This is a genomic window from Paenibacillus silagei (genome assembly GCF_017874735.1).
GTDB lineage: Bacteria > Bacillota > Bacilli > Paenibacillales > Paenibacillaceae > Paenibacillus_AQ > Paenibacillus_AQ silagei.
The window spans coordinates 115,344-170,911 of sequence record NZ_JAGGLV010000016.1 but is presented as its reverse complement, the minus strand read 5'-3'; the positions used below and the strand labels follow the sequence as shown (position 1 = coordinate 170,911).

Annotated in this window: 49 protein-coding genes and 1 riboswitch (1 of these 50 only partly in view); of the genes, 14 read left to right on the top strand and 35 right to left on the bottom strand. The window is 52.3% G+C overall.

Annotated elements, in window-relative coordinates; translation table 11 throughout:
- Positions 1-281: IS200/IS605 family transposase (tnpA, locus tag J2Z70_RS22215; protein ID WP_209876832.1), on the bottom strand; the 281-nt coding region annotated here is incomplete at its 3' end.
- 308 nt (positions 282-589) lie between these two features.
- Between tnpA and J2Z70_RS22210 the strand changes: the two genes are divergently transcribed.
- Together J2Z70_RS22210 and J2Z70_RS22205 are read left to right on the top strand one after the other, a co-directional pair.
- Entirely contained in the window at positions 590-1,147 is a 558-nt protein-coding gene (locus tag J2Z70_RS22210; protein WP_209876830.1) for an ArsR/SmtB family transcription factor, read from the top strand.
- A 3-nt stretch (positions 1,148-1,150) separates the two neighbouring features.
- On the top strand, positions 1,151-2,455 hold the full coding sequence (locus tag J2Z70_RS22205; protein ID WP_209876828.1) for an MFS transporter: 1,305 nt from the start codon (positions 1,151-1,153) through the stop codon (positions 2,453-2,455).
- 98 nt (positions 2,456-2,553) lie between these two features.
- Here J2Z70_RS22205 and J2Z70_RS22200 read toward each other — a convergent pair whose 3' ends face one another.
- Entirely contained in the window at positions 2,554-3,339 is a 786-nt protein-coding gene (locus J2Z70_RS22200) for an alpha/beta fold hydrolase (protein ID WP_036730285.1), read from the bottom strand.
- A gap of 67 nt (positions 3,340-3,406) precedes the next feature.
- A complete protein-coding gene (gene yyaC / locus J2Z70_RS22195) occupies positions 3,407-3,934 on the bottom strand; it encodes a spore protease YyaC (protein ID WP_245368434.1) in 528 nt (175 codons plus the stop codon).
- A 162-nt stretch (positions 3,935-4,096) separates the two neighbouring features.
- Between yyaC and J2Z70_RS22190 the strand changes: the two genes are divergently transcribed.
- Positions 4,097-4,321, top strand: a complete 225-nt coding sequence (locus tag J2Z70_RS22190; RefSeq protein ID WP_209876826.1) for a DUF1128 domain-containing protein — start codon at positions 4,097-4,099, stop codon at positions 4,319-4,321.
- A 118-nt stretch (positions 4,322-4,439) separates the two neighbouring features.
- Here the strand turns inward: J2Z70_RS22190 and J2Z70_RS22185 are convergent, their stop codons facing one another.
- Positions 4,440-5,159, bottom strand: a complete 720-nt coding sequence (locus tag J2Z70_RS22185) for a pirin family protein (protein ID WP_209876824.1) — start codon at positions 5,157-5,159, stop codon at positions 4,440-4,442.
- Positions 5,160-5,482: 323 nt separating this feature from the next.
- On the opposite strand from J2Z70_RS22185, the gene J2Z70_RS22180 reads away from it, so the two are divergent.
- Positions 5,483-6,007, top strand: a complete 525-nt coding sequence (locus J2Z70_RS22180) for a YtxH domain-containing protein (protein WP_209876822.1) — start codon at positions 5,483-5,485, stop codon at positions 6,005-6,007.
- A 129-nt stretch (positions 6,008-6,136) separates the two neighbouring features.
- Complete coding sequence (locus tag J2Z70_RS22175; protein ID WP_036694977.1) at positions 6,137-6,466, top strand: DUF5665 domain-containing protein; 330 nt, start codon at positions 6,137-6,139, stop codon at positions 6,464-6,466.
- A 220-nt stretch (positions 6,467-6,686) separates the two neighbouring features.
- On the opposite strand, the gene J2Z70_RS22170 is transcribed toward J2Z70_RS22175, so the two are convergent.
- The 10 genes from J2Z70_RS22170 to J2Z70_RS22125 form a co-directional block, all read right to left on the bottom strand.
- Complete coding sequence (locus J2Z70_RS22170) at positions 6,687-7,457, bottom strand: sigma-70 family RNA polymerase sigma factor (RefSeq protein ID WP_036730293.1); 771 nt, start codon at positions 7,455-7,457, stop codon at positions 6,687-6,689.
- A complete protein-coding gene (gene rsbW, locus J2Z70_RS22165) occupies positions 7,454-7,906 on the bottom strand; it encodes an anti-sigma B factor RsbW (protein ID WP_036730295.1) in 453 nt (150 codons plus the stop codon). Before rsbW ends, J2Z70_RS22170 begins: the two co-directional genes overlap by 4 nt.
- 18 nt (positions 7,907-7,924) lie before the next feature.
- Positions 7,925-8,263: an STAS domain-containing protein gene (locus tag J2Z70_RS22160; RefSeq protein WP_209876820.1), complete on the bottom strand. Its 339-nt coding sequence runs from the start codon at positions 8,261-8,263 to the stop codon at positions 7,925-7,927.
- 96 nt (positions 8,264-8,359) lie between these two features.
- A complete protein-coding gene (locus J2Z70_RS22155; protein ID WP_209876818.1) occupies positions 8,360-10,030 on the bottom strand; it encodes a response regulator in 1,671 nt (556 codons plus the stop codon).
- Positions 10,031-10,047: 17 nt separating this feature from the next.
- Positions 10,048-10,917: a CheR family methyltransferase gene (locus J2Z70_RS22150; RefSeq protein WP_036730299.1), complete on the bottom strand. Its 870-nt coding sequence runs from the start codon at positions 10,915-10,917 to the stop codon at positions 10,048-10,050.
- Positions 10,918-10,998: 81 nt separating this feature from the next.
- Positions 10,999-14,667, bottom strand: a complete 3,669-nt coding sequence (locus J2Z70_RS22145; protein ID WP_209876816.1) for a response regulator — start codon at positions 14,665-14,667, stop codon at positions 10,999-11,001.
- Complete coding sequence (locus J2Z70_RS22140; protein WP_209876814.1) at positions 14,664-15,827, bottom strand: SpoIIE family protein phosphatase; 1,164 nt, start codon at positions 15,825-15,827, stop codon at positions 14,664-14,666. Before J2Z70_RS22140 ends, J2Z70_RS22145 begins: the two co-directional genes overlap by 4 nt.
- Before the next feature lie 212 nt (positions 15,828-16,039).
- On the bottom strand, positions 16,040-16,387 hold the full coding sequence (locus tag J2Z70_RS22135) for a YflT domain-containing protein (protein WP_076080447.1): 348 nt from the start codon (positions 16,385-16,387) through the stop codon (positions 16,040-16,042).
- A gap of 91 nt (positions 16,388-16,478) precedes the next feature.
- Positions 16,479-17,015: a hypothetical protein gene (locus tag J2Z70_RS22130; protein WP_209876812.1), complete on the bottom strand. Its 537-nt coding sequence runs from the start codon at positions 17,013-17,015 to the stop codon at positions 16,479-16,481.
- Positions 17,016-17,082: 67 nt separating this feature from the next.
- Positions 17,083-17,589 (bottom strand): DUF948 domain-containing protein, encoded by a 507-nt coding sequence (locus J2Z70_RS22125; RefSeq protein WP_036730309.1) that lies wholly within the window; start codon positions 17,587-17,589, stop codon positions 17,083-17,085.
- A gap of 187 nt (positions 17,590-17,776) precedes the next feature.
- Between J2Z70_RS22125 and J2Z70_RS22120 the strand changes: the two genes are divergently transcribed.
- Positions 17,777-17,944, top strand: a complete 168-nt coding sequence (locus tag J2Z70_RS22120; protein WP_036730311.1) for a DUF1328 domain-containing protein — start codon at positions 17,777-17,779, stop codon at positions 17,942-17,944.
- Positions 17,945-18,267: 323 nt separating this feature from the next.
- A complete protein-coding gene (locus J2Z70_RS22115; RefSeq protein WP_209876810.1) occupies positions 18,268-18,672 on the top strand; it encodes a hypothetical protein in 405 nt (134 codons plus the stop codon).
- A 269-nt stretch (positions 18,673-18,941) separates the two neighbouring features.
- Here J2Z70_RS22115 and J2Z70_RS22110 read toward each other — a convergent pair whose 3' ends face one another.
- Entirely contained in the window at positions 18,942-20,039 is a 1,098-nt protein-coding gene (locus J2Z70_RS22110) for a C40 family peptidase (protein ID WP_209876808.1), read from the bottom strand.
- Positions 20,040-20,251: 212 nt separating this feature from the next.
- On the bottom strand, positions 20,252-21,121 hold the full coding sequence (locus J2Z70_RS22105) for a cation diffusion facilitator family transporter (protein WP_076080437.1): 870 nt from the start codon (positions 21,119-21,121) through the stop codon (positions 20,252-20,254).
- Positions 21,122-21,252: 131 nt separating this feature from the next.
- Here J2Z70_RS22105 and J2Z70_RS22100 point away from each other — a divergent pair, with 131 nt between their 5' ends.
- The gene (locus J2Z70_RS22100; RefSeq protein ID WP_036694961.1) at positions 21,253-21,438 is read left to right on the top strand and encodes a hypothetical protein; all 186 of its coding nucleotides are present in this window, start codon (positions 21,253-21,255) and stop codon (positions 21,436-21,438) included.
- A gap of 111 nt (positions 21,439-21,549) precedes the next feature.
- Here the strand turns inward: J2Z70_RS22100 and J2Z70_RS22095 are convergent, their stop codons facing one another.
- Together J2Z70_RS22095 and J2Z70_RS22090 are read right to left on the bottom strand one after the other, a co-directional pair.
- On the bottom strand, positions 21,550-23,175 hold the full coding sequence (locus J2Z70_RS22095; RefSeq protein WP_209876806.1) for an ABC-F family ATP-binding cassette domain-containing protein: 1,626 nt from the start codon (positions 23,173-23,175) through the stop codon (positions 21,550-21,552).
- Positions 23,176-23,292: 117 nt separating this feature from the next.
- Complete coding sequence (locus J2Z70_RS22090; RefSeq protein WP_209876804.1) at positions 23,293-24,291, bottom strand: MBL fold metallo-hydrolase; 999 nt, start codon at positions 24,289-24,291, stop codon at positions 23,293-23,295.
- Positions 24,292-24,693: 402 nt separating this feature from the next.
- Between J2Z70_RS22090 and J2Z70_RS22085 the strand changes: the two genes are divergently transcribed.
- Positions 24,694-25,827, top strand: coding sequence for a conserved virulence factor C family protein (locus tag J2Z70_RS22085; RefSeq protein ID WP_209876802.1), 1,134 nt, complete (start codon positions 24,694-24,696; stop codon positions 25,825-25,827).
- A 97-nt stretch (positions 25,828-25,924) separates the two neighbouring features.
- Positions 25,925-26,142, top strand: a riboswitch (Lysine riboswitch).
- Between the two features lie 152 nt (positions 26,143-26,294).
- The gene (locus J2Z70_RS22080; RefSeq protein ID WP_209876801.1) at positions 26,295-27,782 is read left to right on the top strand and encodes an amino acid permease; all 1,488 of its coding nucleotides are present in this window, start codon (positions 26,295-26,297) and stop codon (positions 27,780-27,782) included.
- 452 nt (positions 27,783-28,234) lie between these two features.
- On the opposite strand, the gene J2Z70_RS22075 is transcribed toward J2Z70_RS22080, so the two are convergent.
- Positions 28,235-28,885 carry a nitroreductase family protein gene (locus tag J2Z70_RS22075; protein WP_155991646.1) on the bottom strand — a complete coding sequence of 217 codons (651 nt, stop codon included), beginning with the start codon at positions 28,883-28,885 and terminating at the stop codon, positions 28,235-28,237.
- Between the two features lie 118 nt (positions 28,886-29,003).
- Here J2Z70_RS22075 and J2Z70_RS22070 point away from each other — a divergent pair, with 118 nt between their 5' ends.
- Both J2Z70_RS22070 and J2Z70_RS22065 read left to right on the top strand, forming a co-directional pair.
- A complete protein-coding gene (locus J2Z70_RS22070) occupies positions 29,004-29,369 on the top strand; it encodes a MerR family transcriptional regulator (protein ID WP_036730325.1) in 366 nt (121 codons plus the stop codon).
- A gap of 86 nt (positions 29,370-29,455) precedes the next feature.
- Positions 29,456-29,773, top strand: a complete 318-nt coding sequence (locus J2Z70_RS22065) for a DUF3889 domain-containing protein (protein ID WP_209876799.1) — start codon at positions 29,456-29,458, stop codon at positions 29,771-29,773.
- A gap of 39 nt (positions 29,774-29,812) precedes the next feature.
- Here the strand turns inward: J2Z70_RS22065 and J2Z70_RS22060 are convergent, their stop codons facing one another.
- The 12 genes from J2Z70_RS22060 to xylA all read right to left on the bottom strand — a co-directional run bounded on the left by J2Z70_RS22060 (position 29,813) and on the right by xylA (position 48,550).
- Positions 29,813-30,952, bottom strand: a complete 1,140-nt coding sequence (locus tag J2Z70_RS22060; protein WP_209876797.1) for a transglutaminase domain-containing protein — start codon at positions 30,950-30,952, stop codon at positions 29,813-29,815.
- A 476-nt stretch (positions 30,953-31,428) separates the two neighbouring features.
- Positions 31,429-31,842 carry a hypothetical protein gene (locus tag J2Z70_RS22055; protein WP_209876795.1) on the bottom strand — a complete coding sequence of 138 codons (414 nt, stop codon included), beginning with the start codon at positions 31,840-31,842 and terminating at the stop codon, positions 31,429-31,431.
- Between the two features lie 176 nt (positions 31,843-32,018).
- Positions 32,019-32,486 (bottom strand): hypothetical protein, encoded by a 468-nt coding sequence (locus J2Z70_RS22050; protein ID WP_036730331.1) that lies wholly within the window; start codon positions 32,484-32,486, stop codon positions 32,019-32,021.
- A 14-nt stretch (positions 32,487-32,500) separates the two neighbouring features.
- A complete protein-coding gene (locus J2Z70_RS33395; RefSeq protein ID WP_245368433.1) occupies positions 32,501-34,585 on the bottom strand; it encodes a DNA/RNA non-specific endonuclease in 2,085 nt (694 codons plus the stop codon).
- 121 nt (positions 34,586-34,706) lie between these two features.
- On the bottom strand, positions 34,707-37,088 hold the full coding sequence (locus J2Z70_RS22040; RefSeq protein WP_209876793.1) for a glycoside hydrolase family 95 protein: 2,382 nt from the start codon (positions 37,086-37,088) through the stop codon (positions 34,707-34,709).
- Positions 37,089-37,197: 109 nt separating this feature from the next.
- Positions 37,198-38,940 carry an ABC transporter substrate-binding protein gene (locus tag J2Z70_RS22035; RefSeq protein WP_209876791.1) on the bottom strand — a complete coding sequence of 581 codons (1,743 nt, stop codon included), beginning with the start codon at positions 38,938-38,940 and terminating at the stop codon, positions 37,198-37,200.
- A 191-nt stretch (positions 38,941-39,131) separates the two neighbouring features.
- Positions 39,132-40,031: a carbohydrate ABC transporter permease gene (locus J2Z70_RS22030; RefSeq protein ID WP_209876789.1), complete on the bottom strand. Its 900-nt coding sequence runs from the start codon at positions 40,029-40,031 to the stop codon at positions 39,132-39,134.
- Positions 40,032-40,045: 14 nt separating this feature from the next.
- Positions 40,046-41,032 (bottom strand): ABC transporter permease, encoded by a 987-nt coding sequence (locus tag J2Z70_RS22025; protein ID WP_209876787.1) that lies wholly within the window; start codon positions 41,030-41,032, stop codon positions 40,046-40,048.
- Positions 41,033-41,146: 114 nt separating this feature from the next.
- Positions 41,147-42,937, bottom strand: a complete 1,791-nt coding sequence (locus tag J2Z70_RS22020) for a sensor histidine kinase (RefSeq protein ID WP_209876839.1) — start codon at positions 42,935-42,937, stop codon at positions 41,147-41,149.
- Between the two features lie 185 nt (positions 42,938-43,122).
- Entirely contained in the window at positions 43,123-44,676 is a 1,554-nt protein-coding gene (locus tag J2Z70_RS22015) for a response regulator transcription factor (RefSeq protein ID WP_209876785.1), read from the bottom strand.
- A 221-nt stretch (positions 44,677-44,897) separates the two neighbouring features.
- Positions 44,898-46,394, bottom strand: a complete 1,497-nt coding sequence (gene xylB / locus J2Z70_RS22010; protein ID WP_209876783.1) for a xylulokinase — start codon at positions 46,392-46,394, stop codon at positions 44,898-44,900.
- Positions 46,395-47,230: 836 nt separating this feature from the next.
- Positions 47,231-48,550 (bottom strand): xylose isomerase, encoded by a 1,320-nt coding sequence (xylA, locus tag J2Z70_RS22005; protein WP_036730361.1) that lies wholly within the window; start codon positions 48,548-48,550, stop codon positions 47,231-47,233.
- Between the two features lie 367 nt (positions 48,551-48,917).
- Here xylA and J2Z70_RS22000 point away from each other — a divergent pair, with 367 nt between their 5' ends.
- Positions 48,918-50,078 (top strand): ROK family transcriptional regulator, encoded by a 1,161-nt coding sequence (locus J2Z70_RS22000; protein ID WP_036730363.1) that lies wholly within the window; start codon positions 48,918-48,920, stop codon positions 50,076-50,078.
- A gap of 142 nt (positions 50,079-50,220) precedes the next feature.
- The gene (locus J2Z70_RS21995) at positions 50,221-50,415 is read left to right on the top strand and encodes a hypothetical protein (protein ID WP_036694925.1); all 195 of its coding nucleotides are present in this window, start codon (positions 50,221-50,223) and stop codon (positions 50,413-50,415) included.
- A gap of 179 nt (positions 50,416-50,594) precedes the next feature.
- Here J2Z70_RS21995 and J2Z70_RS21990 read toward each other — a convergent pair whose 3' ends face one another.
- The 4 genes from J2Z70_RS21990 to J2Z70_RS21975 form a co-directional block, all read right to left on the bottom strand.
- Positions 50,595-50,831 (bottom strand): glutaredoxin family protein, encoded by a 237-nt coding sequence (locus J2Z70_RS21990; protein WP_036694922.1) that lies wholly within the window; start codon positions 50,829-50,831, stop codon positions 50,595-50,597.
- 83 nt (positions 50,832-50,914) lie between these two features.
- Positions 50,915-51,856 carry a thioredoxin-disulfide reductase gene (trxB, locus tag J2Z70_RS21985; protein ID WP_209876781.1) on the bottom strand — a complete coding sequence of 314 codons (942 nt, stop codon included), beginning with the start codon at positions 51,854-51,856 and terminating at the stop codon, positions 50,915-50,917.
- A 162-nt stretch (positions 51,857-52,018) separates the two neighbouring features.
- On the bottom strand, positions 52,019-53,965 hold the full coding sequence (locus tag J2Z70_RS21980; protein WP_245368432.1) for a heavy metal translocating P-type ATPase: 1,947 nt from the start codon (positions 53,963-53,965) through the stop codon (positions 52,019-52,021).
- A gap of 438 nt (positions 53,966-54,403) precedes the next feature.
- A protein-coding gene (locus J2Z70_RS21975; RefSeq protein WP_209876777.1) for a GH36-type glycosyl hydrolase domain-containing protein crosses the window boundary here: on the bottom strand, positions 54,404-55,568 show its 3' end. Its footprint extends 1,364 nt past the window's final position; only the last 1,165 of its 2,529 coding nucleotides appear in the window; the start codon falls outside the window, past its right edge; the stop codon is at positions 54,404-54,406.

The window sequence follows — 55,568 nt, the reverse complement described above, 5'->3', positions numbered from 1 at the left end:
GTAGGAAACTCCTTCTTGATCAGCCTAGATGATGCACTCTTATAAGCGTTGAGAAATTTAGAAATGTCGGTATTAGGATGAGTTTTCATTAGGATGTGAACGTGATCCCTGTCATGATTCCATTCCTGCAAAGTCACATTGTAAGTAGGCTGAATGGATGCAAATATCTCTTTCAGACGTTCGGATATGGGATCTGTAATGACTTTCCTACGATACTTGATGACTAGAATAAGGTGGAAGTGAAGGGAGAACACTGAATGGTTATTCGAGTCTAATTTCATTATTTTCACTAACCTTTCCAAGATACGACTGAATACTTTAATTATAGCATCTTAGGCGGTTAGAATCCATGTAGATTAGACCGTTTCCATTCATCCCCCACTTAAAGAAGATGGGAGAATTCTGTCAACTGAGGGTTAAACCATTCGTCTCTCCGGCGCCACTGTGCGGAGTTAAGTCTTGACCACACTATAATGATCAACTATAATTCAGTTACCCAATCTGTATTGCAGATTGAACTATTTAGCAGATTGGAATTGGATACAGACTGTATACATGTTAAAACGGACCCTACATAGGAGGTTTATTAATGACCAAGCCAACCGGCAACACGCAAGACTCCATCACAGCAGCCGTTTCAGGTCAACCGGATCTGCAGTCAAGCAACCGGATTTTGAACGTTACGCCGGAACAGGATAAGCTGCTGGAGAGCGCCTTACGGATTAAGATTATGCACACGCTGTCGGCAGAGCCGCTTACATCCAAGCAGGTTGCGGAGAAGCTGAACAAGACTCCGGGCAATATTCACTACCATATCGTCAAGCTCTATGAGGGCGGTCTGCTGGAGCTTGTCCGTACAGAAGCCGCAGGAGGAATCATCCAGAAATTTTACCGTTCCAAAGGTACGGTGTTCCACTCGGAGGCGCTTCGCAGCCTTCACTTCCGCGAAGAAGACCAGACCCGGCATTTCAATACCAGACTTACTCTCTCTCCTCAGGAGCTTGCGGAATTCCACCAGGAGCTGCTGGAGCTGATTACCGCCTGGGAGTCCAAGGTAACGGAAGGTGACGAATACGGTGTGGAAGTGATGCTGGGCCGTCTGCAGTCTTCCGATGCTGCTGCGCAGCCGGAAGAGGAGGCACATTAATAGATGAGCACCGCTGGCCCTTCCGGACAACCGAAGCATCATCCGCTTGAGGGCTTCGCCGCCCCTTTCCGGCAATCCCGCGCCTTTCCTTACCTGTGGCTGGGACATTTAGTTTCTTTTTTGGGCAGCTCGGTAACCATGGTTATCCTGCCTGTCCTGGTCTATTCACTGACCGGCTCCACCACCATTATGGGGATGGTCATGGCCGCCTACATGCTGCCTAATGTAATCATGCTGCCGGTATCCGGACATATTGTCGACCGCTACGACCGTGTACGGATTATGATGCTGGCCGATATTGCCCGGTTCATCGTTATGATTACGACTGCTGTGCTGTCCTTGACCGGAGTGCTGAGCATTCCGTTGCTCTATGGACTTGTTGCCTGCTACGGCCTGCTGGACGGCTTATTCCAGCCCGCCTACGCTGCCGTCCGCGCTACCGTATTCACTCCGGATATCCGCGTAGCAGCGAATTCTTTAACTCAGATCACAACCCAGTCCGTGCGGCTGATCGGTCCCGCGTTAGGGGGACTGCTGATTACCCACCTGTCCGCGGGCATCGGCTTCGGAATTGATGCCTTCACCTATCTTATCTCCCTCATCTGCCTGGTCTATCTGCGCAGAGCGATGATGACCCGGCTTCAGGCTTCCGCCACTGAGACTGACATCCCGGCTAAGCCTGCTGCCGGGACCTCTCCCGCTCCGCACTGGAGGCAGGATTTCGCCGAAGGAATACATGTTCTGCGCAGCCAGCCCTGGCTCTGGATTACAATTCTCGCCTTCTGCTTCGTCAATATATGTTATACGGGTGTAATCAGCGTCCTTCTTCCCTGGCTGTTCAAGGTCCATCACGGCTGGCCTCCTTATCTCTATGGCCTGGCCGTTACGTTCTCCGGTGTCGGGGCAATAGCGGCCGGCCTGCTGTACGGCCTGCGGCCGAAATGGAATCACCGCGGCATCCTGGCTTACGGCGGCGCACTGATCAGCGGGGCTGCTCTGCTGCTGCTCCCGTTCGCAGGCACTCCGGCAGCAGCTGTCACCTTATTTGCCGTAGAAGGCTTCGGACTAATGATCTTCGGGCTGATCTGGGAGATCAGCCTGCAGGAGCTTGTTCCGAAGGAAGCCTTCGGACGGGTAGCCAGCCTGGATATGTTCGGGTCCTTCGCCCTGCTGCCGGTCGGATATATCTTAGTCGGCTGGCTGGCCGACCAGATCGGAGGAGTGCCGACCATTATTATTTTTTCCGGCCTGGGCCTCTCCTGTGTTGCCCTGGTGCTGTGCGTTCCGGCTATCCGTAAGTTTCAATAAAATCCAGCCAATAAATTCTTATATTTGCACAGCAAACAGAAGGCAGCACCCGCCGGAGAGCGGAAGTGCTGCCTTCTGTCCCTATTGCCTGATGTAATTTACTTCTGCACAGGGGCCTGAACGAAATCCTTAATAATCTTCGCCAGCTGCTCCGGTGCTTCAAACATACCCATGTGGCCTACACCCGGCAACGTCACCTTGGTGATATTCCGGTTGTCTGAGGTGAATGTCCGCTCCGGCGTCACCTTCGAATCCTCTGCTCCGGCAACGAGAAGCACCGGCAGCGCCGTTGCCGAGATCACATCTCGGCGGTCCGGGCGCTCACGCATCGCCAAGGACGCGCCAACCGCGCCTTGCGGCGGAGTCTTGTAGCCGATCTCCTTGGCCCGTTCCAGCAGTCGGGGCTCCGCTCCAGGAGCAAACAGTCCAGGCACCAGCTGATCCACAAAAGCAAAAATGCCTTCGCTCTGGATCATGGTGACGCTCTTCAGCCGGTTCTCCTTGGCTTCTTCACTGTCGGGATAGCCCGAGGAATGAATCAGCCCGAAGCCCTTCAACCGGGAAGCATGGCGCTGGGCAAACGACAGGGTAATATAGCCTCCGAGCGAATGTCCCAGCAGATAACATTCCTGAATCTCCAAGGCATTCAGCAGCGACAGCACATCATCGGCCATCTGCTCGATGGTATAGGCTCCAAGCGGAGCATCGGAAGCCCCGTGCCCGCGTAGATCCGGGGCGATGACCCGGTAATGGGCTGTAAGTCCGGGAATCACCTTTTCCCAGTATTCGGCACTCCCGCAGAATCCGTGCAGCAGCACGATTACATCCCCTTTGCCTTGATCACTATAGCAAATGTTGCTTCCCTCGCATCGAACATTTTCCATGGCTGCTTACCCTCTTTCTATGTAGTGGTCTATATTAATAAGCTAGAACAGCTGATTTGAAACGCTCTCAATCCGTAAGTCCGAATCCCAGGGCGGCTGCCCTGGCAATCTGGTCGGCCATAACCATTACCCGGTAGAGCGGGGTAGTCTGGATGGTCCGGTAAGGACGCGGACTGTTCACATCAACGATTGCTGCCAGACTGTAATTCCCTACAGCAGGCAGGAGTCCTCCTACCGATTCTGCCGGACGCAGCGGCTGCGCGGCCGCAAAATAACAGCCGATTGCGGCCGGCGGTCCCAGGCAGGCATCAACAGCGATAATAATCTGCCCTTCTGGAATCTCTGTTATCCGCTGAATCAGATTATCCGCATCACAGGGCGCAGGAAGCGTACCCGTTACATTCGGAAATCCGTACTCCAGCAGGCGGCTTCCTGTCAGCGGCCCCAGTGCATCTCCGGTGGAGCGGTCTGTTCCGATACAGAGGAAGGTCAGCTGCTCAGCGGAATACTCGTCTGCGATCCCGCGGAAGAAAGCCGCCAGTCCCCCGGCATCCATTTTACGCCGTTTTCTGCTCTCTTCTTCTCTGATGGCCAAAGACTCTCTCCCCCTTGCTAAGCAGCCAATTATATTCACCTTTAATTTAACATGTTTGCGTGATCTGGACAAAAAAATGGTCATCCCCTGCCCAAACATGATAAGATATTTGAACTATACCAGTTCACATTCTATATTACTCAGGGAGGATGGTTATACTCAATGGATTTGTCAAACCCAAGCCAGGAGAACGTTGAATATATGATTGAAGGCATCAAAAGCAAGCTGAAAATGGCCAGTGCCGCTGCAATGCAGGCGTCCGCCTTTTCGGTGGAGCAGTATGAGGATATCCAGGATATTTATGAGGTTGCGATGGGCAGTGACCGGCTCAGTATCTCCCAGGTGGAGGCGCTCGTCTCAGAGCTTGGCCGCCTGCGCAAGAAATAGCACCAGCAGTTCGTATACAATATAAAGCCCTTCAGCTTCATTGTCCGTAAGACGGGACGTTGAAGCTGAAGGGCTTTTGTATACTCCAATAATAATCTTACTGTCATGCTCCAGCCTGCTACGGGAGATCAATCAGAATGAATTCTGCATCTCCTGAGCTGCTTATGCCTTTGAGCGTAAGCTCACAGCTCTTGCGGATACGCGCCGCATCCCCCTGCTGGAGCTGGAATACGCCGTCCGCGCATGAGATCTCCAGATTCCCGGAAATGACATACAGATGAGTTCGCCGCTCCTCCTGCTGGGGATAGCGCAGCTCCCGGTTCGTCTGCAGAACGGACAAGTAGATGTTAACATCATTGTCCAGCTGCAGAGAACCCTGAGTCCCTTCCCCTGAAGCAATAGGCAGCAGGTGGTTGAGCTTAAGCTCGGCCGGATAGAACCGGGCATCCCATTTCGGGGTCTTACCGGGCCGGTCGGGCAACAGCCAGATCTGCAGGAACCGGACATCCACATGGTCTGACGGATTCGTCTCCGAATGGTTAATGCCTGTTCCTGCGCTCATCAGCTGCACACTGCCTGCCTGCAGATCTGCATGATTCCCCAGATCATCCTGATGCTTCAGTACACCGGATACCACATAAGTGATAATCTCCAGATCATGATGCGGGTGCTCATGCATGCCTTGCTCCGGCTTCAATTCATTGTCGTTATGTGCCAGCAGTGCGCCGAAATGGGCGTTGCTGGGATCATCATAATCGGCAAACGAGAAGCTGAATTCACTGTGTATCCATTCTCTATTCGAAGTATGACGCTCGGCTGCTGTAACTACTTTTATCATAATGTTGCACCTCCATAGATGTTGGAATCTTATCAATATCCTAAACAGGGGAATGAATGCTCTTCAATATGGGATGTATAGATGCGCTATGATTAACTATTTCTTACCCCCTTCCCTTCGAGATCAATCAATCTTGTAAAGCCGCATATTCATCCAATTAGGTATGAAAAAACACCTTTTCGGCTGGGATGCTCCCTTATGCTCCGGCAATCTTTGCCAAGCTATTCCGCTGTTTCAGCACATAGCCCAAAGTGTATATACGAAGTAAGAACATTCAGGCTCACCTGAATTTGAATAACAATTCTGACAAGGAGTGATTGATAATGAATAAAGCAGAGAAGGAATATCCGGTAGAAAGCGGCGGCACATTCTTAAAAGGGATCTTCATCGGCGGACTCTTGGGAGCGGCGGCAGCATTGCTATTCGCACCAAAGCCTGGACGCGAGATGCGCAGTGACCTGTCCGATAAGCTCACAGTAGCTACGGATAAGACAAAAGAGGTTGCGGGAGCCGTAACTGACAAGACCAAGACGATTGCTACGACCGTAGGTGAAAAAGCTACTGATCTGGCCGGCACAGTATCAGCCAAGGCCTCCGATATCTTCACCACCGTCAGTGACAGCAAGCAACAAATTGCAGCTACTCTGGCGGAAACCGGCAAAAAGATTGGTGAAACGGTAAGCGATGCCTCCAAGGACATCACGGGCAGCGTTAAGGACGCCTCCCAGGACATAGCGGTTGAAGCCAAGGATACCTCCCAAGAGGTTGCCGACAAGGCGAAGGACGCTTCCAAGGAAATCGCAGGCGCAGCGAAGGATGCCAAGGACGAAGTTAAATCCTCTTATTAATCCCGGATGTTCAGGCTGATTATACATTGAAGGGAGCGGCCAGATCTTCCGTAGCTGGCCGCTCCCTATTTATGCATGTCTTATATCTCAATAAAGCCTGATTCAGGCTACAGAAAGCAGGTACGCCTTATGGGAGAAGCGGACAACAGAACCAAAGCTTATGACGTAGATGAGCATCCCTTCGAGCTGCGGCATGAGGTCAAACGCTTGAATGCGAGGCTCGACAAGATCGCCGACTCACTGGAGAAATCCGAGTTCAAGGATATCCTGGAGAACTATACAGACCCCAAGAAGCGGATTATCACCAATCTGATGGCCGGGATCTCCAGAGGCCTGGGCCTCTCACTCGGTACCTTTGTCATTCTTGGTATCCTTGGCTATATCCTCAGTTTGTTTCTCAATGTACCGGTTATCGGGGAATATCTTGGAGAAATCAAAAAGTATATAGATGCTAACTAAACACATTTCCCGCGCATCCCTCCTGCAGCCTACTCTACCGTGAATAGACTGCAGGAGGGATGTTGCTCTTTAACCCCACAAAGTGGGGCTCTAGCGTAGGTGATGACTCAGGTACTTGGCGGGGACCCCAAAACATATATATTCTTATCTACCCAAAAAAGGGCAGGCTCTATCCCTTACGGGATGGAACCTGCCCTGATAAATATAATGACCTTGATCCTTAATAGGATGAATTAGCCATGATCTGCTTCAGCTTCTCAGTGGCCCGCTTCTGGATACGGGATACGCTCATCTGCGAGACACCCAGCTTCTGGGCAATGGCCCGCTGGGATTGGCCATCCTGGAAGGCTAGCAGCAGCACCTGCTGCTCCTGCTCCTTCAGTTGTCCGAGCGCCTGCTGGAGATCCATACGCTTCTCCACTGTCTCGTAGTCATTCGCATCGGAGCTGATCAATTCACCGAGTGTGGCCCCACTCTCTTCCTGGGAGAGCGGTGAATCCAGGGAGACATAATGATAACATTCTCTGCCGGCCAGTACTTCCACAGTTTCCTCTACGGTGAGATCCAGATAGTGGGCAATCTCTTCAACCGCCGGAGAACGTTCGAGCCGAATGGTCAATTCATCAATGGCCTGCTGAACAAGCGCGCCCTTTTCCTTAATCCGCCGTGGAACCTGTATGTACCAGGATTTATCACGCAGGTAGTTTTTCATATGTCCAATCATGCTCTTCATCGCATACGGCTCGAAGGGAATCCCCAAGCTGATGTCGTATTGCGCCAGCAGCCGGATCAGCGCCATTTGCCCTACCTGATACAGATCCTCATAGAGATCCGGACGGTTACGGGCAATTTTGCCGGCTGCCATCTTCACCATAGGTTCATATTTGCGGATGAGCACTGTTGCGATTTCATTGTCTTTCGTCTGCTGGTATTCCCAGATCAGGCTTACTGCTTCATTCATGGACTCTGGGGGAGTCACTTTGTCATTCATACTTTCTCCTCGCTGAAATTGAGCCGTTTAGTCAGGGTAACGACTGTCCCTTTCCCTGATTCGCTAACAACGCTAACGTCATCCATCAGCGCCTGCATTAGATAGAAGCCCAGTCCGCCCACTTGAACATCATTCAGCTCCTTGTCATGAAGCGTCAGACGTTCCCCGGACGCATCCAACCCGTCAAAGCTCTCCCCCTCATCTTTGACAGTAATGGATAAGACACTTGATCCTACCTCAAAGATTACATCAACCATACCGTCCGCTTGCCCATAGGCATAGAGCACGGAGTTATTACATGCTTCCGAGACGGCTACCTTCATATCTTCAATGTCTTCATAAGTAAAACCCATTTTGGAGGCAATGCCGTATAAATTAAGTCTGACAATATCGACATATTCTGCACTGGCGGGTAACTGAAGAACTACTCTTTGTATGTCATCACTCATTCTTAGTTCGATCCTTTCCTAGTGGGAATTCTCTTGGGAGGCAAAAAACTTGGAAATGCCGGTCATGTCAAAAAGCTTCTGAATTTGCGGGGGAACATCAGCAACGGTGAACTTGACGTCCATTCCATGTCTTGCTTTGAGGATCGACAACAGGATTCCGATACCGGTGCTGTCAATATACTTCAGATCCTTCAGATTAATCACGAGATCAAGCCCCGTGTCTCCCACTAGCGGTTCCATCACCAGACGAAAGTCAGGCGCCACAGACAGATCGAGTTCACCTGTCAGATAAACAGTACATACCGAACCAACGGTTTCGGTCTTTGCGTGAAACTTTTCGCTTTTATGTGTATTCATAGACAACTCTCCTGGTTAAATGTTTTCTTTACCAATAACCCTAATAGCCTAGGGTTGAAACAACAAATAGACAATACGGCACTGGTAATTCATGGGTCATGCGTTGAAAAGCGAAGTGTTCCGCGCGGTTGCGGGATTATCTCTGCCTGAATATCTGGAGATCATTTGTTTGATGCTGCTTAGCTTGAGCGGCTTGCTGATGTAGCCGTCCATGCCGGCAGCGGTGCAGCGGTCCTGAATCCCCTCCATCACATTCGCAGTCATCGCAATGATCACCGTCTTGTCAGGCGAACCGCTGCTCTCCTCACGAATCAGGGAAGTGGCTTCAAGACCATCCATCACAGGCATCTGCAGGTCCATGAAGATAAAATCGTACTCGGATTGCCGGGCCAGTTCTACAGCCTGGTTCCCGTCCTCAGCAACATCGGCACGATATCCGAGCTTATCCAGCATGCTAACCATAAGGCGCTGATTAATCGGATGGTCATCTACGACCAGCACTTTGCTCCGGCTTGCTTCATCTAGCTCGTCCGCTGTACCGTCCTCTTCCCGGCAGCCGCCTTCCAGCTCTTCCTCCGGCAGGGCAACCTGGATAGTGAATACAAAGGTAGCCCCCTTCTCTTCCATCGACTCTACACGGATATCTCCGCCCATCATGCCCACGAGGGACTTGCAGATGGCGAGGCCGAGGCCTGTGCCTCCGTATTTACGCGTCATGGAGGAATCAAGCTGGGAGAAGGGCTGGAACAGCCGGTCACATTTCTCCGGTGAAATTCCAATACCTGTATCCTTAACGGTAAATTCTATTACCAGCTTATTATCCGCTGAAGGCAGAAGGGAAGCAACTAAATAAACGCCGCCCTGGTTGGTAAATTTCACCGCATTGGATACGAGGTTGATCAGCACCTGGCGCAGCCGGGCCATATCTCCATAAATCAGCCGAGGCAGCTTCTGGTCGATGAAATAGGCCAACTCCAGATTTTTTTTGCCGGCTTCCGCCGAGAACAGACTAAATACCTCCTGAACAGTGGTATGCAGCTCGAATAATTGCTCTTCCATTTCCATTTTGCCCGATTCCATCTTGGTGAAATCAAGGATATCGTTAATCACGGTTATTAGTGTGTCCGCACTTTTACGGATAATCTCTGTATATTCCTTCTGCTCAGGAGCAAGCTGGGTCTCCATCAAAAGATCAATCATGCCCACTACGCCATTCATCGGCGTGCGGATCTCATGACTCATCATCGCCAGAAATTCGGTCTTGGCCTTAGCCGCGATCTCCGCCTCTTCCTTGGCTTTGATCAGTTCACCGTTCATGCGCTCAAGCTCCAGCGTCTTTTGCTGCAGCTGCATCGCCTGAATCTGCTGCTTCTTGCTGGTCAGATGCATATTCACAAAGCCTTCAATCTTCGACTTCAGAATCTGCGGGATAAACGGTTTGACCATATAATCAATAGCGCCGGCAGAGTACCCTGCGAAGAGATGCTCGGACTCCCTGCTGTTGGCAGAGATGAAGATGATCGGAATATCCTTGGTTTTCTCCCTGGCTTTGATTAACTTGGCGGTTTCGATCCCGTCCATACCCGGCATCTGAACGTCCAGAACAATCACGGCGAATTCATATTTCAACAAGCACCGCAGTGCTTCTTCTCCAGAATTGGCTTTGACAAGCTTGTAATGCTGACTCTCAAGGACGGCTTCGAGTGCCAGCAAATTCTCGGGACGGTCGTCAACCAGCAGTATATGAATCGGTTCCTGAACCCCCATAGGTCCCTCCTTACCCGCTATTTATTTTTGCGGTATATTTTTTCTACCCGGTCCAGAGGCTCATAGCTGTCACTGTAGCGTGTGAAATGAATAGATTCCTTGGAACCGAGGACCAGCACTCCGAACCGGCTGAGGCTCTCATGGAACAAGCCATGCACATGATCGCGGAGCTCGTCGTTGAAGTAGATCATTACATTCCGGCACAGGATCACATTGAATTCGTTGAAGGAAGTGTCCGTTGCCAGATTATGCTCTGCAAAAATGATGTTCTTGCGTAAATACGGCTGCAGGATCACTGAGTTATATTTCGCTGTATAGTATTCCGAGAAGACGCCCGTGCCTCCGGCCTCAAGGTAGTTCTTGGTGTATTGCTTCATCTTGCCGATCTCGTACACGCCTTCTTTGGCCTGCTGCAAGGAACGGGCGTTCATGTCCGTGGCATAAATTCTAGCCTTGTCATATAATCCTTCCTCATGCAGCATAATTGCCATTGAGTAGACCTCTTCGCCTGTCGAGCAGCCGGCATGCCAGATCCGGATATAAGGATAGGTCCGCAGGAGCGGAATGACCTTCTGACGGAAGGTCAGGAAGAGTCCGGGATCACGGAACATCTCTGTCACAGGGATCGAGAGACTATACACGAACCGCTCGAAGCAGGCACGGTCATGCAGCACCTTTTCCTGCAGGGCAGAAATAGTAGGTAAGCTCTCCGCATGGACATGATGCCAGATGCGCCGCTTCAAGGAAGGCAGGGCATAATTCCTGAAATCATATCCATACAAACGGTGTACTCCGTTCAGAAGCAGCTCAATCTCAATCTGTTCAAGCTCCTGCTTGCTCTCCGGCGGATTCCCCTGACCCTCATATCCGTGCTCCATCGCTGCCATTGTCATCAATACTCCCTTGCCTGCGCCTTATTTCCGTACTTGGTTTGAACCTGCTGTATAGCTATTACCCCGAAATCACCCTTACGAATACAACCAGACGCGCATTAACGAAAGAAGCTGATCCGTGCTGATCGGTTTCTTCATATAATCGGAGGCTCCGGCTTCAATACACTTGGCCCGGTCCTCCTTCATAGCCTTGGCTGTGAGGGCGATAATCGGCAATTTCTGGTACTTCGGCATCTGCCGGATGCGGCGCATAGCTTCATATCCGTCCATCTCCGGCATCATCATATCCATCAGCACCAGATCATAATCACTCTGTTCGACAAGCATGTCGATGGCCTCCCGGCCGTTCTCGGCAAATTTCACTTCCATGTGATAGCCTTCGAGCACACTGGAGAGGGCAAAGACGTTGCGGATGTCATCATCGACGAGCAGTATTTTTTTGCCTTCAAACAGTTCCTCTTTATTGTGCAGCTTTTGCAGGATTTTACGCTTATCCTCCGGCAGGTTTGCTTCTACCCGGTGCATGAACAGCGTTGTCTCATCCAAAAGCCGTTCCGGCGAGCGGACATCCTTGATGATAATGGATTCCGCATATTTGCGCAGCTTGGTCTCTTCCTTGCTGTCCAGATCCTTGCCGGTATAAATAATAATCGGCAGATCGTTCAGCTCCTCATCGTCGCGGATCTGATCCAGCAGCTCGAAGCCGGTCATATCATCCAGCATCAGATCAAGCACCATACAGTCATATCTCTGCTTGTGCAGCTCATTCAGCGCCTCTTGGCCTGAAGACACCGCCGTAATCACTACATCGTCATGTCCGATAAGCTCCTCGATGGAACGGCGCTGGATATCGTCATCCTCGACAATCAAGAGATGCTTCATCGTGCTGGCGGTGTAATTCTCAATCTGCGAGAAGGCCCGGTCCAGCGCTTCACGGGAGGACGGCTTTCTGAGGTAGGCCATCGCTCCCATCATGAGCCCCTGCTTCATCTCATCATTCACAGAGATTACATGCACCGGAATATGGCGTGTCTGGGAGTCGCTCTTGAGCTCTCTCAGAATCGACCAGCCGTCCAAGACAGGCAACTGGATGTCAAGGATGATCGCGTCCGGCAGCAGGGTCTTGGCCATCTGCAGGCCGATATCACCCTGCAGGGCTACCAGCCCCTTGAAGCCGCGTCCGCGGGCCATGCCCAGCAATATCTTGGCAAAGCTCTCATCATCCTCAATAATCAGCAGCACCTTGTCGCCGCTGGCAAGGGATTCCCGGTCATCTTCCACAACTGCAGGCTTAGCAGGTGTAGGCGTGATGTCCCCTGCCTTATCCCATGAAAGTTCCTCCCGGAACTCCTCAAGCTGCAAGGGCTCCCCGGCAGGAGCGGCTTCAACTGCTCCCGGCAGCAGGCTAAAATTCCCCTGAACCGGCAAATACAGTGTAAATACGCTGCCTTGCCCTTCACGGGACTCCAGTCCGATGGCCCCGCCCATCAGGCGGGCTAATTCGCGGCTGATCGACAGGCCAAGCCCCGTGCCGCCATATTTGCGGCTCGTCGTACCGTCAACCTGCTGGAACGCCTCAAAGACGATATCCATCTTATCTGACGGGATGCCGATCCCGCTGTCTTTGACGGATATGGCAATATAATCATATTCATGCGGCAGATAGGCAGGCAGCCGCTTGACGTCCGCACGGCTGACAGAGAACTCTACATACCCTTCGCTCGTGAATTTGAAGGCATTGGACAGCAGGTTACGCAGGATCTGCTTCAGTCTGTGACTGTCGCTATATACACTGTCCGGAAGCGGCTCGTCAAAGGACAGGCGCAGCGACAGCCCCTTCTGCGCAGCCAGCGGAGCAAAGTTCTGCTTCACGAAGGTCTTCAGCTCGACGAGCGGGATTTCTTCATGATTCAGCTCCATTTTGCCGGCATCGACCTTGGACAGATCGAGAATCTCATCAATCATTTTAAGCAAATCTGCACCTGACATATAGATGGTATGGGCGAATTCGACCTGCTTCTCGCTCAGATTGCCTTCCTTGTTCTCCGTAAGAAGCTGGGAGAGAATGAGCAGGCTGTTCAGCGGAGTACGCAGCTCATGGGACATATTGGCCAGAAACTCGGATTTGTATTTACTGGTTACTGCAAGCTGCATAGCCTGCTTCTCCAGCTGCATACGGGCATGTTCAATCTCATCCTTCTTCTCTTCAACCTCTTGCACCTGATCCTGGAGGGCACGTGTCTTGGAGACCAGCTCTGTATTGTAATGCTCCAGCTCCTCCTGCTGGCGCTGCAGCAGCTCCTCTGAGCGCTTCAGGGCATCCGTCTGCTCCTCCAGATTCTCGTTAGAGCGGCGCAGCTCCTCCTGCTGGGTCTGCAGTTCCTCCGACTGGCATTGCAGCTCTTCCGTGAGCGCCTGCGATTCGCGCAGCAATTCCTCAACCACAAGCCTGCGGCTGATGTTGTTCAGAATAATCCCCAGATTATTGGAGAGCTGATGCAGCAGTTCATTCTGCAGCACCGAGAATGGTGTGAAGGAAGCGAATTCCACAACACCCAGAACCTCATCCTCGAATAAAAGCGGGTGGATCGATATATAACTTGGATGCGACTCCCCGAATCCCGAAGACACTGAGATATAGTTGTCAGGCGCCTCCGTCAGCTTGATCGGCAGCTTATCCAACGCGCTCTGTCCAACCAGTCCCTGACCGATCTCGAAGCTCTCCCTGGGCGTAACCCCCTCCTCACCGGCATAAAAAGCGCTGCTGACCAGCAGGTTCGGATTATCCTGGCTCTTCAGATAGACGGCACCATACTGCGCTCCAAGCACAGGCGTGAACTCACTGATGAAGGTCTGGGCTACCTGATCCAGTGAGCTGACGCCGCGCAGCAGCTCCGTAATTCGGGCAATATTGGCATTCAGCCAGGCCTGATCGCTCTGTGCCTGGGCATAGGATCTCTCGAGCTGCTGCTTCTGTTCAATATCCTCGGCCATCCGCTGGAATACCCGGGCCACATCGCCGATCTCATCTTTCGACTTCACCTTGATCCTGCGGATCGCCCGCATTTTACCGTTGCCGAAGCTGGTAATCATCATGGAGACGACACTTAGGCCGCGCGTGATGCTCGGTATCACCCACAGAATGACACCCAGCCCGAGCAGCAGCCCTAAGGTCATGATCAGGGTTACCATCTGAATCGATCTGCTCGAAGCCTCTTGGGCGTTAGCAGTCTCCTCCGTCATCCGGAAGGCATTGTAATCAGACAACGTATTCAGGCTGTTCAGCACCTCGTTCTGAATATCCTGTCCTTCTGCATTGCGGTACGTGTTGGCATTCTGAAAGTATCCGGCACTCAGCATCTCCAGAACCTTGTCCTGATACTTCAGATAGCCGGAATAGGCATTCTCAATCCGGGATAACATCTGCAATTCCTCTGCCGTCTTCAGCGAGGCCTTAATATTCTCCAGATGTTCCGCAGACTTCAGGACCTTGCTGTCAATTTCCGCCTTCTGCGCTTCCAGGGTTACAGTATCGGCATTAAGCATGGAAGTGGTCAGTATCCGTGCCATGTCGTTCACTTCCCCGCGAAGTCCCGAAGAAGCACGGCCTTTGCTATATCTCTCCTGGTAGCTATCCAGCTGATTGCTCATATAATGGAGCCTGTCATACCCGATCAGGGTAAGCGCCAGCATAATCGCCAGCATGGCACTGAATCCGATCAGCAGCTTAGCCTTAATCTTCATTCCTTATCGATTCCTTTCTTCAGCGAGATCCACACCAGGCATTTATCGTCATCACGTTCCGAATTAACCGGCTCGCTCAGGAAGGCAGCGCGCACCAGGTCTTCCTGCCAGTCATGAGTGGCATTCAAATGCCCGACCATGAATTTCAGCTGCTCCTCCTGTTCACCCTCTACCATCTCCATAAGGCCGTCCGTGAACAGCACCAGATGACCCTCGTCCTCGTAGCTGAGGCTCTGCTGCTGAATATCGATCCGGTCAAACAGCCCGACAGGGTGGCCGTTGCTCTCAAGCAGAACAGGCGTCTTGGCCTCCCCTTCAAAAAACAGCGCCGGCGGATGCCCGGCATTCACATAGTTAATCCGCTTCATGCGGGTATCAATGACAAGATAGATCGCCGTGAAATAATACTGGACCAGCTGCTTCTCAATATATAGCTGATTAAAGCGTCTGTTAAGCTCCTGAATAACCTTCTCCGGTTCCACATAGGTCGTTACGGTATCCTTCAGGACCGAGGCAAGGAACATGGTAAACAAAGAAGACGAGATGCCGTGGCCCATCATATCGAGCAGGATGACCGCATAACGCCCGTCTCCCAGCGGATACCAGGCATACAGATCCCCAGCCAGCTCGAAGGAAGGCTGGTAAATCGCATGTACCTCCAGAGTCTCCTCGGCAAGCGGCAGACTGAGTACCGCATTCTGCACCAGGGCAGCCAGCTTCAATTCATCCTGTATCCGCTGGTCCCGCTCCTTATGCCAGTCCTTCTCGCGCTTCAGCCGCAGCGCGAGGCGAATACGGGCCATCAGCTCCACCTTGTTAATCGGCTTCGTAACATAATCCACCGCTCCGGCATCCAGCGCCTCTGCGAGCTTCTTGGAGTCACCTACAGCCGTAACCATAATAATAGGAATATCCTTCAGATGCTCATATTGCTGGACCACCCGGCAGGCTTCAATTCCGTCCATTTCCGGCATCATCATATCCAGCAGAATCAGATCCACATCGGACGGCCGGGGCTCTTCCCCCACACCGACGCCCAGCAGCTTCAGCATATCTTTGGCGGACGAAGCCGTTATGAAATTCCGGTAATCTTCCTTCTTGAGGATCTCACGGATAATAATTACATTGGTAGGATTGTCGTCTACGATTAATATTCTCAAGCTTCCTCACCTCACGCGAATATTGTGTTAAGGCCCTAACCCGCAGCTCTGTCATTCTATCATACGATATTTACACGGCCTGTTACCAACCAGCTAGATATTGGCATAAAGCAGGTCCCGGCTTCAACAAAGTAACCTCCAGCTCCACTAACATCTAGTGGGACTGGAGGTTACGCTATTGTACTATTAAGGTCAGCGAAGCCAACCCGCGATTATTGTGGGTTTCTTTTGGCAATGACCAGAACCTTGCCTGTATCAAGCTCTTTCTCGTAAAATGCCGCTTCCGCTGCGCTGAAGCCCAGTGAAGTGATCTTGAAGCGTAAAGCGTCGCCGCGCGAACGGAATAGGTTGGCAATGGCACCGAACAGCCCTTCTTCACTCAGCCCCACTTCATTAGTATCTGCGGCGTCCACGATACGCCCTTCACGGTCTTCATCGTGACTGATCACATAAAGATCCTCTCTGGTGTAGCCGCTGCTACGGAGCCGATTCACTTCTTCGATCGCCTGAACGCCGTTCTCCAGGAGCTTGGCATAAGCCTGTGTACCTGTTGAATCCATGAGATCACTCTCCTTCATAATGAATAAAGGCCCAGCCACCGGATGGATGACTGAGCATTCATTAACCCAAATCGCCGCGCTCGAAACAGCTTCAGAAGGAATAAGCGTCGAATAAATCCAGCCCGGCCCATTCGCCGCTCTCCGTATTGCGGTAGATCTTGAGCGCAGCCTCTCCTCTAATATAAACATCCCCATCCTCAGCTTCAAAATCAGGCGCTCCCAGCATATCCTGCACGTTCATGGCCTGCGGATTAAGCATCCGTCCATTGAGGCTCAGACCATATTGTCCGGCCTGGGAAGGCGAAGCATGAACATACAGGACAACACCGCCGCATACCCCCGCCGAGCTATCGGCATACTGATATTCAAGACACCCGGCCCAAGGATCTTCAACAATCTGCTGAGGGGTTCCCTTGATCTGCAGCAGCTCCTCTTCCGTCATATATAAGCTAATACCGGACAAGGAGTCGAAGCTGCTTATGTAGAGATCGGCAGCTGCGCTATGCTCGAAGGCGAATATTACCGGCAGCTGTGCAGCGGTACCGGGAGCGGGAGAAACAGTCTCATCCTGCGGCGGTGCAGATATGAAGGGAGCAAGCAGACTTAGCAAGAGAATAACCATTTTCATAGGGTTCCCGCCTTTCATGAGCTGGTATTGCCCCGTCCTGAGCCCCGCCGTATTTCATTCCATCGTATTAATGGCGGAATTTCTGCCAGATTGCAGCGGCTGCATCCACGCCTTTGAGGGCTGAGGCTATCTTGCCCTTGGATTTGCTTGAACTCACTGCCTCATAGGATTGTACGGTTCTCTCCTCAGCCGGTGTTAACGGGGCTTCTGCGATGGATACCGATTTTGCCTTATCCTTCAGTTCACGTGATTTACGGAATTTCTCAATTACCGTTACAGATACCTGCTTCACGGTCAATGTCAGCTCGTTCATGACATCGCCCAGATTCTTTACAGAATCCACGATCGGGTCAATCTTCTGAATTTTACCCTGCACATCCGCTGTGATGTCATTGGCATGCCGGACTGTTGTTTTAACTTCATAGGTTAGCTCATCAATAGTCTTCTGAACCTCCTGCAGAGTTTGGCTGACCTTGTCGAGCGATTCCTTCGCTGACTTTAAGGTTTTGATTAAGAAGAATACGAGTACTGCGAATGCGATAGCAGCCAGTGCTACGCTAAGTTCAATGATCATTGTGGATAACCCCTTCCAAGTGTGTAAATTATCGGTTTGCACTGTCTGATACTGCATAGTTACCCTTACAGAATTAGGCCGAAACAAAGGCCAAGCCCCTGGAATCCTCTTCCTTTCCTCCCTGTTTCAAATGGATACGCCCCGTTTAAACAATGACTACATCAACGCACAGAAAGGATGACATCTCATGCTAAGATGGTCAATAATTCTGCTGGTAGTCGCCCTGATTGCCGGTATCTTCGGATTCTTCAATATTGTGGCGGCGGCTGTCGGCATCGCCAAAGTATTGTTCTACATCTTCCTGGTCCTCTTCGTGGTCTCACTCTTTATGGGGCGCAGAGGACGATCTATGTAGGCAAGCCCACGTTAGCTGACTGCCGGACAGGCAGTGCTGCAGGCCCGGAGGTCTCCGCCAGGAGATCCTCGGGCCTCTTGCTGTTCCCGCCATTCTTATGTAGTGTTGAAATGGGCTTCATTCCCCTTCAAAAAGTATAGGCCTTTCCGCTCAGGTTGTCATCCGTGATTCAGTCCGTAATGAAGCGTTCCCCCGCTAAGGCCGGACAAGAAAAATAAAATTTATTGATGCCGCTGGTTCATTCAATGCAATTTATGTTTACATCCTTATTAGCACAGCACGAACATAGAAAATTACACCATCATACCTAGGAGGAATCATCGATGAAAAAATTAGCCAGTTTAACAGTAGCAATGGGTCTTATGGCTTCCTTGGCAGCAACAGCTTCCGCAGCTGAGGTAGTAACAGGAACAACAGAAACTACCAAAACCACTTCTTCCGATGCAGTAACTACTGTAACCGGAGTAACTTACCTGAATCCGGCAGACCCTGTTATCACCCAGGCTGATCTTAAGCCGGCAACACCTCAGATCATTCTGACCAAACTCACAGCATTCCATCTTTCTGCGGGAAGCACAACTGCTATTGGCTGGCTGGGTGCACAGACTGTGGATACTACTGGTGTGATCACGAAAGACGCTATGGGCAACGAATGGAGAGAAATCTACACTTGGCTGGGTAAAGCCTGGATCAAGGTTCCTGCCTCTGCATACGTAATCAATCCATAAGCGATTCGACATATAGGAGTCATAGCTGCTCCACTCATATGCTGCAGCTATGACTCAACGGATGTACCTAACAAGGCACGTGGACGCCAATCCAAACGGCCTTTTTTTGCGTCTAATGGATGCTAAATTCCCCCACCAAAACATATAAAAAGGGTTATCCCTCCAGTAGAATCTTCTACTGGAGGGATAACCCCGCCATACACCCGCTTGTAGTTCACCCGTCACAAACTTGTACTGCCTGTCGCTTCTTGCTGTCCTAGCTGTATATATTAGCGGATGACCGAGCCTCCGTACAGGAAACGGTTCATCCAAGAAGCGCTAAGATTATCCACTCTTACACCGCCGGAGCTTACTGAATAGGTATGCAGCAGCTTCCCGTCACCCAAATACATGGCGACATGCGTAATTCTTGCCGTAGATTTGTTGATTCCGGCATAAGCAGAGGGAGAAGTTCCTTTATAATCCATGAAGAACATCAAATCTCCCCGCTTCAAGCCGGATACATCCGTAACTGCACCACTGTTCTGCTTCACCCAGTCCCCTTGCTGCCGGGAATCGGCAGGCAGCTTCAAGTTCGCTGCATCCATGAAGATCTGGCGGATGAAATCAGAGCAATCGAAGGTACTTGTATTATTGCGGTCAGAGCCGTATTCATATGGTGTTCCCAGATAGCCCATGCCCGCTGATATCACTCGTTCAATCACAGCAGTCTGCCCGGCTGTAGGTACAGGTGCCGGAGCTGGTGTTGGAACAGGTGCCGGCACCGGTGTCTGAACAGGTGCAGGTGTTGGAGCTGGAGTGGCTGGAGCAGGCGGCGATGAAGCACCCGCTGTAATATATTGATCGGATGAGCTTGTATAACCCACCGTCCCGTTTGCCGTTCTTATTTTGTACCAATAGCTGTTAGTCTCTTCAAGAATGGTTACCTGGTCATTCTTATAGAGATATCCAACCACTTGACCGCTGGTTGCAGGGGTATCCCTTACACGGACCGTGGCCTGAATCACCGCTGTCCGGGACGCAGGTGCGGAAGCTGTAGCTACCCGGATATAGGAATCCCCTGAGCTCATATACCCCACAATTCCCTCTGCAGTTCTTACTTTGTACCAGTAGCTGTTCGCAGCTTCCAGAATAACTACCTGGTCGCCTTTATTCAGATATTTCAGTACCGTGCTGCTGGTAGACGGATCTGTACGCAGCCGTACCGAAGCTTCAATAATGCCTGTCTGTCCAGCGGAAGCTGCCAAGGTTGTAATCGAAGAATCGGTTGCAGCGAAAGCCTGCCCGGGACTGAACACTCCCAAGGATAATGCCAGTGATGCGGAAACCCATAACGATGCTGTAATTTTCTTGCGTGATACGATCATAGCGTTCCCCCGCTTAGCGTATTAAGAAAATCAACAACGGCGCGCGCTACGTTTGTTGCTTTCTGCCCTCATTATAGGCTGGCCCGGGATTTGGAACATGCTCCAAATTTCACAAAAAACCTTTCCATCTTATGGTAACATACAGGTCTATAGTCTCGATTTCTCCTTGGATTTGGTGGAAATTACAGCTAACTAGGAGAAATCATGGAATGTTAGTCCTTGGGCTCCACGTGAACTTGCACATGCATGATGTTGTGCAGCTTGGTCATCCGTTCTTCAATCGAGTCGCTGATCTCATGCCCTTCCATGACTGTCATGCGGGCATTCACCTCTACGACTACATCCACCAGCACATGATTGCCGTGTACACGGGCCTTCAGATCCTTGATGCCCTCTACGCCCGGTGTCCGGGCAATGGTGCTGCGCAGGTCCAGCAGCTTGTCTTCGTCAAATCCGTCCGTCAGCCGGTACGTGGAATCGCGGAAAATATCCCAGGCGGTCTTGATAATCAGCAAGCCGACTCCGATGGCAGCCGCGGAATCGATCCACGGCAGTCCGAACTGTGCCCCTACAATCCCTACAGCTGCACCTACGCTTACGATAGCATCCGAGAAATTATCCTTGGCAGCAGCCATCAGAGCATGGTTATTAATTCGCTCGGCCAGACGCTTGTTATATATATATACCCCCATCATCGCTACCGCACACACCAGCGCAACACCGGCAGACCAGAGCTGCGGCGTGGCCTTCTCCCCCTCGAACAGCGAGCGCACCGCCTCCACAATAACCTGAATACCCACCAGCGCCATAATAAAAGAAGCCATCAGCGCTGCAATCGTCTCGGCCCGGAAATGCCCGTAGGTGTGATCGGAATCCGGCGGCTTCCGCGAGATGCGCAGCCCGATCAGCACCGCCAGCGAGGCCACAATATCGGTTAAATTGTTGAATCCGTCCGCCAGGAGCGCACTGGAAGCGAACAAGTAGCCGCAGATCAGCTTGAAGGCAGACAGAACCAGATAAGCAGCAATGCTGACCATCGCACCCTTTTCACCCTTGCGTATATCCTCATAAATATCGGTCATTTCTGCCGCCCCTCCCATCCTTTGCCGCATAATTACAGGAAAACTTTCTTTGAGTTATTCTTGCCCTTGTAGCAGCATTTAAAAACAATTAGAATAAGGAATAAGGACTTGCTGCCTAAGGGGGTAACATAATGAGCGAGAACAATGAGAAACCAAAAATTAATTTGGCTGATGCGATCCGCCAGAAGCTGGAGCAGAAGAAACAGCATGCTTCAGGAAAACCGGGTTCAACCTTCCAGGCCGGCTCCGCGAAACCGCTGAAAAGCCAGAATAACAAGAAGCCTAACAATCAGCGCCGCCGGACTGGCGGTTCCTAGACTTCTAGGTTGTTGTATATGATGAACATAAACGGCTGCGTAATCCCTCCGGGGACGACGCAGCCGTTTGTATATGAACTCATAACTGTTCATTCTGCCTATATCTAGTTCTTAAGCTTCTACAGGGTACATCCGGGCACGCATTTCCTTGATCTCCGGGTTCTCCAGATACTCGTCATAGCTCATCGTACGGTCAATAATTCCAGCCGGAGTAATCTCGATAATGCGGTTGGCAATCGTCTGGATGAACTGATGGTCATGGGAGGTGAACAGGATCGTGCCGTCAAAGTCGATCAGTCCGTTATTGAGCGCGGTGATCGACTCCAGGTCCAAGTGATTGGTAGGCTCATCGAATACCAGCACGTTGGCTCCGTTCAGCATCATCTTGGCCAGCATACAGCGGACCTTCTCGCCCCCGGACAATACGCTTGCCTTCTTCAGTGCTTCTTCGCCGGCGAACAGCATCCGGCCCAGGAAGCCGCGCAGGAAGGTCTCGTCCTGATCCTTGGAGTATTGGCGCAGCCATTCCACCAGGTTCATATTCACCCCGTCGAAGTAGCTGGAGTTATCCTTAGGGAAATACGCCTGGGTAGTTGTCACTCCCCAAGTGTACTCACCCGCATCTGCTTCCTTCTCGCCCATAATGACATCGAACAGCAGGGATTTAGGCTGGGAATGCGGTCCTACAAAAGCGATCTTATCCCCTTTGTTGACTACAAAGCTGATTTCATCCAGCACCTTCTCACCGTCCACTGCCTTGGTCAGGCCGCTGATCGTAAGCAGCTGCTTGCCGGCTTCACGCTCCGGCTTGAAGTTCAGGAACGGATATTTACGGTTGGACGGACGGATGTCATCCAGGGTAATCTTCTCGAGCTGCTTCTTACGGGAAGTCGCCTGCTTCGATTTCGAGGCGTTCGCCGAGAAGCGCTGAATGAAGGCTTGCAGCTCCTTCATCTTGTCTTCCTTCTTCTTGTTGGCATCGCGCTGCAGCGCCTGGGCCAATTGGCTGGACTCATACCAGAAGTCGTAGTTGCCGACATACATCTGGATTTTGCCGAAATCGATATCCGCAATATGCGTACAGACCTTGTTCAGGAAGTGACGGTCATGGGATACCACGATAACGGTGCCTTCGTAGTCCATAAGGAAATTCTCCAGCCAGCCAATCGATTCAAGATCCAAATGGTTGGTAGGCTCATCGAGCAGCAGGTTGTTCGGACGTCCGAACAGGGCCTGGGCCAGCAGGACCCGCACCTTCTCGTTGCCGCTGAGTTCGGCCATTTTCTTGTCGTGCATCTCACGCATGATACCAAGACCGATCAGCATGGCGGCTGCGTCAGGCTCGGCGTCCCAGCCGTTCAGCTCCGCGAATTCGCCTTCCAGCTCACCGGCACGAAGTCCGTCTGCTTCGGTGAAGTCGCTCTTTGCGTACAGGGCGTCCTTTTCCTTCATAATTTCATACAGGCGGGTATGACCCATGATTACGGTCTCCAGCACCTGGAACTCGTCATACTCGAAATGGTTCTGTTTCAGTACGGCCAGACGTTCACCGGGTGTGATGTGCACATCGCCGATGTTCGCTTCGATCTCTCCGGACAGAATCTTTAGGAAGGTCGATTTGCCGGCGCCGTTCGCGCCAATCAGACCGTAGCAGTTGCCGGGTGTGAATTTTATGTTTACATCCTCAAATAGTGCGCGTTTTCCGTAGCGGAGTGTTATACCGCTTGTGCTAATCATTAAGCATTACCATCCTTTTCACATAGGTTCCGGCTCATTATAGCATAAAATCAAGCAAAATGGCCCTTATTACGGCTCTTATTTAAGTAGAAGTGTTTAATACAAGCCTTCTACGGGCTATTGCCCCGCCGGGCGTTCCTCGGGCTGGACGACCAGCGTCTCCCCGTATCCGAGGGTACGGATACGCTCCTCGCCAAGCCCCTGGGCCACCCTCGCCTGCTCCATCCGGTCCAGCGCTTCGCGGGCGGTATCATCGGCCAGCCTGAAGGTGCCGAAGTGCATCGGAATCATCAGCTCGGCGCCTACATCAAGGAAGGCCTGCACGGCCTCCTCGGGATTCACATGCTGGGAGTTCATGAACCATTCAGGCTCATAAGCGCCAATCGGCATCAGCGCAACATGCAGCTTGAAGCGTCTGCCGATCTCCTTGAAGCCCGGGAAGAAGCCGCTGTCTCCGGCAAAATAGAGGTTCGGCGGAAGCAGCTTATGCTGCGCCTTACCCTCTTCCCCCTCCGGATGCTTCTGCGGGTCTGCCGGCTGAAGCACATAACCGCCCCAGTGCGAGGAATTCGTATCGAACGGCGTTCTCCGCGTCCAGTGCTGGGTCGGGACAAATGTCAGCTTGACGGCGCCCAGTGTAATCTCCTCCCACCACTGCATTTCCTGGCAGTTCGGGAAGCCTTTGCGGAGCATTTTGCGCTTAAGTCCGGCAGGCACCACAAGGGTTGTTCCTGCCCGGTACAGCTTGCGGATGGACGCAATATGCAGGTGATCATAGTGGGAATGAGAGATCAGAATCAGATCGATGGGCGGGATATCCGCAAGCGGAATGCCCGGCTGCCCGATCCGTTTCTCGAAGCCCAGACGCCGCGCCCAGATCGGGTCGGTGATGATATTAAGCCCTTCGTATTGCAGAAAAAAGGTAGAGTGCCCGATCCAAGTAATCGTTGTCTCCAGCCGGTTCCCGGCCAGATAGTCGAGCCGCGGCGGATGATTCGGCACTTTATAGGTGTAATCCTTCTTCTTCCTGCGGCGTTCCTCGCGCCATTGGCGGAATTCCTTAAGTGTTTTATCGGTGCTTACATTGTCGATGTTGTTATATCGTATTCTGGCCATAGCAAGAACCACTCCTTATAGCAGATTTGCCATTTCTGTTGCCGGCGGCAAACCACATGTCTTAACTATAGGGTTCCGCAGAATCATTTGCAAAATTACAGGGCCCTGCGGGACGCTCATTACAAATTGTACCCAAATGGCTAAAGGGGAAACGTCCGGGCATCAGTTGTCAGGGATCAGGCGGATTTAACGGGCGGTATGGGGCAGCAGGAGGCGGTATCAGGCGGCATAAGGAAGGATGAAATCCTGCACGAATTGCAACATTCCCGTTTGAGTTGCTAATTCAACAATATTTTAAATTTTAGCGGCTTCGCGTCCGCCCCTTTGTATTCACTTGCTTAAATGAGGTAAAATGCGGGTAAAGCAAACGGTGCTTATGCTACTTAGAAGAGGAGCTGACATATGAAGATTACATTTATTGAACCGACACCGAGTCCAAATACCATGAAGCTTCATCTCGATGAAAGCCTTGCACCCGGTGTCCGCCGGACCTATACCCCGGAGACCCGGCGCTCCGCCCCTTCCTGGGCGCAGGAGATGCTGGAGATTCCAGGCGTTACGAGTATTTATCATGCCGCTGACTTCGCCGCGCTGGAGCGCAAAGGCAGTGCGGACTGGGCTGCAATTCTGCGCGAGGTCCAGAACCGCTTCGGAGCGGACGGCCTCAGCGCGGAATACAGTCTCGGCGATGAGAATGACGGCACCCACTACGGGGAGTCCCAGGTGTTCGTGCAGATGTTCCGTGGCATCCCGATCCAGATCCGCGTCAAGACCGGCGCGAAGGAGGAGCGCATCGCCCTCTCCAGCCGCTTCACCCAGGCGGTGACCGATGTGGCCAGCGCCGTGATGATCAAGGAGCGCAAGCTCAGTGATTACGGCGTACGCTACGGCGAGCCGCCGGAGATTGCCCGCGAGGTCGAGCAGGAGCTGGAGGCGGCGTATCCGCAGGAACGCCTCGACTCCCTCGTGCAGCAAGCCATCGCGCACGGGGCTGCCGGCGAGTTCGTCGAGCAGCGGCACAAGAAGGAGCAGGCCGAGCTGCTGCGGGACCTGCACGATGCGGATTGGCGCGTGCGCTACGCCGCGCTGGAGGATCTGGCGCCGGGCGAGCAGCTCCTGCCGGAGCTGCGGGCGGCGCTGCACGACCCCAAGCTGCAGATTCGCAGACTTGCGGTCGTGTACCTGGGCGACATCCGCACGCCGGGTGCAATGGAGCTGCTCTATGAGGCGATGAAGGACAGCGCCCCGGCCGTGCGGCGCACAGCCGGGGACACGCTCTCCGACATCGGCGACCCGGCGGCGACACCGGTGATGACGGCGTCGCTCAGTGATGCCAGCAAGCTGGTGCGCTGGCGGGCGGCACGCTTCCTCTACGAAGTCGGGACCGCCGAGGCCCAGGACGCGCTGAGCGTGGCTGCCGAAGACCCCGAATTCGAGGTAGGTCTCCAGGCCAAGATGGCGCTGGAGCGAATTCTGTCCGGCGCGGAAGCAGCAGGCACTGTCTGGCAGCAGATGTCAGAGCGCCGGCGGAGCTGACGTGAACCTGCCGTATTTTGTCATTGCCTGAGAAGCCGGTATGCCTTATACTGATTCCTGTTGTTCATATCGTTCAAAGATAGCCTCATCATACCTAGGATGAGGTAGAGGTCGCGGATAAGAAGAGTAAGCGCGTGGAGATGCCTAAGAGCCATCAGTGATACGCGCCCAAAGGAATATCCGCCGAAATCGTAACTGCTGCTCTTAGTCCGCAGCTACGATTGGGGCCGTTTGCCGAAAGGCGCGGAACTGTCACTGTGTATTGCCGCCTGTCAGGAGACTGCGGGAGCTGCACTGTGTTGCGCTATCTTAACAGGGAGTATGATGCGGAGCCTATAATCAGGAAACCGCAGCGTCCGTCTGCGGTTTTTTTGCGTGCAGCATGCCGGGAAGAAGACACCGGCACATGCAGGCAGCGGCACTCCCCCTGTGAACAGAACTATCAATTTAAAGGGAGTGTCTTATTCATGCAAGCACAGCAGCCTAAACGGCCGGCAGTACAGGCGGGCAACGCCAATACGCCGGGCCTGCGCAAATCCTTCAAAGCAAGACATCTGACCATGATCGCCCTCGGCGGTTCGATCGGAACCGGACTGTTCCTCGCCAGCGGCGGGGCCATCGCCTCCTCCGGTCCGGGCGGAGCACTGCTCGCCTACACGGCCGTCGGCATTATGGTCTATTTTCTGATGACCAGCCTTGGGGAGCTGGCCACCTATCTGCCCGATTCCGGTTCCTTCAGCACCTACGGTACACGGTTCGTCAGCCCCGCCTTCGGCTTCGCTATCGGCTGGAACTTCTGGTACAACTGGGCAGTAACCATTGCAGCTGAACTGTCAGCGGCCACCGTTATCATTAAGTACTGGTTCCCGGACAGTCCTTCGTTCCTGTGGAGCCTGCTCTTCCTGGCGCTCATGTTCGGCCTGAACTTCCTGTCTGCGAGGGGGTATGGCGAGTCGGAATACTGGTTCGCCATTATCAAGATTATTACGGTGGTCGTCTTCCTGACGGTCGGCGTCCTGATGATCTTCGGGATTCTGGGCGGCAAGGCGGTGGGCTTCAGCAACTTCCAGCTCGGAGGCAGCTCGTTCCATGGCGGCTTCTTCGCCTTCGTGGGGGTCTTCATGGCCGCCGGGTTCTCCTTCCAGGGAACAGAGCTGGTCGGCGTAGCCGCCGGAGAGAGCGAGAATCCGCGCCGCAACGTGCCGATCGCGATCCGCCAGGTGTTCTGGCGCATCCTGATCTTCTATATTTTCGCCATTGCCGTCATCGGTATGCTGATTCCTTATACGAATCCCGATCTGCTCCGCAGCGGTATTGATGATATCGGCGTCAGCCCGTTCACCATCGTCTTCAACAAAGCAGGGCTGGCGATTGCCGCCTCGGTCATGAATGCCGTGATTCTCAGCTCCGTGCTGTCTGCCGGGAATTCCGGGATGTACGCCTCCACCCGTGTCCTGTACGCCATGGCCAAGGATGGAATGGCACCACGCGCGCTCGGCAAGCTGAACCGCAGAGGTGTTCCTGTAGGCGCATTGCTCGTGACTACCGCTGTCGGCATGCTCGCCTTCCTTGCCTCCTTCTTCGGAGACGGCGCGGTGTACAATTGGCTGCTTAACGCTTCCGGGATGTGCGGCTTCATCAACTGGCTCGGGATTGCCGTCTGCCATTACCGGTTCCGCCGGGCCTTCGTGAAGCAGGGCCATTCGCTAGAGGAGCTGCCTTACCGGGCAAGATGGTTCCCGTTCGGTCCGCTGTTTGCCTTCGCTCTGTGTATGGTCGCCGTATTCGGCCAGAACATGGGCGCCTTCACCGGTGCGAAGATCGACTGGTACGGCATACTAGTCTCCTATGTCAGCGTGCCGCTGTTCCTGCTGATCTGGCTGGGCTATGGCTGGTTCCGCAAGAGCAGCCTTATCCCGCTGGAGAAGTGTGATCTGAGCACCCACGCAGACTGATTCATTGGAGCAGCATATAAATTCTTATCTTTCAGCAAAAGACCGGTTTTGATCCCGCAAAAGTGGGCCAAAACCGGTCTTTTATATATTGCTAGTACCTTATCAGATTTAAAATAGTGGATCAGACGCAAGTCCCCTTCAAATAACATCTTTTTTCCAAGCGGGCCTTGTTCTTCAGGGCGTTTGGCTTAGCGTAAAGGAATGAGGTGCGCTTATTTTGGGAAGAAAGTCGCCTATTGGGCGAGTAACGGACTCCACAGGCCTTATCCTTTGCACTTCAGCTCCGAAACGGCTCATAGAGAGACTCTAAGGTCGCCTGAGTCCGTTACACTGCAAAAAGTGGCGTTTTCGCGGGGATAAGATCTCTCCGGTCCGTTAGATTTTGGGTTGTAACTCTGACGCTTTACTAGCTTAAATTTGCTTCTCTTCGTGGGAATTCCGGCAACTGCTGTTTATGCCCAGGTTGTGATGGTCTCAACCGGCAGACGGTAGGATGGATACCCCTCTTTGGCGGCTTTGCCTATCGAGATCAGCATGACCGGCTGGAACCGTTCTTTGTCCAGGCCGAACACTTCTGCAATATGCTCCTTGTCATAGCCGGCCATCGGGTTGGTATCGTATCCGTGGGCGCGGGCCACCAGCATTAACTGCATCGCTACAAGCCCCGAGTCAATCAGATTGACATCCCGCAATTCGGACGCGGAAATGTTCGCATAATAAGGCTTGACCTGCTGCAGCTGCATGTCCATCACCTCGCGGGGCATGTACCCGAGTTCTACAGCCTTGCCGAAAATTTCGTCAATATATTCAACGTTGTTCGTATCATAAAATACCGCAATCACAGCCGAGGAGGTGAGCGCCTGGGTCTGGTTGAAAGAGGCCAGCGGTGCAAGCTTCGCTTTGCCTTCAGCGCTGTCAATGACCAGGAAACGCCACGGCTGCATGTTAATGGCAGAGGGGGCGCGGGAAGCTTCCGCCAGAATCTCTGTCAGTTCCTCTCTGCTGATTTTCACCTCAGGATCATAGACTTTCACGGAACGGCGTTCCAGGACAATTTCATTGAAATCATTGGTTTTATGGTATTTCCCCATCATTGTGCTCATGTACATTTCTCTCCTTTTATATAGGAATGGTACGGATGAACGTGAACGTATCATCACTAGAAGAATTGTAAACTATAAAGTATACTTCATAGCAAGAACAATAAATGGGGGGATTGCCATGAAAACCAGTGAAGTTGCCAAAAGGGCTGACCTTCCGATATCAACCCTGCGCTACTATGAGAAAATAGGCCTGATTACGGAGGAGTACATCCTCAGAGAAGAGAATAATTACCGGAATTATGCCCCGGAGATTATTCCGTATCTTGAAGTCATAAAGAATAGCTTAGCTGTTGGATTCTCAATCCACGATATTAAATCGATGATCTCCAAGCAGGGAATATCGAAAGAGGAACAAAAACGGATCATCACCGACAAAATTACGGAAATTGAAGCTGCGCAAAAAAACCTGGAGGCTTCCAAGCAGTCTCTTTACGAGCTTCTCGAAATGAATATTACCTGTGAGAACGGGTACGGAAAATACTAAAACCCCAGAGCTGTGCTCCAGGGAGTCGTATAAAGGCGCGGGGGCCGGGGGACGCTAACCTGTAATTCCAGTTCAAGGAGGCCTTTATGAAAAAAATATGGACAGTAGCCTTGTTGACGTTAGCCCTGGTCCTGAGCAGCCCGTTAAGCCGGAGCTCCGCTGCACCTGACTATGCCCGGTGGGGAACCATCGCCGTGAAGAAGACGCAGCAGAAATACAACGCCGAGATCATCGATTACAAACACATCGGCCGGACCCAGATCAAGCCTAAGCTTGCAGAAGAGAAGTTCAAGCTGGTGGTCCGGAGCAAGGCAGGCCGGGAATTCGGCGTATTCGTGATGGTCCGCTTCAACCCTTCAACAAACAAGCTTCAGACCATCCAATTCCTGGAGACCAAGGCCTGAAGTGCCCCCTGGCTGGTTCGCCGGGTAGCTGATACGCTTTTATTTCCAGGTCACATATACCTTAAGATCTCCTGTATTCTCGAACGGCGAACTGTTGAAGGCCAGGTTATTCAGTCCCAGCCCGTAGAGCACCTGCAGATCCTGCCTCAGCAGTTTGTCGCTTCCGCGATAGCGGAAGAGCAGCGACTGCTGTCCGGCCTCTGCCGCCTGCTTCGCCAGCTCCTTAAGCTGTTCCGCCGACGAAACCACCTGATTCTCCTCGTACAGCCAGTAATTGAGGTCCTTCTGCAGCGTCTTGTATGCCTCCACCCCCTGGCCCCCTTGATTGACCAGCTTAGTCAAGGTCTGGGCATAACTGGTGGAGGCCGCCGGATAGGACTTCGTCCAAGTGTGGTCAAGGCGCATCTGGGCATCCGTCCTCATATAATAGAGCGTGCTGATTCCGCCCTCCGGACTCGGGTCCGGGTCATCCCAGGTGGTGTCGAGATGATACCATGCCCCGTTCATAAGCACCAGATTCCAGGCATGCGACTGGGTCACACCATCTGCCGCTCTGGCCGTCCCTTCCACAATTCTGTTCGGAATCCCCGCCCCCAGCAGCAGCTTATAGGTTAGCAGCGTATAGCCCTGGCAGACCGCACTCCCGGTCTGAAGTCCCTCATAAGCGGTGTATTTGCGGTGCGAGTGATCATATTCCAGATTCAGCACGACCCAGTCGTGGATCGCTTTTACCTTCTGGTGATTGTTCATGCCCGGTGTTATGATCTGCTGCAGAATAGCCTTCACCTGCTTGTTCACATAGGCCGTCTGCTGCAGCGTCTCCCGGTATTCCACCTGAACCGTCACATGAACAGCGCGCGTGCTTCCGCGGTAGGAGAAGGCATAGCTGTCAATAATATAATACAGGTACGGATCGCTCCCCATCGCCTGATTAATTGCCGTCTGGATCTCACTCTTCAGCTTGGCGGTCTTGCCCTGATAAGTGAAGGTAATCGTCTCTCTGCGGTTACTCATCGCTCCAGCCAGCTTCTGCGTCATTCCTTGTGTCGTCTGCACCACCGCCGAATCCGCTGCAGCATACGCATGCTCGTATCCCCAGTACGTCGCAGGCGGTAAAGCAGCAAACACAAGCATAAGTCCAACCGCCGTCTTCAACAGCGATCCCTGTCTCTTCCCCATATGATCCCCGCGCCTCCTGCAATCTATATCATCGGCCGTAGCCGTATGTACTCTATAGTAAATGCCAATCCTGCCATGTTTACAACCCCGATCTGAAGAACGTGAACTTACACCAGTCATTCTTGTCCATTATATTCGGTGAAATAACACTTAAAGTGATTCATCTTGGTATCCCACCTTAGTAGAGCATCAGAATTAAACAAGTGATTTCATTCCTTAAAAACGGTAAGGTATAAGGCTGCGTTCGTAGCGGAAAACAGGGATAAGTGTAGTCTGTACAACTAAAAACAGTGAAACGGGTAGATTTCCTCTTCTAATTGTAGTCTGTACAACTAAATTTACCCGGATGGGCGAAAACCCAGGTATAGGGGCATTTTAATTGCACGAACTACATCTAAACGGAGATTTGGCGGCACATCGGACGATTTAGTTGTACGAATTACAATTAAGCATCCCCCTTGCTGCTATTAATATCGTCAGCTCTGTATCTTCTCTAGAAAAGCTTGAAATACTTTTTTTGTCGCTTCCCCTGAATTGGGGATTAACTCATAAATCCTCTGAAGAAGTGAAGGGTTTTTCAATATCAGTTTTTTACTTTCAGAACTAGTAAAACTTCTTAATGAATCAACACAGATTTCGAGTAGCTCTTCATCATCAGTATCTAGCAGTTTCAACAACATATTCAATTCATCCATGCTAGATTCATTATGCAAACAATAAGCTAATTTTCTTTGCCACTCTATCGGCTTATTTAACACTCCATTTGATAATTCCCCCCAATCTTGTGGGGAGAATTTTAGCAGCATCTCCTGTGCAATTAAAAAACCTTCATCATACCAATAATCATCCGTAAAATATCCTGAAAGATAGTCATCAAATTCTGTAAACATTAAAAATCTCCTTTGAATTAGATTACAAGTTAAGGTGCTGTAAAACCACTTAGAAGTTGTGTAGCTCCTTTACCCGTCATAACACATAGAGGATAAAAAAGACCACAACACGGGCGATTAGCTCGCATTGTGGCATTTTAGGTTGTCTTGTACGATTCTGTCGCCCAGGTTGTAAACTATAACTTTCCGCCCACTTCTTCGAACCAATCATCAAATATATGACTAGATAATTTTTCAGGATCATTTGTATATTTTATCTCGTAACTGTAACGAGCATCTAATTTGTTCTTAAATACATCATAAGTCAATTTCATCTCTGTAGGCATTTCCCTATTATTTTTTTTGCATAAATCACTAATTTCACGGAGATTTTTATTTAAGATGTTAAGTAAAGCAACTTGTCTTTCTTTCGAAATATTATAAACAGGTCTTGAATTACTATCAGTGTCTGAAACTGCATCATTAACCTTATGTTTTTTAACAATAAAATTATTAATTTGGTAAAATACATCTGTACTAAATTGTCCAAATTCATTAGAACCATATATATATATCATATCTGCCTTATTACTCACATACTCAAGACAAATTGACACCATATCTGCTTGTAGTTCTGAAAAATAATCTTCAAATACCTTTGTCATCATCCAATCTCCTTTTAATTTATTAAATCGAAAACTTTTAGCTCACCATCTATTGTGTAGGTTACATTAAAGCTAGACGGTCGAAGCGAATCCTCATCATATTTTATTTTTACGTCAACAGTAACATGTTTCGGCGGTTTGGCATTTAAAGCCCTTGCCCATTCATTTTCTATTTTCTTATACGTACTTAGATTCACCTTACTTGACTGAGATACAAGGTTGTCAATCTCTGGCGAGCCGCCAAATCTATCTCCTGCCAAATGACCTGCGTGGTCACCTGACTCCTTTCCTGGCGTATTTGCGTCATGTGGTAAACGTTCATCTCTTGCCGTTAATTTTAAATCATCCGTACTAAAGTTTTCAATTCTACCCAGATGATCTGTTTCATAATCGTATTGGTGCTCACCAGCTTTATACTTCACATTCGGTTTTAGTTTTCCTGCCTCATCAAATGAATTATCGACAAAAGTCTTATTGGGAACTTCACCCTTCCCTTCCAACCCATCCATATACCGCTGCTGCACCGGCGTTTTCGGCATTGCTGGAGTATCGGGGATCTCTCCTATCTTGAAAACAAACCCTTCCGGCGTCTGCATCACCGGACCCAGGTTCGGCAGCTTCTGCTTAATCCCTTGCAGGGCATCCTTCGCCGCTTGGCTGACGACGTCTTCTACCTCGCCTAGCACTTTGCCCACTTTGCCTGCTTTGGTGACCTGTAGTCCGGGGACAAGGATGGATGCGACTGAACCGAGCATTTTCGCCTTCTCTTCGGGTGTGCCCTCGTCAAACTGATGATATGCCATCTTCGCCGCTTCCACCAGCACTTCGGGATGGTCAATCAGATATTGTGCTTGCTGCTTCATTTCTGTGGTGGTTTTGACCGGGTCCACAACCAGCTTGAAGGCAAAGGTTGCCGTATCCGCCACGCCCATGACGACCTCTTTCATCAATCCTTCGGTAAAAGCCAGCACTACATCTCCCGACTGACGGACCTTGCTCTCCCATTTCGTGAGGCCGTACGTGTTATCCAGCCATCCCAGATAACTGGTGTACATCGGAGTGAGATATTCATTCGGCACATAGACTTTCGCCTGATAAAATTCCAATGTGGTCTCGTTTTCCTTGTTGTCTGCGGTAATTGGCGTGCCATCTGGCAGCGTGAGCGGAGGTGCGTTCAACCGCCGCTCTGCTTCGATCTGCTCTTGCACCTGCTTAAGAACGGCTGCAAGCTGAATCTCCTGCCGCTTCGCCGCAAGCTGACTACGAGCATACGCTCCCGCGGCGGTTTTCTCCATCGCCAGCCGCAGGAGCAGTAAATATTCTTCGTTATGTAGTAACGGAACCTTCTCCGCCGTGATCGATGGATCATACTCACAGGCAGTAACCGCTGGTTGCTTGTAATGCGGGCTTAGATCCTTACCGGTTTCATAGTAGATCTTGGCTACGCCTAGAGAAGCCAGCTTCTGCCGGGCTTCTTCCGCCTGTGCATGAACAGCCGTCATCTGCGCCTGGTTTCCGAACGCCTGATACACTTTAAAGGCCATCTGGGCCTTGGCGATCTCATTCCGTGCCGCGAAAATATCGTTCAGCTTACTTTGCGCAGCGATACTCTCTACGGTCAGCAGACCGGAGGTTTGAATGACATTCCTGAGCTGCTGCACCACCGGGTCCCTGCTGAGCTCATCTTTTCCCGATAGAGCGGCAATCGAAGTAATGAGATTGGTCGCACTTCGCTGCACAAATTCAGGAATGGAGACTCGTCCGGCGGTTGCTTGCAGCCCCAAGCTTCCGAAGGCCGCGAACAAAAGATTAAACTGCCCTGTCAGCTTCTCCGCCTGCTGCTTATTCTCTTCCTGCAGCTCCGAGACGCCTCTCAAGGCGACGCGGATGATATCCTCTAATTTCTCCGCTTCTACGGTTAATTCATTGATCAGGACCTGGGCCTTGACCAGATGGTCGCCCATGGGGATGCCGCCCCAGCTGCTGGACTGGCCCTTCAATTGAAGATACAGCCGGTTTGTGTCCTGACTCACCTGGCCGATCTTCGATTGCAGGCGCTTGACTTCATCTTCGTTAAATACTAGCTTTGTTGATGCCATAACCATCCTTTCCGCCGAATGCTAAAACTCACTGGCTTCTAATTTTAATCAATAAATCTCCCTTAGTCATACAGGCTACCTCCTATTACTATCGGATTTATTTTCCATTATATTTATAGTTTTACACCTCCACCCAATACACCCCGCCAGCCGTAACCTCAAGCGCACCACTCACTGTCTGGAGGCGTCCGTCTGCAAGCTTCAGCTTCAGCTCTTGCGTATAGCCGAGCCGCAGTGTTCCATCGAACCGGGCTGTAATCCGCGCGTATACCAGAACTCCGGCCCGCCATTCGAGGTCCACCTCATACCCGCCGCGCGCCTTAAGACCCCGGATGCGGCCATTCTTCCAGGCTCCCGGCAGCGCCGGGAGCAGCGTAAGCTCCCCCAGATGACTCTGCAGCAGCATCTCCGCAATGCCGGCCGCCGCGCCGAAATTGCCGTCAATCTGAAACGGCGGGTGCGCATCGAACAGGTTGGGATAGACAGAGCGGGTTAGCAGCGTGCGTACATAGCCGTAAGCCGCATCGCCGTCTGCGAGCCGGGCATAGAGGTTAATCAGCCAAGCACAGCTCCAGCCGGTATGTCCCCCGCCGGAAGCAACCCGCTGCTCCAGCGTTAAGCGGCTGGCTTCCAGCAGCTCCGGCGTGTCCCGCCTGTTAATCCGGCTGCCCGGATACAGGCTGTACAGATGGGAGACATGGCGGTGCCCCGGCTCCGCTTCGGCGAAGTCATAGAGCCATTCCTGCACCCGTCCGCTCTTGCTGATCTTCAGCGGAGACAGACGGGTGAGTGTCTGCTCCAGCTCCTCCTGAAATTCAGCATCCACGCCAAGAATACGTGCAGCCTCCAGGCAGTGCTGCATCAGCTCAGCGATCAGGCTCATATCCATGGCCGAACCCATAGAGATACTGCATGCTCTGCCATCCTCCGTGATGAACCGGTTCTCGGGCGAAGTAGACGGACTGGTAACGAGCCACCCCTCCGGTCCTTCCACCAGCCAATCCAGGCAGAAGAGAGCAGCTCCTTTCATTAGCGGATAAGCGGTCTCACTCAAAACCTTCATATCCGGGTTGAATTCGTAATGCTCCCACAGGTGACGGCATAGCCACACGCCGCCCATGGGCCAGAAGGCCCAGCTGGCATCTCCGCCGGACGGTGTGGAGGCCCGCCACAGATCCACATTATGATGGGCAACCCAGCCGCGCGCCCCGTAATGAATAGCAGCCGTTCTGGCCCCGGTCTCACTAAGCTCCTTAATCAACTTAAGGAGCGGCTCATGGCATTCGCTAAGATTGCAGACCTCAGCCAGCCAATAGTTCATCTGCGTGTTGATATTGGTTGTGTAATTGCTGTTCCATGGCGGCTGAACATGGGCATTCCATATCCCCTGCAGATTCGCTGCCTGGGTTCCGGCGCGTGAGCTGCCCATCAGCAGATAGCGGCCATATTGGAACAGCAGAGCTTCCAGCACCGGGTCTTCTGCCCCCTGCTGATATGCGGCCAGACGTTCATCGGTGGGCTGCTCATCCGCCTCGTGACCGCCAAGCTCCAGATCCATCCGGCGGAAGATCGCCTGATGATCTGCAACGTGGCGTGCGTACAGCTCCTCATAAGTCTTACCGGCCACAGCGCTTAATCTGCTCGCGCACAGCTCCGCCGGACTTGGCATAGCTGCGGAATACGGAGCTGACGCAGCGGATCTATGACTTGCTCTGGACCGCACCTCCTCATAGTCCGTTCCGGCAGCCAGCAGCAGCAGCACACGATCTGCGCCGGATATCACCAGCTTGCCTGCGGAATACCGGACACTTCCCCCGTTTACCTGTGCGTGCAGGTGCAGCTCGAACGATACTCCAAGCCCCTCTTCATAGAGCACCGCAAGCGGATGATCCTGGTGGTAATTGTCGGCTATATGTGAAGGACAGCGTCCCTTCATCACAAGCCTGTTCCCCTCCCCCGGACTAACACTGTGCTGCAACTGGCTGGCCATTGCCAGCTCCAGCTGAATGCCTCCTGGCTGATCGCTTGTCAGATGCACGACACCAACCTGGTCCGGTGTACTGATGAATACTTCACGGGTGTAGCCTCCCTGGCTGGTCTGATAGGTCACTTTGGCAACTCCGCTATCCAGATCCAGCTCTCTTTCATAGGCTGTATAGTTCTCTGCGCCCGGCTGCGTAAGAATCAGGTCCCCGAGCGGCATATAGGCCTGGGCGTTGACCCCCAGCATATGGGCATTCACCATATCCTCGGCCTCCCCATACTGGCCTGCAGCGATTAGCTCCCGGGTTCTTTTCAAATACCTGAGCGCTTCGTAATTATTGGTATCCCGGGGGAACCCGGACCATAAGGTATCCTCATTCAGCGAGATCAGCTCTTTATCCGTACCGCCGAATACCATAGCCCCCATATGCCCGTTCCCGAGCGGCAGCGCCTCTTCCCAGACAGCTGCGGGCTGACGGTATCTGAGCTTCCATGCGGATTTCCTTTGTTCAGTTTCCATATTCTCCTCACCCTTCGTGCTAAGTTCTGAATACAGCAAAAGGCCCTGACCTAAGTCGGGCCCTTCTGCCTTCTGCTATACTCTGGATCATGCTACATCCCGTTAGGATTTACAGATTTTTGCCTGTCCACAGGGATACTCTCTTCTTCACCAGCTCCGTGAATTCTTTTTCCATATCCTGAGCGCCGGCTTTGTCCAGCTCGGCCAGGAAGGCGTCATAGACTTTATCGAAATCAGCCGGTTTGGACAGAATTGCTTCCGGGATACGTTTACGTACGATATCCTGGGTCTTTTTGAAGATGACCTGATATTTACCGTCTGTCGGAACCGGCAGGTTGTACAGAGCACCTGTTTCTTTTACAGGGAATTCATCCTCTTTCGGGAACAGGTCCTTCCAGGTAGTCGCCTTATATCCGGCAAGGGATTCCTTCTCAGCTTCGGAGTACGAAGCAACAATCTGCTCAGGGAAGCTTGTGGTGTAATAGTTGTCTGTTGAATCCTTCACGCCGTCGCCATACCGTGCACCGAAGATCAGGTACTGGCCGATCCCGGTTGTTTTTTGAGTGTTCGCTGTATCATTGGCTAGGCCGTCACGGATCTCAGGCAGAACCTCACGCTTGCCATTGGCATCCACAGTATAGTGCTTATCTTTAATCCCCCAGGTTCTCAGGACCTGGCCTTCATCGGAGGACATCCAGTCTAGCCATTTGATGATCCGCTCAGGATCTTTGGCTGCCGTAGTAATCGCAATGCCGTAGCCGTCGATACCGGTCTGCATGAAGGAATGATCCTTATACTCTTCGGTCAGGGTTACAGGGAAGTGTCCATAGGTATACTCGTCTTTGCCGGCAGCCTTCAGGGCATTCTCACCGTCGGAGTATTCCCATTCCTGGGAGATCAGACCGAGTACACGGCCGCTGGCCACTTTCGCTTTGTATTGGTCATCCTTTTGTACGAAGGTGTCCTTGTCGAGCAGGCCTTGATTGTACATCCCGTTCAGCCAGCGGAAATATTCCTTTTCTTCGGCGCGTTTGTAGTGAAGCTTCGCTTCGAAGGTCTCAGGGTCCACATAATATTCACCATCATCCGGCGCGCCGGTTGTAGTGAAGGCCGGGTTCGTCACGGTGATCATAATCTTCCAGTCATCGGCGTTCAGCGTCAGCGGAATGGTAGGCTGTCCATCGGTTTCCGGATGCAGCTTCACATAATCCTTAAGCACCTTTTCAAAATCAGCTACAGTCCGCACCTTCGGATAGCCAAGCTCTTTAAGCACACGATGCTGAATTTCAAATCCGCCTGTGGCATCGAAGGATTTCTGGCCGACACCCATATTCGTAGGAATCTGATAGATACTCTGGTCGTCCAGGCTGTACTTCAGACGGTTCATGTTCTCGCCGTAGACTTTCTTGAGGTTGGGGCCATATTTGTCAATCAGGTCCGTCATATCAATGATCAGTCCCGCATCCACCAGGGTACTCAGACTTCCTTTAGCGAAAATAATATCAGGAACGTCGCCGCTCGCCGCCATCATCGCAATCTTCTGGTCGCCGCCGCCGCTGCCTACATCGAATTCAGCTTCAAGGGTAACCCCTGTCTTCTCCGTAATCGCTTTACCTACATCATCCTGCATCTTGTTCCAGTTCGGGCTGGCATCCGCACCGAAGAAGGTGAATGTAGCCGGTGAGGTATCTAGAGCCGTATCATCTGCTGCGGCAGTAGCATCAGGTGTAGTTCCTGAGTTGTTAGGCGTCGTATTGTTGGCTGCATTATTGCCGTTGCCTCCACAACCGGCGATCAGCATTGAGCTCATCAGCAGGAGTGTGAAGATCGTCTTAGTACTCTTGCGGTTCATTGTGTATCCCCCTTGTATCTTAATATGTTGCCTCTATGCATATCAGGTGAGACCTGAATATACCATTGTGAACGCTTGCAAAACTACTATAAATATAAATTACCACTAATTAACACTTCACCCTAAGCGGGTTAGCTGCCCGGCCCTGCACTGAACCAGACAGCTTCTCCCTGTCACTCCTGGGTTAAGGACTATGCCTTCACTGCACCCAGCGTCATCCCGCCGACAAAGTACTTTTGCAGGAACGGATAGACCACGAGAATCGGTACCGTTACGACAATGGTAATCGCCATCTTGATAGACTCCGGTGAAATCTGCGCCATCTGTCTGGCCATATCATTCGCATTCACCATGCCGCTGCCCTGATTGGTCGAAGACAGGACCTTCATCAGCTCGAACTGCAGCGTAGTCAGATGCGGCTTATTGCCGTTGTAGAGATAGGTAGTGAACCATTCATTCCATTGCCCTACGGCCAGGAACAAGGCGATAGTGGCCAGCACCGGCTTACAGAGCGGAAGAATGATTTTGTAGAAAATCATAAAGTCATTCGCCCCGTCCAGCTTGGCGGATTCCTGCAGGGCAAACGGCAGGCCGTCCATGAAGGAGCGGATAATGAAGACGTTGAACGCGGATACCATACCCGGCAGGATGTAGATCCAGAACGTTCCGATCAGGTTCAAGTCCTTCATGAGAATGTACATCGGCACCATACCGCCGGAGAAATACATGGTCAGGGCCAGGAATACCGAGACGAATCTTCTGGCTCTGAACTCCGGACGGCTGAGCGTAAAGGCCAGCATGGAAGCACTGATCAGCCCTAGAAGGGTACCGGAAACCGTACGTAGAATCGATATTTTGAAGCCTTGAATCAGCCCTGTATAGCTGAAGATCCGCTGGTAATTCTCCAGAGTCCAGGCCCGCGGGAAGATATAAATGCCGCCCCGTACCGTATCTGTAGATTCATTGAAGGAAATCGCCAGCACGTTCAGAAAGGGATATAACGTCACAATCATAATCAGGATTAGAGCGATGTAGAGAAAAATATCGAAGACACGTTCACCTTTTGACATTTGGAATGCCTTGCCACCCATGGATGATCCCCTCCTTACATAATGCTTTCTTTGGCAAACTTCTTCATCAGACCGTTGGCGGTAAACAGCAGGATGACACTGACTACCGAGGTGAACATGCTTATCGCGGTACCGTAGGAGAAGCGTCCAATCTGTATCCCGTATTTAAGCGCATACAAATCCAGCACTTCCGAATAATCGGTAACCATGTTATTCTGCAGCTGGAACTGCTTCTCGAAGCCGATGCCGACCAGATGGCCGATATTCATAATCAGCAGCACCATCACCGTTGTACGGATACCCGGCAGCGTAATATTGAACATCTGCTTGACCCGTCCTGCGCCGTCCACTTTGGCCGCTTCATACAGCTCTTTGTCGATGCCTGTAATCGCTGCCAGATAGATGATCGCATTCCAGCCCGTTTCCTTCCAGATGTCAGCAGCCGTTAAGACTCCCCAGAAGTATTTCCCTTTGGCCATGAACTGAATCGGCTCATCAATCACATTCATCCAGAGCAGCAGATCGTTCACGATCCCTCCATCGATGGCAAGCGTCTTGTAGACAATCCCGCCTACAACGACCCAGGATACAAAGTGGGGCAGGTAAGATATCGTCTGAACCGATCGCTTGAAGACGTTCCCGCGCAGCTCGTTGAGCATCACGGCGAACAGGATAGGAACCACGAAGCCGAAGATCAGTCCCAGCATGCTCATCGCCAGTGTATTTCTTAATACGAGGTAGAAGCGTTCATCCTGGAACAGCTCCCTGAAGTTGTCCAGTCCGACCCATTTCTGCTCGCTGAACGACCTGACCGGCTTATAATTCTGGAAGGCCATTAGCCATCCCCATATAGGCACATAGCTGAATATAAATACCCAGATTACGAATGGAAGGGACATCAGGTATAAGTACTTTTGCTGGAGTACGCTTTTCCAAAATCCACTATTCCGTTTCGCAGGTGGGCGGGGGGTTACGCTTTCATTTGCTGTAACACCGCTTTCAGTGAGCGCTTTCACGTTCATTATTCCCCCTTCGCTTTGATAGCTTTATCTTATCCCAGCGCCGGGGGCGAGAATACCCAACAGATTTCACGTAAAAACCTATAGAAATTAGACATTCTCCCCGCCTGTATCCCCTTAAGCCTTCAAACCACTGTCCTTAGGGATTGAAAATGTAATCCGGGTCCCCTCTCCCTCCCGGCTTGAGATGTTCAGCCCGTGCTCCGCTCCGTAATACAGAGTCAGTCTCTGCTGCACATTGCGCAGCCCGATCCGGCCCTGCTCCTCTTCTTCCGCCTTGGTGATGACCTCCATAATCGCAGCCAACCGATCTTCCGTCATGCCGATCCCGTCATCCATTACAATGACCTGAATCTCCTGATTCTCCGTGAGAGTGACGGCGATGCTGACATGCACCGTACCTTCCTTGTTCTCCAGACCGTGAACGACGGAATTCTCCACCAGCGGCTGGATAATCAGCGGCGGAATCATCACCTCAGCGGCGGCGGGATCGAAGGCAATCTCATACTCCAGCCTGTCCTCGTACCGGAACTTCTGAATCTCCAGATAGGAGCGGATCATCTCAATCTCTTCCTTGATCGGCGCTCTCTCCCGGCCTACTTCCAGATTCTTGCGCATCAGCTTGCCCAGCAGCCGGACAATATTGGCGATCTCCCTCTCTCCCCGCAGATGGGCGTTCATCCGGATCGACTCCAGCGCGTTGAACAGAAAATGCGGATGAATCTGGCTGGCCATCATCTTCAGCTTAATCTCCCGCTGCGCGATCTCCAGCGTACTGTTCTTCTCATTGCTCTCTATCACCTGTGTAATCAGCTGGTTGATGCTGGCTACCATGTAGTTGAACTGGCGCGACAGCTGGCCGATCTCGTCTGTTCCGTCAATGTGGGAGACGACGTTCAGGTTCCCGAGGGCCACTTGATTGAGCTGGCGGCTCAGCCGCAGCAGCCGGTTGCTCGTCAGCAGCGAGATAGTATAGACCAGTACAAGCGCAACCAGCAGCACCCCGATTACGATAAACAGCCCCAGCTGACTCACCTTGTTGGCATCGCTCAGAATGCTTTTGGTTTCAAATACGGAAATGATCTTTAGCTTGCTGACACTCAGCTCAGGGATCATCTCATCGATCATGACGTAGGAATCCTTATCCTTCACCTGGGTCATGAACACACCTTTGGATTGCGACTGCACATTTATCCCTATGTCAAAAGCATCCACCGTGCTGCCTACCAGCTGCGGGTTTTTGGCGGATACAATATAGCCCTGCTCATCAATAATGATCGTCTCGAACGGCTCCTGGTGCAGCATCTGGTTCAGCTCATCCTGATTCACCTGCACCATCAGAATTCCTGACTTGCTGTATTCAGGGTAGGGAACCTGGCGGATCAGACTCAGCTTGTTGATGGTCCCTTTGGGGCTGTTGATATAAGGGTCCTTGTCGTGGATATACATCCAGTAGATCTGATTGTTCCGCATAGCCTGTGTATACCAGTTTCTCGTACGGATCTCGGGCGTTACCGGCGCGATGGACATATCGTCCACCAGTGTGGGATTATCGATGAAAAAGCGGATATTGGAGATTTCCCGGTACCGCAGCACATATTCCTTGAGGTCGGTATAATTCAGGTAAGCCTTGGTCAGCTCCAGGATACTCGGATAATGCGTATTGACCAGCCGCTCCAGATCCTCATCGAAATAGAGCAGATTCGAAATGTCAGTAGGGACACGCAGCTTGCTGTACAACTGGCTTTTGATCTTTTCCACGTTGTTGGTGGCCTGATCAATCGCTCTGTTCAAGGCTCCCTCCCGAAAATAATTCGTCAGAATCACCCCTGCAATCAGCACGGGAATCATCACCACTATGATATAAAAGAAGATCAGCTTGTATTTCAGCTTCATATTATTAACCATCCGCACCAGCTTCTTGATATCAATCTCCTCCTCTCTATACAAACAGGCTGCTCCCGGATCTTCTGCAAGAAGGGGAACAGCCTGTATATCATAAGCCTCATACCTGAATCTCTGCAAGCTAACCGCGACCTACAGTTCCAAATTTCTCCTTCGCTTCTTTTTGCTTTTCGTTAAGTGCCTTAAGTCTAGTTCTCCTTGCGGTACGCGCTTGGGGAGACGCCGACATATTTGCGGAATTTGGCATTGAAGTAATCAGAGTTCATGTACCCGACCTGCTCGGCCACCTCATAGACCTTCATGCCCTGGGTCAGCAGCTGCTTGGCCTTCTCGATCCGCACCTTATCCAGATATGTGTTGAAGTGCTCACCCACCTGGTTCTTGAACATTTTACCCAAGTAGGCGCTATTGTAGTTAAAAATCTCCGCAAGTGTGCCCAGCTTCAAATTCTCCTTATACCGGCGCTGGATCAGATCCGTAATCCGCTTAATCTCATCGCCGCGTCCGCTTCCGCTGCCCGTCAGCCGGGAGAGCTGCTCCATATAGCCCGACACCAGCCGCTCTGCATCATGCAGGTATCTGCTGCTGTAGACCTCGCCCATCGGCGAGGCTTGTCCGGCAATCAGCGGGCGCAGCTCAGGACTCGCCGCCTCCAGCCGGGCAATCGTGCTGCTGACAATCCGCAGCAGCTGGTCCTTGATATAGGTCTCGTCCCGCTGGGTATGCACGAGCTTGCGGATAATCTGCAGCGTAAGCTCCCTGGCTACCTCGCTACTGCCAGCCTCTACTGCCAGCAGCAGCTGCACCTCGATATCACGCTCGGGGTCCAGCTCCTCCTCCGGTTCAACCGCGCCTTGTGCAGGCTCCTCCCACAGGTCCGGCATTCCACAGAGCAGTGTGTTCTTCTGCCCGAAGAAGGCATCCTCCAGCCGGGCGCGCGCAGCCCCGAAGGACTCTCCGGCCTCCTCCGGCCGGCCGGCTGCTCCGCCCGCTGCGGCCACGAACTCCAGCCCCTCCTTCGAGATCAGGTGGTGCAGCTCCTGCCAGAGCGCCGCCCGGGCGCGTTCATCCCGGAGCGGCTCCTTCAGCAGAATTCCCATGTATGGGGGGAGGGTGAAGAAGAAGCCGTGCCCCTCCTGCTCCTGCCAATGCCGCTCCATCAGCCGCTTCACTGCATCCTCACGGGCATCCTCCCCCTTGTTAAGCCCTTTCAATTCCAGCAGCACCACTTCGCAGCCGCTGTCCGTGAGGCCCAGTTCAGCCGCGGCTTCCCCGCCTTCCTTCGAATTCGACTGCAGTAGCTCCCGCACCAGCACCTCGGTGGTTCTTGCCGGCTCCAGCGCCTGCCATTCGTTGATCCGCTCTTCCAGGCTGATCTTCTCCCGCAGCTCCTGCAGATAGCTGATCAGTTCCTCCTCATCCACCGGCTTGAGTAAATATCCGTCAATATGATAGGAGATGGCCTGCTTCGCATATTCAAAATCGGCATAGCCGCTCAGAATCAGCACATGGCAGCCCGGACTTTCCTTGCGCAGTTCAGCGATTAATTCCAGTCCGGTCATTCCCGGCATACGGATATCCGCCATCACAAGTCCAGGCTGCAGCTCACGGAATTTGTCCAGCGCTTCATAACCGTTAGCCGCTGTCGCCACCACGGTATACCCCTCTTCCTCCCAGGGAATCAAGGTGCGCATCCCTTCCCTCAGCTTGGGCTCATCATCCACAATCAGTACTTTGATCAATAGGGGGCCTCCCTTCATGCCGTACTCGAGCTTCCGAGCCGGAATTTATCTTACTAAATAAGGAACACTTAAAATTGTACTTGAAGCAGTGCCGTCACTGCGGTGAACATTTGGACTTCCGGCCGATGTTGTCACCAGATAGTCTTCTTATATAGATCTTATACCCTAAAGAAAACAAGCTGCCACCCTTTACAGGATGGCAGTCATTCCGTGCGGATATTCTATTTACGGTAAGAAGCCAGCTTCTCATTCAGCTCGCGGGTCTGGCCGTATACATCCTGATACAAAGCGAAGATCCCGTCATATAGCGCCGCCTGATCTGCATTAGGGGTATAGGTCTCTGCCGGACGGATGAAGGCTTCCGCACATGCACCCAGGGACTCGAACCAGCCTGCGCCATAGGCTGCCAGCATAGCTGCGCCCATAGCCGGGCCCTGCTCGCTCTCCAGCTTGATGATCGTAGCGCCGAAGATATCAGCCTGCATCTGCAGCCAGGCTTCATTCTTAGCCCCGCCGCCGATCGCCACGACCTCGGTAATCTCTTTGCCGGATTCACGCACAATCTCAATCGATTCACGCAGCGAGAACGTGATGCCTTCCAGCACAGCGCGGGTAAAGTGGGACAGGGTATGTCCGGAATCCATACCGATGAAGCTGCCGCGGATGCTGGCATCCGGGTGCGGTGTACGTTCCCCGCTGATGTAAGGGGTGAACAAGAGACCGCTGCTGCCAGCCGGAATCTCGTTCACACCCTGCAGCAGCTCGTCGAAGCTCTTGTCTGCTGCAAAGGTCTCCTTGAACCAAGTCAGGCTGTGTCCTGCCGCCAGGGTAACACCCATAATATAGAAGGCATCCTTCTCACTGTGGTTGAAGAAATGCACTTTGCCTTCGAGGTTAAGATCCTTGTTGCTCTCGTAGGACAATACCACACCGGAAGTACCGATGCTGCACATCGTCCGGCCTTCACCCAGAATGCCGGCTCCCAGTGCGCCGCAGGCATTGTCTGCCCCGCCGGCGAACACCTTGGTGGTAGGAAGCAGGCCGGAGGCTTCGGCAACTGCCGGAAGCAGGGTTCCTGTCTGCTCGAAGGATTCCACGAGTCTCGGGCAGAGGGAGACCGGCAGATCGAACGCTCCGGCAATCTCTGCACTCCACTGCTTCGCGCCAACGTCGAGCAGCAGGGTTCCGGCTGCATCGGAGTAGTCCATGGCGTAGTCACCTGTCAGGTGGTAGCGCACATAATCCTTCGGCAGCAGGAACAATTCAGCCTTCGCGAGCACCTCAGGCTCATGCTCCTGGACCCACAGAATCTTCGGAAGCGTGAAGCCTTCGAGCGCGCGGTTGCGGGCGATATCGATCAGCTTGCTGCCGAGCTTCTTCTCAATTTTGCGGCATTCCGCAGTCGTACGTGTATCATTCCATAGAATGGCGGGACGCAGCGCCTTGCCTTCGCCGTCAACGAGCACAAGCCCGTGCATCTGGCCGGAGAAGCTGATACCGTCGATCTGTCCAGGCTCCACACCCGATACTTCCATCAGACGCTTCAGACTGGCGATGGTTCCCTTCACCCAATCCTCCGGGTTCTGCTCACTCCAGTTCGGCTGGGGTCTGCTGAGCGGATACGCTTCAGAATGCTCGAAAGCCACCTTGCCCTGAGGATCTACCAGTACAGTCTTGACCGCACTGGTTCCAAGATCGACACCAATTACATATTTCATAGTTATCCTCCTAAAAGTTATATGAAGCTTTACTTCTTGAACCAACTCCGCAATATAACTCGCTTCGTAAGCATAATCTTAAGTTTTGCGGGGTTCCGCATCCTGTATTCTCTTCGAGCAAAACTCGCTTCGTAAGCATACGCTTAGTTATATGAAGCATTACTTCTTGAACCAACTCCGCAATATAACTCGCTTCGTAAGCATAATCTTAAGTTTTGCGGGGTTCCGCATCCTGTATTCTCTTCAAGCAAAACTCGCTTCGTAAGCCTCTCCCGTATTACCGGAATCGCTTCCACTGAACATGCGGCCGCGATTGTATTTCCTGCAATAGATTCTCGTTAAATCGGCCGAAAATCCTAGGCAATTGTACTTTGTACACTAGAATTCCATGAAAAGGCTGTTTTGTACGGTATCCTCAAATATCTGTTGTATGGAATACAGCAGAATGCTATTTTGCAGCCAAATTAGAGCATTCTACTGCACAAAATACACTCACACAGTCCTAGTAGAGCATCAGAGCTAAACAAGCTGAACCGAGCCAATTGGTGATAGTTGTATTCTGTACATCTAAATATAGTGAAAAGAAAGGTTTTCCTCCTCTAACTGTACTCAGTACAACTAAATCTGCCCAAATAGGCAAAAACCCGGGTACGGAGGCAGTTTAATTGTACGAAATACAACTAAACGGATATTCGGCGATACATAAGATGATTTAGTTGTATAAAATGCATTTCCAGTATTAAAAAAGGGGCTGCCGAAGAATGCTCTCTTCAGCAACCCCCGTTGCGTGTCTTCTCTAATGAATCCGCGGGCAATCCCGCAAATCCGGCAGCGTCTTACTCAGCAGTCAGGATGTACTGGTTAAGTGTAGCTCTCAGCAGTTCCTGACGTCCGGATTTGTTCGGACGCGGGCTCTCGTTGTTCAGCGCGTAGTCAGCCAGCGAAGCCAGTGTCGCTTTGCCGGATACGATGTCAGCGCCAACGCCTTCGTTGAAGCTGCTGTAACGCTCAGCGATGAAGTTCTCGAATACGCCGTCTTCCAGCAGCTTAGCAGCTACCTTCAGGCCCTTAGCGTATACGTCCATACCGGAGATGTGTGCCAGGAACAGATCCTCAGGCTCGAAGGAAGGACGGCGTACTTTGGAGTCAAAGTTGATTCCGCCTTTGCCCAGACCATCGTTCTTCAGTACTTCATAGAGAGTCAGTGTAGCATCGTAGATGCTTGCAGGGAATTCATCTGTATCCCAGCCGAGCAACGGATCGCCCTGGTTCGCATCGAGTGATCCCAGCATGCCGTTAATACGGGCTACATGCAGTTCATGCTCGAAGGTGTGGCCAGCGAGTGTAGCATGGTTCGCTTCAAGGTTCAGCTTGAAGTGCTTATCCAGGTTGTACTTCTGCAGGAATGCGATGCAGGTTGCTGCATCGAAGTCATATTGGTGCTTGGTAGGCTCTTTCGGCTTAGGCTCGATCAGGAACTGGCCGTCGAAGCCGATTTCCTTCGCATAATCTACAGCCATGCTGAACAGGCGGGCAATGTTGTCCTGCTCCAGCTGCATATTGGTGTTCAGCAGTGTCTCATAACCTTCACGGCCGCCCCAGAATACATAGTTGTCAGCGCCCAGACGTTTACCCACTTCCAGACCTTTCTTCACTTGTGCAGCAGCGTGTGCGAATACGTCAGCGTTGCAGGTGGAGCCTGCACCGTGCATGTAGCGCGGGTTGGTGAACATGTTGGCAGTGTTCCACAGCAGTTTTTTGCCGGAAGCCTTCATGCCTTGTTCAAGGATGTCTACGATCGTATCGATGTTGCTGTAGAATTCACGCAGGGACGCGCCTTCAGGAGCGATGTCCACATCATGGAAGCAGTAGTACTGCAGGTCCATCTTCTCCATGAATTCGAATGCTGCTTCTGCACGGGCCTTAGCCTTGTCCAGCGTGCTCAGTTTGTCCCAAGCGCGGACTGCAGTTTCAGCGCCGAACGGGTCGGAACCGCCAGCTGTTAATGTATGCCAGTAAGCCATTGCAAATTTCAGGTGTTCTTCCATTGTTTTGCCGGCTACGATTTCTGTAGGATTGTAGAATTTGAATGCATAAGGGTTGGTGGAACGGCTTCCCTCGTAAGAGATCTTGCTCACTGTTTCAAAATAAGCCATTTGTAAAATCCTCCTCGATAATTTGCTTCGCCCGCAAGCGTTTACAGCATCATCTTAACACATCTCTTTGACTTTGTATATTGGTTAAACAAAGTTTTTTTATTTTTATTTTTCCCGCTGTTTCGCGTGTCTACCGGAGCTTATATTCACCTTCATAAGTTCCAGTTATTTAAAAATATGTAACGTTCGGACCGTCCAGCTCCAACGGATATAGTTGCATTTTTACGCTCTTCATTCTAGACTAGGGGGCATACCCGCGCAGCGGAGAGCGTCTTCACAGCTTCCCTCCTCCCGCCTGTGCAAGGGCCCAGTAATCTACTCGGTTCTATACTGATAAATTCTTATATTGTAAAAGGAAGTGTGCTGCTTGAAAGTTACCGGTGATCAGGCGCTGGTCAAAAAAATAAACAAATCGATTATTTTACATACCATCCGTATGCATTCCCCCATCTCACGGGCCAAGGTGTCAGAGGTGACAGGATTGAATAAAGCTACCGTCTCCAATCTGGTAGCCGAGCTATGCGGGCAGCAGCTCGTAACCGAGGCTGGACCCGGAGAATCCAGCGGCGGGCGTAAGCCGCTGATGCTGCATTTTAACGAAATGGCGGGAAGTGTGATCGGGATCGAGCTGCGCGTGAAACAGCTTAAGGCCGTACTCTGCAACCTGGGGGGCGGCATTCTTCATGAACGGGACAGTGTGCTGGAGAACCACGACTTCCCTTATGTGCTCGGGCAGATGCAGCAGATGATTTCGGAGCTAATCGCTACGGCCCCGCCTTCACATTATGGACTCGTCGGCATTGGTGTCGGCGTCCCGGGAATGGTCGATGAGCACGGCGTTGTCCTGTTCGCGCCCAACCTGGGCTGGGAGATGGTAGACCTGCGTTCGATTCTGGAAAGCGCCTTCGCGGTGCCGGTCACCATTGATAATGAGGCCAACGCAGGGGCTCAGGGTGAGCTGAACTTCGGGGCGGCCCGCGATGTGCGCCATCTGCTGTATATCAGCGCCGGCTCGGGGATCGGGTCGGGGATTATTATCGGCGGAGAGTTGTACAAGGGCGCGCGCGGCTATGCGGGTGAGACCGGACATATGACGATTGAAGCGGAAGGCAAGCCTTGCAGCTGCGGCAGCCGGGGCTGCTGGGAGCTGTACGCCTCCGAGAAAACCTATGATAACCCCGGACTCTCCCTCCCGGCCCGCACAACGACCGGACTGGTCAAGTATGCGCTTGAGGGACAGCCCGATACGCTAAGCCATTTCAACTCCATTGGAGAGTATCTGGGGATCGGAGTTACCAATCTGATCAACAGCTTCAACCCAGAGCTGATCGTGATCGGCGGCGCTCTATCGGAGGCGGAGCCGTGGCTCGGCGAGCCGCTGCGCCGGGTGGTAGCTGAGCGTACCCTCCCCTACCATAAGCAGCAGCTGGAAATCACCTTCTCCAGGCTGGGAAGCCGGGGAACCATGATTGGAGCGGGTTTTTCAGCGGTGATGCATTTTCTGGGCAACATCCGCGTCACCCTATAGACCCTTAAATTCTTATATTTCTTAAAATCGCCGCATTTTTTTCTGCATTTCCTGCTCTATAAGGAGTGGCTATCCTATATAATAAGGATACTCGTGTGACATTTGTCACCACACCCCTTTTTCTGAAATGGAGAGAGAATCCATGACTTATGTTGATACGTCTGATATTTCGGCGAAGATGTTCATCGCAGTGCTGCTGCTGCTGCTCATCATTGCTCCGCTCGTCAGCCTCGGTGTCCTGCGTCTGTTCCAGTCGCGGAAGAAATCGGGATTCCTCCTTATCGCAAGCGGCATTGCCGTCTATGCTGTCTTTCAGATGTTCATGTCTCTTACCTGAGGTCTGCAAGCAGACAGAAATGACGTAAGCAAGTGGAGAAGCAGCATTTAAGATTGTTCATTTTCGCTAAAGCAGGCCAGGCCAATGGGCAGATTTAAATGTTGTTTTTCCTCCGCATGCACCGCAAAAAGCCGCCTCCCACCGGGAAGCGGCTCTATATATTTCAGGACTGCCGGCTATTATTCCGTCGCAGCCAAAGCCTTGTCGAACTTGGTCTTGTTCATGCCGACGATCTTCATATCCCCGATCACCGTAATCGGCACAGCTCTCATGCCCATATCCCACACCTGCTGGGCGTACTCTTCATTCTGCTCGATGTTGCGTTCTTCGTACGCTACCCCTTTATCGCTCAGGAAGCTTTTCACCTGACGGCAATGCGGGCAATTCGTCGATGTGTATACAATTACATTCTCCATAGTATGATTTCCTCCTCGTACCTAAGTATTAGACTCTGAGCTCTATTGTAGCACCGGAATCCCTGCTTCTCCAAATGCCAGACTTACATAATTACTGCGCTGTGCTCCAGGCTCTCGATATATTTCTCGGCATCCATAGCCGCCATACAGCCGCTGCCCGCAGCCGTAATGGCCTGTCTGTAACGGGTATCCTGCACGTCGCCGCAGGCGAATACGCCGGGAATGTTCGTCTCGGAGGTGCCGGGATTCGATACGATATAACCGTTGGCATCCGTAGTGATCTGTCCGCCCAGGAATGCCGTATTCGGATGATGGCCAACCGCCACGAATACCCCGCTGGCTTCAATGAACTCTTTTTCGCCAGTCTCGTTGTTGATCACCTTCAGGCCAGTTACACCCTTGTCTTCGGCAATCACTTCAACAGGGGTACGGTTCAGTCCCCAGGTCACTTTGGCGTTATCGCGGACACGGTCCTGCATAATCTTCGAGGCCCGCAGCTCTTCGCGGCGGTGCACCAGGGTTACCTTGGATGCAAAACGTGTCAGGAAGCCCGCTTCTTCAAGCGCGGAATCGCCGCCGCCGACCACCACGATCTCTTTGCCGCGGAAGAAAAATCCGTCACAGGTAGCACAAGTGCTGACCCCGCGGCCAATATTATCTTGTTCCCCGGGAATTCCGAGATACTTGGCTGTGGCACCCGTGGAGATAATCAGCGTATCCGTAATCAGTGTGCCCATACCTTCCACGTTAAGCTTGAACGGACGGTCGCCCAGCTCCACGCTGTTCACCCAGCCGGTCACGAACTGTGCGCCGAATCGCTCAGCCTGCTTGCGCATATTATCCATCAGATCGGGACCCAGAATGCCTTCCGGGAATCCCGGGAAGTTCTCGATCTCCGTTGTAGTTGTAAGCTGTCCGCCTGGCTGCGGACCTTCGATAACGAGCGGGTTCAGGTTCGCACGGGCCAAATATATAGCAGCTGTCAATCCGGCCGGTCCAGTACCGACAATAATTGATTTGTACATGATGATATCCCCCTTGAGATGGACGGAAAAGACGCCATTCCTTATTTAAAATAATTATAATCTAGTATTTATTATGATCACCTCAAGGGGAGTTGTCAATATGCCAGACCCGTTGTAAACGCTCCATTTTGTGAACAATTCAATTTTAAGCAATCTAAAGTGTTATCGCAAAAGACGCAGGCCGTTAAGGATGACGAGAATCGTACTTCCCTCATGTCCGACCACCCCGAACGGCAGCGCAATTCCCTGCACAAAGTTGCTGATCATCAAGGCGGCAATGACCGTTACCGCAAAAATCATATTCTGCTTCACAATCCGCTGCGTCCGCCGCGCCAGGGCAATCGTCCCGGCAATCTCTTCAATGTTGTCATTCATCAGCACCACATCGGCAATCTCCAGTGCAGCCCCGCTACCCTTCATGCCCATGCCCATGCCAACCGTTGCGGTAGCGAGCGCAGGCGCATCATTCACCCCATCGCCTACCATGATCACATGACCGTATTGCTCCCGAAGCGCCTTGATATGCGATACCTTATCTTCCGGCAAAAGCCCGGCGAACACGAGATCGACGCCGCTCTCACCCGCAATGACCCGGGCTGTAGCCTCGCGGTCACCGGTCAGCATCGCTACCTTGATCCCCAGATCATGCAGCTTGCGCACAGCAGCCGCCGCCTGCGGGCGCACAGTGTCCTGCAGGGCAATCATTCCGGCAATGGTCTCTCCGGCAAGGATCAGCGATACCGTTTTGCCTTCCTGTTCCAGCCTGCTGCGCAGAGTCTTCCAATTGTCCGTATCCGCCCCGGCAGCCGCCCCTTCCGCTTCATCCAGCAGATTCGACTTGCCGATCCGCCACAGCTGGCCGTCGATGACGCCTTCAATTCCCCAGCCGGTGACCGACTGGCTCTCTTCAATATCCCGCAGTCCGATCTGTTCCGCTTCCGCAAGCGCGACAATGGCCTCTGCCAGCGGATGCCCCGACAGCTTCTCAATGGAGGCGCTCACGGCCAGCAGCTCTTCCCGCACATAGCCTTCTCCGGCGATGAAGTCCGTGACCTGCGGGATGCCTTCCGTCAGGGTACCCGTTTTGTCAAAAGCAACGACCGAGGTCCGTGCCATATTCTCCAGATGTACCCCGCCTTTGAACAGGATGCCTTTGCGGGCGCTCTTGGAGATGGCCGACAGCATGGCGGGCATGATGGAGGATACCAGCGCACACGGGGAAGCCACGACCAGGAACACCATTGCCTTGTAGAACGTATTGCTCCAGCTCCAGTCCAGCACAAACGGCGGCAAGATGATCAGCAGGACCGTGGCAGCCACGACAACTCGGGCATATACGGATTCAAGCCGTTTGATAAAACGCTGCGAATCCGGCACCTCATTCTCAGCCTCTTCGACCATGCGGATGATTTTGGCGAACAGCGTATTCTCGGCCGTCTTCGTCACTTCTATATAGAGGGGGCCTTCTCCATTAACGGTACCGGCGAATACTTCACTGCCGGCAGTTTTGTCTACGGGCAGCGATTCTCCCGTGATGGAGGCCTGATTCACAGACGACTCCCCCCGGCATACCTTGCCGTCAGCGGGAACCAGCTCACCCGGACGGATCAGCAGCAGATCTCCGAGCATGAGCTCATCAATCGTTACCTCACTCATCGCCCCCTGCTCAATCCGGACCGCAGTAGCAGGCTTGAGGGCCAGCAGAGCGGAGATGTCCTTTTTGCTGCGCTCCATGGTGTAGCTCTCCAACGCTCCGCTCAGGGCAAAGATGAAAATCAGCATCGCCCCTTCATTCCAGTACCCGATGGAGGCGGCACCCAGCGCTGCAGCGATCATCAGCAGGTTGACATCCAGGTCACGTTCCTTGACCAGCGTCTCCACGCCCTCCTTCGCCTTCATCCAGCCGCCCAGTGTGTAAGAGATCACATAGAGGATGACGGATAAGACCTCCGACCAGCCGCTGGTGGCCCAGGCTATGAGCATAATCAGCCCGCTCCCCAGAGCGGCCTGCATTTCGGAGTTGCTGATCATCGCCAGCGGATCGAAACGGCGCGGTCCCGGAGTGCGGGGCTGCTGCGCCCCTCCTTGACGCGCTATAGATTTGGGCATTGATTTCGAGGTTGCTTGCATGAACAATCACCTTCCTGAATGGTTTTGGTTAAGCGCACACTTGAGAATGAGAGCCATTATTAACACCCTTAAAATGACACATGCTGCCCCGGCATCGCCGGGACAGCATGTTGAATGGGTATGGTAGTTGAGGATAATGACTGAGAGATAAATGAGAATGATAATCATTGTTGCAATAGAGCAACTATATTTCCTTCGTGCAACTTATAACTATACTATACCACGCCAGGCGTAAAAGTAAACCCGGGGGCAAGCCTGATTTTTGGGAAAGAGGGGGTTATATCAACCGGCTGTTGTTGAACACTAACAAAAAGTCCCGCCGGGGCGCTGCTAAAGCCGTTAGCGGGACACTTTTTATATACTGCTTATATACTCTGAATCTAACTTAGACACTCTGTCTATACAGAAAGCCTATCGTTATAATATGACCTCCACTTTCACTGATTGTTTGTGCGGATATGCGGGGATGACTGTTCCTTCGAGCCGTTCGCCGTCCACCCGGATTTCTTGGACGCCTGAGCAGACATGGCTGTTGTTCTTCACGGTAATCTCATACTCGCAGCCACGGAACCGCCGGGTGACCGAGAAGCCCTCCCAGGCAGACGGGATGCACGGGTTAATGGACAGTCCGGCCAGCACCGGCTTGATGCCCATAATGTACTGTGTAGCAGCTACATACATCCACGCAGCCGTCCCGGTCAGCCAGGATACATTCGCCAGACCGAAGCGGTCGGACTCTGGCCCGAACAGGTTCGAAGCATAGACATACGGTTCTGCCTTGTAGCGCCAGATTCCGGCTTGTTCCATGGCGATGTTCGGGATCAGCTGGCGGTAATATTTGTACGCCTGATCCCCTCTGCCCAGCATACACTCCGCAATAATGGCCCAGGTATTGGCGTGGCAGAAGACGGCCCCATTCTCCCCGGTTCCTTTGTTATAGTTGGTTAGCGGATCGGCGGGATCGGGGAAGGTGGTGATGGACGGATGCAGTTTTTTGATACCCAGCTCTGTATCGAGAATATCGCGCACACTGTCCATAGCCTTCAGTCCCTTGTCAGACTCGGCCATCCCGGACAGGGTCGCCCAAGTCTGGGCGTTGAGCCAGATCTGGGCCTCCTCATGCTCAGCGGTACCCAGATACCGCCCGTCATCCATCACCGCCCGCCGGAACCACTTCCCGTCCCAGCCCAGCGTGTTCACGAGCGACTTCTGCTCCCCGTAGAGCCGGTCATAGTACGCCGCATGCTCCGGGTAACCGGAAGCCGCCGCCAGATCCTTCATACGCAGCAGCACCGTCCCGAACTGCATTGCTGTCCAGATGCTCTCCCCCCTGCCCTCACGGCATACGCGGAAAAGCTGGTCATTCCAGTCCGAGCGCAGCATCAGCGGAAAGCCGTTGGGTCCCAGCCTGGAGACGGTAAAATCAATCGCCCGCTTCAAATGTTCATAGAGCGGCGCTTCACCGCCATCATAGAACGGAATATTTTCCTGAAGGAATGCCGCGTCTCCGGTCTCGGCAAGAATGTCCCAAACGGCCAGCGCCGTCCACAGGTGATCATCCGAATGGATGCTGGTCACCGGG

Coding starts and splice junctions, on each gene's coding strand:
- J2Z70_RS22210 (WP_209876830.1), top strand. CDS start 590: ATGACCAAGCCAACCGGCAACACGCAAGACTCCATCACAGCAGCCGTT.
- J2Z70_RS22205 (WP_209876828.1), top strand. CDS start 1,151: ATGAGCACCGCTGGCCCTTCCGGACAACCGAAGCATCATCCGCTTGAG.
- J2Z70_RS22200 (WP_036730285.1), bottom strand. CDS start 3,339: ATGGAAAATGTTCGATGCGAGGGAAGCAACATTTGCTATAGTGATCAA.
- J2Z70_RS22190 (WP_209876826.1), top strand. CDS start 4,097: ATGGATTTGTCAAACCCAAGCCAGGAGAACGTTGAATATATGATTGAA.
- J2Z70_RS22185 (WP_209876824.1), bottom strand. CDS start 5,159: ATGATAAAAGTAGTTACAGCAGCCGAGCGTCATACTTCGAATAGAGAA.
- J2Z70_RS22180 (WP_209876822.1), top strand. CDS start 5,483: ATGAATAAAGCAGAGAAGGAATATCCGGTAGAAAGCGGCGGCACATTC.
- J2Z70_RS22175 (WP_036694977.1), top strand. CDS start 6,137: ATGGGAGAAGCGGACAACAGAACCAAAGCTTATGACGTAGATGAGCAT.
- J2Z70_RS22170 (WP_036730293.1), bottom strand. CDS start 7,457: ATGAATGACAAAGTGACTCCCCCAGAGTCCATGAATGAAGCAGTAAGC.
- rsbW (WP_036730295.1), bottom strand. CDS start 7,906: ATGAGTGATGACATACAAAGAGTAGTTCTTCAGTTACCCGCCAGTGCA.
- J2Z70_RS22160 (WP_209876820.1), bottom strand. CDS start 8,263: ATGAATACACATAAAAGCGAAAAGTTTCACGCAAAGACCGAAACCGTT.
- J2Z70_RS22155 (WP_209876818.1), bottom strand. CDS start 10,030: ATGGGGGTTCAGGAACCGATTCATATACTGCTGGTTGACGACCGTCCC.
- J2Z70_RS22150 (WP_036730299.1), bottom strand. CDS start 10,917: ATGGCAGCGATGGAGCACGGATATGAGGGTCAGGGGAATCCGCCGGAG.
- J2Z70_RS22145 (WP_209876816.1), bottom strand. CDS start 14,667: ATGAAGATTAAGGCTAAGCTGCTGATCGGATTCAGTGCCATGCTGGCG.
- J2Z70_RS22135 (WP_076080447.1), bottom strand. CDS start 16,387: ATGGATTCAACAGGTACACAGGCTTATGCCAAGCTCCTGGAGAACGGC.
- J2Z70_RS22130 (WP_209876812.1), bottom strand. CDS start 17,015: ATGAAAATGGTTATTCTCTTGCTAAGTCTGCTTGCTCCCTTCATATCT.
- J2Z70_RS22125 (WP_036730309.1), bottom strand. CDS start 17,589: ATGATCATTGAACTTAGCGTAGCACTGGCTGCTATCGCATTCGCAGTA.
- J2Z70_RS22120 (WP_036730311.1), top strand. CDS start 17,777: ATGCTAAGATGGTCAATAATTCTGCTGGTAGTCGCCCTGATTGCCGGT.
- J2Z70_RS22115 (WP_209876810.1), top strand. CDS start 18,268: ATGAAAAAATTAGCCAGTTTAACAGTAGCAATGGGTCTTATGGCTTCC.
- J2Z70_RS22110 (WP_209876808.1), bottom strand. CDS start 20,039: ATGATCGTATCACGCAAGAAAATTACAGCATCGTTATGGGTTTCCGCA.
- J2Z70_RS22105 (WP_076080437.1), bottom strand. CDS start 21,121: ATGACCGATATTTATGAGGATATACGCAAGGGTGAAAAGGGTGCGATG.
- J2Z70_RS22100 (WP_036694961.1), top strand. CDS start 21,253: ATGAGCGAGAACAATGAGAAACCAAAAATTAATTTGGCTGATGCGATC.
- J2Z70_RS22095 (WP_209876806.1), bottom strand. CDS start 23,175: ATGATTAGCACAAGCGGTATAACACTCCGCTACGGAAAACGCGCACTA.
- J2Z70_RS22090 (WP_209876804.1), bottom strand. CDS start 24,291: ATGGCCAGAATACGATATAACAACATCGACAATGTAAGCACCGATAAA.
- J2Z70_RS22085 (WP_209876802.1), top strand. CDS start 24,694: ATGAAGATTACATTTATTGAACCGACACCGAGTCCAAATACCATGAAG.
- J2Z70_RS22080 (WP_209876801.1), top strand. CDS start 26,295: ATGCAAGCACAGCAGCCTAAACGGCCGGCAGTACAGGCGGGCAACGCC.
- J2Z70_RS22075 (WP_155991646.1), bottom strand. CDS start 28,885: ATGAGCACAATGATGGGGAAATACCATAAAACCAATGATTTCAATGAA.
- J2Z70_RS22070 (WP_036730325.1), top strand. CDS start 29,004: ATGAAAACCAGTGAAGTTGCCAAAAGGGCTGACCTTCCGATATCAACC.
- J2Z70_RS22065 (WP_209876799.1), top strand. CDS start 29,456: ATGAAAAAAATATGGACAGTAGCCTTGTTGACGTTAGCCCTGGTCCTG.
- J2Z70_RS22060 (WP_209876797.1), bottom strand. CDS start 30,952: ATGGGGAAGAGACAGGGATCGCTGTTGAAGACGGCGGTTGGACTTATG.
- J2Z70_RS22055 (WP_209876795.1), bottom strand. CDS start 31,842: ATGTTTACAGAATTTGATGACTATCTTTCAGGATATTTTACGGATGAT.
- J2Z70_RS22050 (WP_036730331.1), bottom strand. CDS start 32,486: ATGACAAAGGTATTTGAAGATTATTTTTCAGAACTACAAGCAGATATG.
- J2Z70_RS33395 (WP_245368433.1), bottom strand. CDS start 34,585: ATGGCATCAACAAAGCTAGTATTTAACGAAGATGAAGTCAAGCGCCTG.
- J2Z70_RS22040 (WP_209876793.1), bottom strand. CDS start 37,088: ATGGAAACTGAACAAAGGAAATCCGCATGGAAGCTCAGATACCGTCAG.
- J2Z70_RS22035 (WP_209876791.1), bottom strand. CDS start 38,940: ATGAACCGCAAGAGTACTAAGACGATCTTCACACTCCTGCTGATGAGC.
- J2Z70_RS22030 (WP_209876789.1), bottom strand. CDS start 40,031: ATGGGTGGCAAGGCATTCCAAATGTCAAAAGGTGAACGTGTCTTCGAT.
- J2Z70_RS22025 (WP_209876787.1), bottom strand. CDS start 41,032: ATGAACGTGAAAGCGCTCACTGAAAGCGGTGTTACAGCAAATGAAAGC.
- J2Z70_RS22020 (WP_209876839.1), bottom strand. CDS start 42,937: ATGGTTAATAATATGAAGCTGAAATACAAGCTGATCTTCTTTTATATC.
- xylB (WP_209876783.1), bottom strand. CDS start 46,394: ATGAAATATGTAATTGGTGTCGATCTTGGAACCAGTGCGGTCAAGACT.
- xylA (WP_036730361.1), bottom strand. CDS start 48,550: ATGGCTTATTTTGAAACAGTGAGCAAGATCTCTTACGAGGGAAGCCGT.
- J2Z70_RS21995 (WP_036694925.1), top strand. CDS start 50,221: ATGACTTATGTTGATACGTCTGATATTTCGGCGAAGATGTTCATCGCA.
- J2Z70_RS21990 (WP_036694922.1), bottom strand. CDS start 50,831: ATGGAGAATGTAATTGTATACACATCGACGAATTGCCCGCATTGCCGT.
- trxB (WP_209876781.1), bottom strand. CDS start 51,856: ATGTACAAATCAATTATTGTCGGTACTGGACCGGCCGGATTGACAGCT.
- J2Z70_RS21980 (WP_245368432.1), bottom strand. CDS start 53,965: ATGCCCAAATCTATAGCGCGTCAAGGAGGGGCGCAGCAGCCCCGCACT.